We start from the raw sequence: 57,671 nt of genomic DNA, 5'->3' as shown, positions 1-57,671 counted from the left end.
GAACTCGTCCGTCAGCCTGCCCGGCCGCGCCGACATCACCAGCACCCGGTCGCCCAGCAGGATCGCCTCGTCGATCGAGTGCGTCACCAGCACCACCGTCTTGCGCTCCTCCTGCCACAGCGCGAGCAGCTGCTCCTGCATCAGCCGCCGCGTCTGCGGATCGAGCGCGCCGAGCGGCTCGTCCATCAGCAAGACCGGGCTGCCCGTGGTGAACGCCCTTGCCAGGCCGAGGCGTTGGCGCATGCCGCCGGAGAGCTGATCCGGGTATGCCCCGGCGAACGCCGCGAGGTCCATCCGCAACAGCCACTCCTCGGCGGCCCTTTCGGCATCGCGGCGGCGAACTCCCGCCATGCGCAGGCCGAATGCCGCATTGGACCGTACGGTAAGCCACGGCAGCACCCCGAAGTCCTGGAAGACGAAGGCCGCTTGCGGCACACCGGGCGGACCGCCCGCCGAGCCACCGTCACGCCGCTCGACCCGCCCCGAGGACGGGCCCTCCAGTCCGCCGAGGATCCGCAGCAGAGTCGACTTCCCGCACCCCGAAGGACCCACGACACAGACGAACTCCCCCTCCCCGACGGTCAACGACACACCGTCCAGGGCCTGTACGACACCGCCCACGCCACCACCGTCGCCGGAGTGGAAGAACTTCCCGATGTCCTCGGCTGACAGCACGGAGTCGGTCATGCACGGAACGCTACCCGCACGCGCTTACCGGAACACCGCCCTCAGCGGAGCGGGAATCCGCGGTCGCTTCGCGGTCGCGACGCGGTCGCACCGCGGGTGTCCGCAGGCGGCTGGTGCGCGCCGCCCCCGGCCGTGCACGGCACGACCGGCCCGGTCGCGGAGGGACCGGACACGGCCCATGGGCCATGGCCCATGGCCCTCAAGGCTCGACGAGCCCGGCCCTGATGGCGTATCGGGTGAGTTCGAGACGGTCGCGGAGGCCGAGCTTGTGCAGCAGGTTCGCCCGGTGCCGCTGGACCGTCTTGACGCTGATGAAGAGCATCTCCGCGATCTCCTTGGAGGAGTGGCCCTCAGCGATGAGCTTCAGTACCTCTTCCTCGCGGGAGGTGATGAGGCGGTCGGGTTCCTCGCCGTTGCGGGCGCGTTCGAGGAAGTTGCGCACCAGGGCGGCGACCGCGCCGGGGTAGACGAACGGTTCACCGCGCATGGCCGCGCGGCACGCGGCGACGAGATCACGGTCGGCCACCGACTTCAGCACGTATCCCGAAGCCCCGGCCTTCAACGCCTCGAAGAAGTACTGCTCGTTGTCGTACATCGTCAGCATCAGGACGCGGAGACCCGGCTTGACCGCGGTCAGTTCGCGTGCTGCCTGAAGGCCGGTCAGGCGGGGCATGGCGACGTCGAGCACGGCCAGGTCGATCTCGTGGGTGCGGGCGGCCTCGATGGCCTCCGCTCCGTCGCCGGCCTCCGCTACGACCCGGAGGTCCGGTTCGCCGTCGAGGATGAGCCGCACACCGCGCCGTACGAGGCGGTGGTCGTCGGCCAGCAGGATCCGGATGGCGGGAGTCCGCGGCATCGTCATCGACCTGCGCCTCTCGTGGTTCTCGTGGTCGTGGGCACCGACAGGCGTACTCGTGTGCCGCTGCCGCGGCCGGAGGCGATCTCCAGCGTGGCCCCGGCGAACAGGGCGCGCTCCCGCATGCCGCGGATCCCGGCGCCCTCCGGGGAGACGCCCACACCGCGGCCGTCGTCGTCGAGGCTCAGGACCACCGTCCCGTCCGTACGGCGCAGGCTCAGCGCGACCCGTTCGGCTTCGGCGTGACGGGCGACGTTCGTCATGGCCTCCTGCGCGACGCGGTAGAGCACCAGCTCCGTCTGCGGATCCAGCGCGGGCAGATCCGTGTCGAAGAAGCGCTCCACCCGCAGACCGGCGTGCGTGGCGAAGTCGGTCGTCAGCGCCGTCAGTGCGCTGACCAGGCCGAGGTCCTCCAGCACGCCGGGGCGCAGCCTGCGGGCGAGCCGGCGCACCTCGTCGAGGCCTTCCCGTGTGGTCTCCTGCGCCTGCCGCAGCTCGCCGCGCAACGGCTCCGGGGACTGGTCCGCGGCCCGCTTCAGTTCCAGCAGCACAGCGGTCATGCTCTGCCCGACCTCGTCGTGAAGTTCCTGTGCGATGCGGCGCCGTTCGGACTCCTGGGCGGACAGCGCGCGGGCGCTGCTGGTGGCGCGCTCGGCCTCCAGCCGGTCGAGCATCGCGTTGAACGTACGGATCAGCTCGGCGACTTCGCCCTGCCCGTGCACCGGCAGCCGCTGGCCGGGACGGAGCAGATCGACCGTGGTCATCAGCCGGTTCAGCCTGCCGAGCGGTGCCAGAGCGATCCGCAGCAGCGCGGCGTTGGCGACCAGCATGACGGCGAGCCCGCCGACCAGGACTCCCGCCTCGGTGAACAGCACCGGCACGGAGACGGTCACCGGCGCCCACAGCAGCAGCGCCGTGGCCAGACCGAGCACCAGGGCGTTGAGGCCGAAGATCCGCCAGAACAGGGACAACGGTGCTGGAGCCTCCTCGATCGTGCCGTTGCCACCACTATGTGCCATCCCGCGGCGGGGCAGGCCCGGGGCCCCGGCCCGTACACCCTCGGGCCCCGGGGAAATGGGTGCTGCGACCGATGGCCCGCATCGCGCGGGCCGATCAGTGTTGAGGACATGAACCGGGTCGTTCCTCCACCGGCGCCTCCGTGACTCCGCGGCTGCGTCCTCAGTGACGCGTCCTCAGTGATCCCGGCGATCGCGGTACGGCTGCCGCGCGCCACGCTGCGGCGGGGCCGGGCCCGCGCTCCCTCGCTCCCCTCGCTCGCACCCCGACTCGGCCCGACCCGATCCGGCCCGACCCGGCCGCGGAAAGGACTCCGCCCCCATGACGCTCGACACTTCCCGCCCCGGCTCCCGCCCGGAACGCCTCACGGCCCACGAGGCCCGTCAGCGCCTCGAACACGAGCGCAACTCTCGGCTCGCACAGCTCGACGCGCTCGAAGACGCCGCAACGGAGCCGTCCGACCCGTTCGTTGCGGCACAGAAGGACTCGGTACGGCGGGTGCTCGACGAGATCGACGCCGCGTTCGCGCGTGTGGCGGACGGGAGTTACGGCACGTGCGGGCGGTGCCTCAAGCCCGTCCCCGCGGAACGGCTGGAGATCCTCCCGTACGTGCGCTGCTGCGTCGCATGCGTACGCCGTGACGGCTGACCGGGGAGACCGGACGATGACCGTGATCCGGCCGCCCCGTCACGCCGCTCTCCGCCACAGGGCATGGCCGCTGTGCTGCCGTCAGTGCACCGGCATAGCGATCGAGCTGGGCAGCTCCCGCACCCGGGCATGGGCGCTGGGCCGGGGGATCATCCTCGACGTGCGGACCGTGACCTTCCGCAGCGGCGCCTCTCACCCCGTGCAGCGGGGCACGATCGTCGATCCCGAGGGCGCCTCACAGATGCTCGACCGGCTGCTCGGCCGCCGCCTCCCCCTGTTCGGCCACACCGTGATCGCACTGACGACACCCGTCCTCGGTGGCATCGCCTACCGGGAGGCAGCCCGCGAGGCGCTCCGCTCGCTGCGTCCGGCGGCCGTCGTGACGATCCCTACCGCCAAGGCGATCGCTCTCGGCGCCGGGGCGGGGGCCGGGAGCGGGGCCGAACCCGCTGCCGGTGCCGGGCCCGTGACCGACGCCGGGCAGGACGCCGAGGTACAGACGCCCGGTTCCCGTTCCGGAGCTGCGACCGGTTCCGGGTCCGGGCCCGGAGCTGCGGCCGGTGCCGGTTCCGCCCCGTTTCGGCCGCAGCTCATCGTGGATGTCGGCGCCCACCTCACCGAGGTCTTCCTGCTGACCGAGGGCGAGGTCGCGGACGCCCACCGCGCAGAGTTGGGCACCGACGACCTCGACCGCATCCCGAGCCGCCGCATCGTCGGATCCGTGGTCGACACCCTGACCGCCATGCTCCGCCGGGACACCACCTCGCAGACACTCGACGCCCTGCAACACGGCGTGCTCGTCGCAGGCGGAGGCGCCCTGCGTCCCGAGATCACGCACGGTCTCTCCAAGCAGCTCCATGTCCCCGTACGCACCGCTCCGGCACCCCACACCGCGGCGGTACGAGGCGCCGCCCGGCATCTGCAAGCCGTGCACACCCACCCACCGCACACCTTTCTCCACGGCACCACGCCACACCGGCGGTAGCTCCGCTGCGCCCGCCCCCGCCCGGCGCCCGGCCCGCCGCTCCCGTCCCGCCCGTCGGGCGGCCTCAACCCCCGCCGGTCCCGGCCCGGTTGCCATCCGTCCGGTTGCCTTCCGCCTAGTTGCCATCCGCCTCGCGCCGGGGCACGCTCCGCGTGTGATCGAGCTGCGGGTACTCACCCCGGACGACTGGCGGTGCTGGCGCGAACTGCGGCTCGCCGCGCTCGCGGACGCGCCGTACGCCTTCAACTCCCGCCTCGCGGACTGGCAGGGCGGCGGCGACCGCGAGGAGCGGTGGCGGGCCCCGCTGAGCATCCCCGGCTCGTACAACCTCGTCGCCCTGCTCGACGGTGAGCCCGCAGGCATGGCGAGAGGGGTCCCCGGCGCCGAAACCGGCACGGCCCACCTGCACTCCCTGTGGGTCAGCGGCCGCGCCAGGGGCCACGGCGTGGCGGACCGGCTGATGCGGGCGGTGGAGCGGTGGGCGGCCGGGTCGGGAGCCGGGCGCCTGTACCTCGGCGTCCTGCCCGGCAACGGCCACGCGATCGCCCTCTACCGCCGCCACGGATTCGAGGAGACGGCGGCAGGTGCGCCCGGTCGTACGCTCCCCGACGGGCGCCGCGAAGTGACCATGTCGAAGCCGCTCGCATCACAGCGGTGAGGGTCAGGGTACGCACCCGCACCGCACCCGGGTCCGGCCCCGCACCCGCACCCGCACCCGGGTCCGGCCCCGCACCCGGACTCGCACCCGCCCCCCGTCAGCTGTCCGGCGCCCCCTGCTCCCGCTCCCCCTCCACCGCCTGTTCCGCCCAGATGACCTTGCCGTCCTTCGTGTAGCGGGTGCCCCAGCGTTCGGCGAACTGCGCGACGAGGAAGAGGCCGCGCCCGCCCTCGTCCGTCGTGGCCGCATAGCGCAGATGCGGTGAGGTGCTGCTGTGGTCGGAGACCTCGCAGACGAGAGCGCGGTCGCGCAGCAGCCGTACGTTGATGGGCCCCGCGCCGTGGCGGAGGGCGTTGGTGATCAGTTCGCTGAGGATCAGCTCGGTCGTCTCCACCAGCTCCTCCAGTCCCCATTCCGTGAGCCGCTCGGACACCGCGGCCCGCACCTGACGGACCTCCGCGGGGTCGGACTCGACGTCCCACTCGGCGACATGGCTCGCCGCGAGGACCTTGGTACGGGCGACGAGCAGCGCGATGTCGTCGCTCTGAAGCTCCGGGAGCAGGGCGTCGAGCACGGCGTCGCAGGTCTGCTCGGGCGGCCGGTCGACGTGCGTCAGGGTCTCGCGCAGCATCCGCAGCCCCGTGTCGATGTCCTGGTCCCGGCGCTCGACCAGGCCGTCGGTGAACAGCACGAGCGTGCTGCCCTCGGGCAGACGCAACTCCGCGGACTCATAGGGGAGTCCGCCGATGCCGAGCGGAAGCCCCGAGGGCACGTCCACGAACTCCACCGACCCGTCGGGGTTCACGAGCGCGGGCGCCGGGTGGCCCGCTCTCGCGATGAAGCAGCTGCGCGAGACGGAGTCGTAGACCGCGTAGAGACAGGTGGCGCCGACGATGGTGGTCTCGTCGCCGGCCGCGATTGCGTCCTGGTCGATGCGGGTGACCAACTCGTCGAGGTGGCCCAGGAGTTCCTCGGGCGGCAGGTCGAGCGAGGAGAAGTTGCGCTCGGCCGTCCGCAGCCGTCCCATGGTGGCGGCGGCGTGCAGCCCGTGCCCGACGACGTCGCCCATGACGAGCGCGACGCGTGCCCCCGGCAGCGGGATCACGTCGAACCAGTCGCCGCCGACGCTCTCCTGAGCGGGCAGGTAGCGGGTGGCGACCTCCACGGCGCTCTGTTCGGGCATGGCGCGCGGCAGCAGGCTCCGCTGGAGCGTCTCGGCCATGCTGTGCTCGCGGGTGTAGCGGCGTGCGTTGTCGAGGGACACCGCGGCGCGGGCGGCCAGTTCGGAGGCGAGGGCGAGATCGTCGTCCTCGTACGCTCCGGGTTCCTCGGAGCGCCAGAAGTTGACGACGCCCAGCAGCACACCGCGGGCGATCAGCGGCGCGGAGATCAGCGAGTGGATCCCGTACTCGACGATGCGGGAGGCCCGTTCGGGATCGATCGCCTTCCACCCCTGGGACTGGCTCAGCCGGGGCACCAGGACCGCCTGCCCGCTCTCCATGCTGCGGGCGGGCGGCGAGGACGCCACGAAGGTGATCAGGTCGCCGACCGGGAAGAAGGGCGGCTCCTCGCGTACGCCGCTGAAGGCCGTGCGCCGCATCGTCGTGCTGCCGTCGGCGCCGAGGCCGCCGCGGACGCCGTTCACACCCGGTTCGTCACCGCGGAGCACCGGCTCGGCCAGCTCGACGGTGACGTAGTCGGCGAAGCGCGGCACCGCGACGTGTGCCAGCTCCTCGGCAGTACGGGTCACATCGAGGGTGGTGCCGACGCGCACGGTCGCGTCGTACAGCAGCCGCAGACGCCCCCGCACCAGCTCGACCCGCTGCGAGGCCTCGCCGATCATCTCCATGACCTCGTCGGTGCCGAAGTGCTCCTCACCGGCGACGGCGTCGACCGCGAGCCGCGCGGACGCGGCGCCGACCGAACCGGCCAGCTGGGACTCCGCGTGATGGACCAGTTCGGGGGCCGCCTCGGACGCCGGCGAACCGGGCTTGCCTCCCGGGTAGGAGCGCAGCACCCGCTGCGCCCCGTCCCGCCCGAGGAAGCGCTCCAGCAGCTTCTGGAGTTCGCCGACGGTGGCGCGGACCTGCCAGCGCCGGTCCCGTACGGGCTCCGCGAGCACGTCGACGAACTGCAACGCCTGCGCCTGCTCGGCGGGCCCCGGCCGTCCCGCCAGGGAGACCACGACGTACCCGCCGATGTTCAGCAGCGCGCTCCAGAACATCGCATGGCTGATCGGGTCCATGCCCCCCAGCCCGAACAGCTGCTGCGGCCGCAGCTGCCCCACGCCCAACGGGCCCTCGCGCAGGAAGGATTCGGGCATCAGTCCCGCTTCGGCGAAGCTCGGCAGCAGCAGGGTGTACGCCCACACCGCGAACCCCAGCGTCAGGCCGACCAGCACGCCCTTGCGGGTTCCGCCCTTCCAGAACAGGCCGCCCAGGATCGCCGGAGCGAACTGCGCGACCGCCGCGAACGACACCGTGCCGATCGAGCCGAGCGCCGGCCCCTCGCCCGCGAGCCGGAAGTAGCCGTACCCGAGCAGCAGGATCAGCACGATGGTGACCCGCCGGATCCCCAGCACCAGCCCGGCGATGTCGTCGCGCTGGGCCAGCCGGGCCTTGCCGCGCAGCAGCAGCGGCATCACGAGCGAGTTCGACACCATGGTGCTGAGCGCGATCGTCTCGACGATGATCATGCTCGTGCCCGCGCTGATGCCGCCGATGAAGACGAGCAGCGCGAGCGCCTGCGGCCCGTCGGCCAGCGGCAGGGCCAGCACATACGTGTCGACGTCGACGGACTTCCCGAACCGCAGGAGCCCGCCCGCCGCGATCGGCAGCACGAAGAAGGTGATCGCGAGCAGGTACAGCGGGAACAGCCACATCGCCCGCTTGAGGTGCCGCTCGTCGACGTTCTCGACCACGACCATCTGCCACTGCCGGGGCAGCAGCAGGATCGCCAGCATGGACAGCACGTTCAGCCAGATCCACGTGCCGGTGCTGGTGTGGTCCCGCAGCGAGAAGAGCTGGTCGAAGCCCGCGTCCGCCGCCTTGGAGAACAGGTCGCCGAACCCGCTGAACGCCCAGAACGTCACGAAGACCCCGACCGAGACGAATATCGTGAGCTTGACGACGGACTCGAAGGCGATCGCGGCGACGACGCCCTCGTGGCGTTCCGTCGCATCGAGGTGGCGGGTGCCGAAGAGGATGGTGAACGCGGCGAGCAGCAGCGCCACATAGAACGCGGAGTCCTGGAACGGCGGTACGTGCCCCAGGTCCGCGGTGGAGGTGATCTCCGGGTGCCGGCGGATGATCTCGAAGGTGTTGGAGATCGCCTTCAGCTGCAACGAGATGTAGGGAACGATCCCGATCACGGCGATGACCGTCACCAGGCCGCCCAGCGCGGCGCTCTTGCCGTAACGGGCGGAGACGAAGTCGGCCAGCGAAGTGATCCGGTGGCGGCGGCTGATCCGGATGATCCTTCGCAGCAGCAGCCAGCCCAGGGAGAACATGAGCAGCGGCCCGAGATAGACCGACAGGAAGCCGATGCCGGTGGTCGCCGCCGTGCCCACGTTGCCGTAGAAGCCCCAGGCGGTCTCGTACACCGCGAGCGACAGCGCGTAGACGCTGGCCTTGTTGATCACGCTACGGCCGGCGTCCGCACGCCGGTCGGCGAAGAAGGCCACTCCGAAGAGCACACCCAGGTACGCCACCGCGACGGCGACGATCACCCAGGTCTGAAGCAGCACGGCGCTACCTCGATCTGCTGCCGATGACGGCGACCAGCGCGGTCACCACCGCCCAGACGCCGTAGAGGTAGACCCAGATCACGGGCACACCGAAGATCCGGTGCTCGCGGTCGAACTGCGACAGCAGCGGCGGAACGATCAGTACGAGCGTCAGCGCCGCCACGGCTGCCAGGCGCCCGGTGAGCCGCTTGTCCTCTCCCGACTCCGCCACCGGCGCCTCCGCGTCCTCGATGTCACCTCTTGCGACCGCCCAGGTGCGTCCGGTGCCGTACCGATGCCACAGCGGTGCCGCGGCTCAGCCGGGGTCCGCCGCCTCGCCGCCGATCGGCACCGCCCGCCACGGCCGGCACCGTGCCCAGTCCAACACGGCCATGGGACGTCCGCGACTTCTTCGATGTACGGCGACCCGCCGCCCCGATCCGGTGACGGCGTGCCAGTTGCCCTGGCCGCGGGGGACGGTGAGGGGCCGTGAGGGCGCCGCGGCCGCCGGGCCCGCGTCGTGCCGCGTCGCCCGATCCGGTCACGCGACCTTACCCGCGCGGCCCCGGCCCGCTACTTCTGGGTGTTCGCCTCGTAGTCCACGAGCCCTGTCTCCTCCAGGACCGAGAGGTGGTCGAGGACGATGGTGTTGGCCCGCGTCGCCAGCGACCGCACCATCGAGTTGCGGGTCTGGTCGCGCACCAGGCTGATGAGGCCGATGGTCTTGCCGTTCGACTTCCGCAGATCGTTCACAAGCGCTCGGTCGAACTCCGCGCCGCGGGCCTTCTCTATGCCGTCCAGATACTGCTGCTGCTGGGCCGTCGGCTTGTTCGGCAGCGACACCTTCAGCGCGCGGCCCGCCTGGATGACCCGCTTGTCCAACTCGCTGTCGCCTTCGACGACATGGTCGCCCACGGTACGGACCGACCTCCGCGTGCTGCGTTCCTTCGCGGCACGGCCTGCCGGAAGCTCCCACAAGCCCCCGGTGCGCACGGTCCGCATGAACTCACGGTCGAGCGAGTTGACCGGCCCGTACTCCGTCTTCCAGGTGCCCATGCCGTCGTCCTGCCAGCCGGACCTGGAGGCCGCGATGGACCGGTTCCCGTCGAAGAAGTAGACGGGCACCAGCAGCGCGGCCAGCGTCGCTACCAGCCCGCCCACGACCAGCATCGTTCCGACCGCACGTCCCGACGTCATGAGTCCCCTTCCCGCCCACACCTCGTATTGCGACGAAGACGGATACTAATGGTGCCGGTGAGGCTGTGGCCCAGGCTTCGTCCCGACCTGACAAGGTCCTGCTTGAGGTCCTGCTTGAAGTCCCGGTTGTATCCGCGTGACCCGGGCCGCGCGGAGCCCCGGCACGGGCCCTCGATACGGCTGGGTACGGCCCCTCGGCGGGCGCGGTTCCGCAGGCACGGCTCGGCGGGCACGGTCGCCGGGCGGCGCCTCAGAAGTAGCCCTTCTCACCGTCGAGGAGCTCCCGCAGGATGTCCGCGTGCCCCGCGTGACGTGCGGTCTCCTCGATCATGTGGAGCAGGATCCAGCGCAGGGAGGTCTGGTCGGCCCCGTAGCCGGGGTGCTTCCCGATGTCTTCGAGCTCGTGCGCCGCGGTGATCTCGTCCGACACCGCGCACTGCCGCTCGTACTCGTCGAGCAGCCGGGCCAGCGGCACGCCCTCCGTCATCATGTCCGCGTCCTCGGGCCCCTCGTCGAACTGCGGCCCCTCCGCGGGCCGTCCGAGCAGCAGCACCTCGAACCAGCAGTGCTCGACCCAGCGCATGTGGGACACGAGACCGGCCATCGTCATGTACGGGGACGTGGGAAGCACGGCCCGGTGGGCGTCCGCTTCGGAGAGGCCTTCGCACTTCCAGTGCAGGACCGCGCGCTGCATGTCGAGCCATCCGACGAGCTGGGTCCGCTCGTCGGCGTCGAACCGGGGACGTACGCGAGAGGGAGGCATGCCGCGGACGCTAGCCCAGCCGCACCGCCCGCCGCACCGCGATTACGGGCCCGTCACCCGCCTTCGTCGGCCACTCCCCGGGGCCCGGCGACGGCCCGTCCGCTCCGTCCTCTACTCCTCGAACGGGTCGAAGTCCTGGTACTGGCCATGGAGTTCGTCGCGCTCCGCCTCGCGGTCCCGGCGGCGCTGTGCGGCCGGACGCGGGGCCTCCATGCGGTGGTCCTCACCGCGACGCCCGAGCATCTCCGCGCCCGCCATCATCGTCGGCTCCCAGTCGAAGACGACAGCGTCGTCCTCGCCGCCGATGGCGACGCCGTCGCCCTCGCGGGCGCCCGCCTTCATCAACTCCTCCTCCACACCGAGGCGGTTGAGCCGGTCGGCGAGATAGCCGACGGCCTCGTCGTTGTTGAAGTCGGTCTGGTGCACCCAGCGTTCGGGCTTCTCCCCCCGTACGCGGAAGAGCCCGTCGGCCTCCTTCGTCACGGTGAAGCCGGCGTCGTCCACGGCCTTCGGACGGATCACGACGCGCGTCGTCTCCGCCACGGGCCTCGCCGCGCGCGCCTCGTCGACGACCTTGGCGAGCGCGAACGACAGCTCCTTCAGGCCCTGCCGGGAGACGGCGGAGACGTCGAAGACCTGGTAGCCGCGGGCCTGGAGGTCGGGGCGGATGATGTCGGCGAGGTCCTGGCCGTCCGGGATGTCGGTCTTGTTGAGGACGACGACGCGCGGACGCCCCTCCAGGCCGCCGTACTGGGCGAGTTCGTCCTCGATGACGTCCAGGTCGCTCACCGGGTCGCGGTCGGACTCGAGGGTCGCGCAGTCCAGTACGTGTACGAGGACCGAGCACCGCTCGACGTGCCGCAGGAAGTCCAGGCCCAGCCCCCGGCCCTCGCTCGCACCCGGGATCAGCCCCGGCACGTCGGCGATCGTGAAGACGGTCGAACCGGCCGTCACCACACCGAGGTTGGGCACGAGCGTGGTGAAGGGATAGTCGGCGATCTTCGGCTTGGCCGCCGAAAGCACCGAGATGAGCGAGGACTTGCCCGCCGAGGGATAGCCGACGAGCGCGACGTCCGCGACCGTCTTCAGCTCCAGCACGATGTCCCGCGCCTCGCCCGGCTCGCCGAGCAGCGCGAAACCGGGCGCCTTGCGGCGCGGCGAGGCGAGCGCCGCGTTGCCCAGACCGCCGCGTCCGCCCTGCCCCGCGACGAACGCCGTGCCCTTGCCGACCATGTCGGCCAGCACCTCGCCCCTCCCGTCGAGCACGACCGTGCCGTCCGGCACGGGCAGCACCAGGTCCTTGCCGTCGGCGCCCGCGCGGTTGCCGCCCTCCCCGGGCTTGCCGTTGGTGGCCTTGCGGTGCGGGCTGTGGTGGTAGTCGAGCAGGGTCGTCACATCGGGGTCGACGACGAGCACGACATCGCCTCCCCGTCCGCCGTTGCCGCCGTCGGGGCCGCCGAGCGGCTTGAACTTCTCCCGGTGCACGGAGGCACAGCCGTGGCCTCCGTTACCCGCGGCGACGTGCAGTTCGACGCGGTCCACGAAGGTGGTCATGCGGGGTGCCTCCAGGCTGTGGATCGGAACGTGCGGGTGTGCAGTACGCGCGCGTTACGCATGTGCGGTACGCGCCGGCACGGCCGGGGGCCGGGGGCCGGGCCCGGGCTCGCGCGGCCATGCGCCGGCGGTGCGGGGTGGCCGTCCCGCGCCGTGCGTGCCGACACAGCGAGGGCGGACGCGCATCCCGTACGTACGAACGTTGCGTACTCACAGGAGCGGCCGTCCGCCCTCGATGGTGGTGCGTGGCGTGGCTGCGACGAACACAGCCGCCGACGACGCGGGTGACTACTCGGCAGCAGGAACGATGTTGACGACCCTGCGGCCACGGCGCGTGCCGAACTGCACCGCACCGGCGTCCAGCGCGAACAGCGTGTCGTCGCCGCCGCGGCCGACGCCCGCTCCCGGGTGGAAGTGCGTGCCGCGCTGGCGGACGAGGATCTCACCGGCGTTGACGAGCTGACCGCCGAAGCGCTTCACACCCAGGTACTGAGCGTTGGAGTCGCGGCCGTTCCGGGTGGACGATGCGCCCTTCTTGTGTGCCATCTCTGCTCAGTCCCTTACTTCTTCTTGGCCGGGGTGGGGATGTCGGTGACCTTCAGCGCGGTGTGCAGCTGGCGGTGACCGATCCGCTTCTTGTAGCCGGTCTTGTTCTTGTACTTCTGGATGCGGATCTTGTCGCCCTTGTGGTGGTCCACCACCTCGGCCGAGACCTTCACCCCGTCCAGCACCCACGGGTCGCTGGTGACCGTGTCACCGTCCACGACGAGCAGGGTCGAGAGCTCGACGCGCTCGCCGGCCTTGCTCTCGGAAATTCGGTCGACCTCGATGACGTCGCCGACAGACACCTTCTGCTGGCGGCCGCCGGTGCGCACGATTGCGTACACGCGGAACTCTCTCTCGCTCGTCACGGAGCCCCTGACGCCAGCCGCCCGGCGCGGACCCGTCGGAGACGGCGCAAGAACGCCGCCGTCCGGCTCCACGGTCTGATCCGAGTGGATTGAGCGGCCTCTCCCGGACCGACGCCACGGGAGGGAGTTGCTCAGGAGCGTGGCGCATCCATGTCGACACGCCAGCGGCCAAGGTTACGGGGCGCCGCACACGCTGGTCAAACCGGTGCGGCCCCGCCCCGGAGGACCCGCAGCGGGCCCCGCCCGCGCGTGCCGGCACCGGCCCGGGAGCTGCGGCTCGGGGCCCAACTCCCTTATGGAACAAGACGCGAGGCCCCGGCCCATGCGCGGGCCGGGGCCTTGCGGCGATGCGTATGCCGTGGCGACGCCTACGGTGAGCTGTTCACTCCTCGTCGGCGGGCCGGTCGGCAGGCGCTTCGGCGGACTCCTCCGCGGGCGACTGCGCAGGCGCCTCGGCGGGCGGCTCCGCGGGTGCGCCGGACGGTCCGCTCTCGGCGGGTCCTTCCGCCGGTGCGCCGGAGGGCTCGTCCGCGGGCAGGTCGGCCGCCGCGGACACCGAGGACGGTGCGTCCTGCTCGGCCGCGGCCGTCCTCCTGTACGTGGCCGTCCGCCCGGCGGTGGTGTCCGCCGTCCCGCGTGCCGCCCTCCTGGCCGCCGCCCTCTCCAGCACGGAGTCCTCGGCCTCCGGCGAATCCGCCGCCGCGGAGTCCGCGGACCGGTCCCCCGTCTCCGAGGAAGCCGCGTCCGAGGAAGCCGCTGCCGAAGCAGCCGGTGCCTCAGCCGATGGGGCAGCCGATGAGTCAGCCGTACCGGCCTCACCGGAGTCAGCGTCGGCGTCGCCGCCGGCCGCGGGCTCCGTGCCCGTGGCGTCCGGTACGTCAGGTGCGTCCGCGCCCCGCGGCGGTCCGGCCGGAGCGGAGACGCTGCGCGTCACGCGGCGCCGCCGGCTCACCGGAGGAGCTGCCTCCGCCACCGGCGCGTCCGGTACGGGCTCCACCGCGGGCTGCGACGGCGCGTCCGAATGCTCGGACGCGGGCAGCACGATCTCGCCCGCCTCCTCGTCCGACGACCGCGGCGAACCTGCCGGAGCGGAGACGCTGCGGCTGACCCGGCGTCGCGGCCGTGCCGGAGGGGCAGCCTCCGCGGCCGCACCGGCCGCAACCGCACCGCTCGCGTCCGCAACCGCACCGCTCGCGTCCGCCTCGGGCCCGGGGCCCGCGGGCTGCGACGGCTCCACCGGCTCGGGCTGCCCGCCCGTCGTCGCCGGCAGGACCGTGACCACCGCCTCGTCGGAGGCAGGCGGCGAACCGGCGGGAGCCGACGCCTTGCGGGCAGCACGCCGGCGCGTGCGCGCGGGGCGCTCCGCTCCGGCACCCGCGTCCGTGACTGCCTGAACCGCGTCCTGCTGCACGCCGCCCACGGCGCTCACGTCACCGGCGGCGTCCTCGCCACCAGTTACGGAGCTTCCCCGCGAGCGGCTGCGGCCGTTTCCCGGGCCGGTGGCCCCCTTCGGGGTGCTCGCTCCGGCGTCGGCGGTGTCCGCGCCCGTCGCTCTGCGCCCGGTGGGACTCTCGCCCTCCGGACTCTCCTGCTCCGCGGACTCCCGTACAGCGGTTGCGAGTCGGGGCTCGGGTTCGGACTCGGGCCTTCGCGCGGTATCGGTCGCGGTCCCGGTCGCCGTCCGGGTCGCGGTCTCCGCTCCGGCCGTCGTCTCCGCGGACGCCTCCGCCGCTGCGGACTGGGGCGCGCCCTGCGGTGCGGTCGCCTTGCGGCTGCCCCGCCGCCGCGTACGGCTGCGTCCGGACGTCGCCCCGGACGCGGCAGCGGCCTCCGCTTCGGCGACCGAGCCGTAAAGCTCCTCGTCCGGTGCGAACTCCGCGGCCCGTGACTGCTTCGGCTCCGCCTCGGCGGCCTTCGCTGCCTTCGTGGCCTTGGCCCCGCCACCGGACCCGGCCGGAGCGCCGGTCTCCGCCGGTGCCTCGGCCTCCGACGGCGCCTGGCCCTGGCCCTGCGTCTGCTGCGCGGCGCCGCTCTTGCCGCCCCGCTTCTTGCCCTTCTTGCCGCCGCCGGCCGAGGGCTGCTCCATCTGTACGAGCACGCCGCGCCCCTTGCAGTGCACGCACGGCTCGGAGAAGGACTCCAGCAGCCCCTGCCCGACCCGCTTCCGCGTCATCTGCACGAGCCCCAGCGACGTCACCTCGGCGACCTGGTGCTTCGTACGGTCACGGCCCAGGCACTCCAGCAGGCGCCGCAGCACCAGGTCCCGGTTGGACTCCAGCACCATGTCGATGAAGTCGATCACGATGATGCCGCCGAGGTCGCGCAGCCGCAGCTGGCGCACGATCTCCTCGGCCGCCTCCAGGTTGTTCCTGGTGACCGTCTCCTCCAGGTTGCCGCCCTGGCCGGTGAACTTGCCCGTGTTGACGTCGACCACGACCATCGCCTCGGTCCGGTCGATCACCAGCGAACCGCCGCTCGGCAGCCACACCTTGCGGTCCAGCGCCTTCATCAGCTGCTCGTCGATGCGGTACGTGGCGAAGACGTCCGTGTCCGACGTCCACTTCTGCAACCGCTCCGACAGGTCCGGCGCCACATGCGAGACGTAGCCGTGGATCGTGTCCCACGCCTCGTCGCCGCTGACGACGACCTTGGAGAAGTCCTCGTTGAAGATGTCGCGCACGACGCGCACCGTCATGTCGGGCTCGCCGTACAGCAGCGTCGGGGCGTTGCCCTTCTGCGCCTTGCGCTGGATGTCCTCCCACTGGGCCTGCAACCGCTCGACGTCGCGCCGCAGTTCGTCCTCGCTGGCGCCCTCGGCGGCCGTACGGACGATGACGCCCGCGTCCTCCGGGACGACCTTCTTCAGGATCTGCTTCAGCCGCGAACGCTCGGTGTCGGGCAGCTTCCGGCTGATGCCGGTCATCGACCCCTCGGGCACGTAGACCAGGTAGCGGCCGGGCAGCGAGACCTGGCTGGTCAGCCTGGCGCCCTTGTGGCCCATCGGGTCCTTGGTTACCTGCACCAGCACCGACTGGCCGGACTTGAGCGCGGTCTCGATGCGCCGGGGGCCGTTGGCCATGCCCAGCGACTCGAAGTTGACCTCGCCCGCGTACAGGACCGCGTTGCGGCCCTTGCCGATGTCGACGAAGGCGGCCTCCATCGACGGCAGTACGTTCTGCACCTTGCCGAGGTAGACGTTGCCGACGTACGAGGTCGACTGCTCCTTGTTGACGAAGTGCTCCACGAGCACGTCGTCCTCCAGAACGCCGATCTGCGTGCGCTCGCCGCTCTGCCGGACGATCATCTCCCGCTTGACGGCCTCGCGCCGGGCCAGGAACTCCGCCTCGCTGATGATCGGCACCCTGCGGCGGCCCTGCTCGCGGCCCTCGCGGCGGCGCTGCTTCTTCGCCTCCAGCCGCGTCGAGCCCTTGATCGCCTGGACCTCGTCTACGGGCTCTTCCTTGCGCTTGCGCGGCTCGCGGATCTTGACGACCGTGCGCTCCGGGTCGTCTTCCTCGGTCTCGCGGCCACCTCCGGAGTCGCCGCTGTCGCCACCGCGGCGACGACGCCGACGGCGACGGCGGGAGCTGCTGGACGAACCGGAGCCGCCCCCTCCACGGGTCTCCTCGTCCTCGTCACCGTCCTTGCCGGAATCGGCTCCCTCGGCGTCCTCGCCGGAGTCGGCACCCTCACCGGAGGCGGCGCCTCCGGAGCGTCCGCCCTCGCCCTTGCCCGCGGCGGCGCGCTGCGACCGCTTGTCCTGGCCGTCGCGCGCTCCGGAGCCGGAACCGGAGCCGCTCTCCTCGCCCTGCTCGTCCGACGACTCGGGGCTCTCACCACGGCGACGGCGGCGACCGCCGCGGCGACGGCGACGGGCGGGACGCTCGTCCTGGCCCTCCTGCTCGTCGTCCGACTCCGCATCCGTGCCGGACTCGTCAGCCTCTTCGTCCTCGTCGTCGCTCCTGGCGGACGGCTCGTCGCCGTCGCCGGCCTGACGGGCGGCGCCCGAGGAACCGTCGCGGCGACCGCGACGGCGCGAACGCCCGGCCGCGCCGGCCGTCTCCTCCTCGTCCTCGTCGAACTCGTCGCTCTCCTCGGCGGCCGCATCCGCCGCCGCAGCCGCGGCCGCGCTCTGCGGGGTCTGGAACGCCGGCTCCGTGAACACCGGCGGCTGGAACAGCGCCATCGGCGGCTGAGCGGGCTTGCGTGAGTCCGAATCCGCCCCGGCCTCCGCCTCGCTCCCGGACGCGCGGGCTCCGGAGCCCGACCCCGTCCCGGCGGAACCGGACGCCGAACCGGAGGTGGCCCCGGCTGCGGACGATGCGCTCTTCGCGGTCTTACGTGCGGTGCTGCGGCGCCTCGTACGGGCACCGGACTCGGCTTCCTCGGCGGTCTCGCCGGCGTCGGCGGCCTCCGTGCCGCCGTCCGCGGACGCGGACGACTTGGCCGCCGCCCTCGACGAGGTGCTCTTGCGGGCCGAGGCGGACGAGCGGGGCGATGTGCGCGCGGTCTCTCCGGCCGCCGCCTCGCCGTCGCCTTCGGAACCGCCATCGGAACCGCTCTGCTCCGCGGCACCACGGGCCGCGCCGTCCTTCGCGCTCTCCGCGGAGGCAGCCGTCTTACGTGTCGTCCTGCGCCGGGACCGTGCGGGCGCGGCGGACTCGTCGTCGCCCGTACGGGACTGCCCGGCTTCGCCGTCCTTCGCGCTCTCCGCGGCGGACGGCGCGCCCTCGGGGGCGGCGGCCCTTCGCCGGGCACGCGCGGGCGGCGCCGGATCCGACACCGCCTCGGAGCCGGAACCCGCGTCGGCAGCCGCGGCCTGGGCCGCGGCGCCCGCACCGGGCTGCTCCGAGCCGGCCGATACGACCTGCTCGGCGCCCTCAGACTCGCTCACGCTGGGCGCACCCGCGGGGGCGCTCGCCCTGCGGGTGGCGCGACGACGCGTCGGCGCCGACACCGGGGCGGGCGCCTCGGCGGCCTCACCGGCACCACCGGCGTCCGCCGAACTGCCGCCCGCGGAACCAGCGCCGGAGGAGACCGACGTGCTGCTCGCGGCGATCACCTCGGGAGCCGACGGCTCGGCCGGCGGACCGGCCGGGCGGCTCGCGGCACGGCGGCGGCGCGGCGGAAGGGTGTCGCTGGGCGAGAGGCCACCCTCGTCGGGGCCCTCGGCCGCAGAGCTCTCGGCGGAAGTGCTCCCAACGGAGGGGCTCCCAGCCGAAGGGCTCTCGGACTGCCCGGCGTTGCGGGCTCCCGCGCTCTCCGATTCGCGGGTCTGCGGTGCGCTCTGCGCCCCGGCCGGGTCCATCGCGCTCTCCGCACTTCGGGCGCTCACGGCGTTCCCGACGTTTCCGTTGTTGTTCTCCGCGCTCCCTGCGTGCTTCACGCTGTCCGCGGTTGCGCTTTCGTTCTCGTTGTTCGGTTCGAGCATGCGGGCGTTTCTCCCGTCACGCTCCCGGGCGCCGCGCCTCATCCTCACGGTCACGGCTCACGCTCGGGGCGGGCCGTGCCCCGGGGCGCGGGCGCCACACGGGAGCTTGTGTCTCACTCGCCGGTTCCGGTCTGTCCTCGGTACAGACGGCCCGGCTACGGCGAAAGTCTTCTGGTCAATGCGCCTGCCTGCCACGACGCGGACCCGGGTGGCTCCCTGGTGCCTGCATCGGCGGTGGCGCTTTCAACGCTGATCCTCCAGGCTCTCGGCCTACGCGCTGCCGCCCGGCGCCGTCGCGACGAGGGGTGCGTCGCGGTCGGGCGCCAACGGGTCGGTCACCGTGCCGGTCTCCTCATCGAGCGGCCCCTGCGCCAGCCTGGTCACCGCTGCGGGGACCGGCGGCGCCAGGTCGGCCGTAGCTCGGAGGCCGGACAGGACGTCGTCGGGTCGCACGGCAGGTGTCAGGTGCCGTACCACCAGGCGCAGTATCGCACAGGGTCCCGCCCCGCGACCATCGGGGCCTGCCTCGGACACCGCTTCCGCTGAGGTCAGCGACGTGACGGCGGCACGGGCGTCGAAGGTGCGCAGACCCTTCTTGGTCTGCCGTTCGACCTCCACGGACTCCGCCGCGAGGAAGGACGCCACGGCCCGTTCCGCTTCCCGGCGGGCGACCCCGTCGAGCCGGAGCTCCCACTCCGAGGCCTCCAGCCGGTCGGTGAAGTCGGACGTACGGGCCTCGACCGCCTCGACGATGTCGAGCCCGGGCGGCATGGACTCGTCGAGCCGCGAACGCAGCTCCTCGGGGTCCCGCCGCTCTACGAGGCCGATCTCCAGATACTCGGCCTCGCTGCCCGTGCCGGTGGGTGCGGCATTGGCGTAGGAGACCTTGGGGTGCGGGGAGAAGCCGGCGGAGTACGCCATCGGCACCCCCGCCCTGCGCAGCGCTCTCTCGAAAGAACGCTGGAAGTCTCGGTGACTGGTGAACCGGAGGCGGCCGCGCTTGGTGTATCGCAGTCGCACTCGCTGCACGGCGGGTGCGGGCGGCGGGCCTTCGGGCTGTCGCTTGCCCAGTGGTTCTCTCCTCGGTGCCTGATGCGGAGCGGCGGCGGGTGGGGGACGGCCGCCCTCCGCATACGTACGGAATCAAAGTGCTGCCCGGCTGCTCAGCTGTTCAGCCACTCCGCTGTCAGCTGCGACGCCGTTCAGCCGCTGTGCTGTCCAGCCGATCTGTCGCGCTCTGCCGCGCTCTGCCGTCGGCAGGCGCTTCAGATGCCGCGGTGTTCAAAGGGTGCGGAAGTCCGCATCGTCGCGCTTCGTCCCTGATGGTCCCGGGGCCGTCGCGCTGTTGTGCGGTGATCCTGCGCTCCAGGGTACGCGCCCGCTCCCGGGCAGGGTCCTCCGCTCCGGAAGCGGCCCGCTCGCGGGCGGACCGCCGAACAGCGCCCGCCGCACTTCGGCCCTGGCCTGCCGTACGGAGGCACGCGCCGAGGCGACCGCCGAGCGGACAGTGCGCCCGGCTTCCCGTGCCGCCGCCGCTGCCGGGCGCCACACCCCGTCGCGCAGTCCGCGGCCGACCGGGCGGACGACGTGCCGCCACACCCATACGGCAGGGTCGGCGAACAGGAAGCGCAACACCCGCCCGAAGAACCGGAAGACGGCCCGCGACACGTATCCGGCCACCCGCCAGGCGTGCCCGATCGCGTCGGCGGTCTCGCGTGCGACGACCGCGAGGCCGCGCCCCGTGGGCCTGAGCACCCACCGGTGCACGAAGCGGCACGGCGCCACCACCAAGTACCGCCACAGCCACGCCAATCCCGCACCGAAGCCCAGCACCACCGCCGCCACTCCGCGGCCGACGGGCGTCAGCACGTACCGGTACAGCAGAACCAGCGGCGCCACCACCAAGTACCGCCACAGCCACGCCAGTCCCAGACCCAGGCCCAGCACCACCGCCGCCACCCCATGGCCGACGGGCGTCAGCACATACCGGTACAGCAGAACCAGCGGCGCAGCGACCAGCGTCCGCCCCAGCCACGCCAGGCCCGCGCCGACCGCCCGCGCCAGGGCCGCCGCCCCGCGGCCGACCGGTGTCAGCACATACCGGTACAGCAGAACCAGCGGCGCCGCGACCAGCGTCCGCCCCAGCCACGCCAGCCCGGCCCATACGCCGCGAGCGGCCCAGGCGATTCCGGCTCCCGTCGCCCTCGCCAGCCGGACGAGGCCGCTGCCCGCCGGTGCGAGCACGTACCGCCACAGCGCCAGCCAGGGCCATGCGAAGAGCGCGAAGAGCACCGGCGCGAGCACCTTGCGCCACACCCACTCAGCCCCGCGGGCCAAGGGGACCCACAGGGTCCGCCGGAGCGCACGGCCGCAGACGGCGAGCGCGTCCCAGACGATCCGTACGGGCACGACGAGCAGCAGCGTCACGATCCGTACGGGCACCCGGATCACCCTCGCGAGACACCCCTCGAAGGGGGCCTCGCCGCCGTCGGCGAGAGCCGGAGCCACGTCCCGCCGCGGGACCGTCCCGGTCACGGCAGGCCCGCGCTTCACCAGCGAAACGGGGCGCACGGGCACGGGGCCGGCCGCAGCCTCCCCGGACTCCCCCGGCCCCGCGCGGCCCGCGCCCTCGCCTCCGGCCTGACGGTCCCCGGCCCCACGGTCACCGGCCTGACTGTCGCTCACACCACGGAAGACGCCCTCTCCCCCCACCCCGGTTCGCCTCTCCTCACGCGACGTGACATCTGACTCCGACCGGCAGCCGTTCCGTATGACGGTGCCGTCGCACACCCCCGCCGGGACGCTACGCGGCCTGCCCGGCGGCTACTTGACGACTACTTGACGACGGTCAGCGGCAGCAGCTTCTTCCCCGTCGGACCGATCTGGATGTCCGTGTCCATCTGCGGGCACACCCCGCAGTCGAAGCACGGCGTCCAGCGGCAGTCCTCGACCTCGGTCTCGTCGAGCGCGTCCTGCCAGTCCTCCCAGAGCCAGTCCTTGTCCAGGCCGGAGTCCAAGTGGTCCCAGGGCAGGACCTCTTCGTACGTGCGCTCACGCGTCGTGTACCAGTCGACGTCCACGCCGAAGGCCGGCAGCGTACGGGCGGCGCAGTCCATCCACAGCCCGTAGCTGAAGTACTCACGCCAGCCGTCGAAGCGTCCGCCGCGGTCGTAGACCTCGCGGATCACCGCGCCCACGCGCCGGTCGCCCCGCGAGAGCAGGCCCTCGACGATGCCGGGCTTCCCGTCGTGGTAGCGGAAGCCGATGGAACGGCCGTACTTCTTGTCGCCGCGGATCTTCTCCCGGAGCTTGCCGAGCCGCTCGTCGGTCTCCTCGGCCGACAGCTGCGGCGCCCACTGGAAGGGCGTGTGCGGCTTGGGTACGAACCCGCCGATGGACACGGTGCAGCGGATGTCGTTGGAACGCGCCACCTCGCGGCCCTTGGCGATGACGTTGACCGCCATGTCGCCGATCTGGAGCACGTCCTCGTCGGTCTCGGTCGGCAGCCCGCACATGAAGTACAGCTTCACCTGCCGCCAGCCGTTGCCGTAGGCGGTGGCGACCGTACGGATCAAGTCCTCTTCGGAGACCATCTTGTTGATGACCTTGCGGATGCGCTCGCTGCCGCCCTCGGGGGCGAAGGTGAGGCCGGACCGGCGGCCGTTGCGGGTGAGTTCGTTCGCGAGGTCGATGTTGAAGGCGTCGACGCGGGTCGAGGGAAGGGACAGCCCGATCTTGTCGTCCTCGTAGCGGTCGGCGAGGCCCTTCGCCACGTCGCCGATCTCGCTGTGGTCGGCGGACGAGAGCGAGAGCAGCCCGACCTCCTCGAAGCCGGTGCTCTTCAGGCCCTTGTCCACCATGTCGCCGATTCCGGTGATGGAGCGCTCGCGCACCGGCCGCGTGATCATGCCGGCCTGGCAGAAGCGGCAGCCTCGCGTGCAGCCGCGGAAGATCTCCACCGACATCCGCTCGTGGACGGTCTCGGCCAGCGGAACCAGCGGCTGCTTCGGGTACGGCCAGTCGTCGAGATCCATGACGGTCCGCTTGGCGACGCGCCACGGAACGCCGGTGCGGTTCGGCACGACGCGGGAGATGCGCCCGTCCGCCAGATATTCGACGTCGTAGAACTTCGGGACGTACACCTCGCCCGTCTTCGCGAGGCGCATCAGCAGCTCGTCGCGTCCCCCGGGCCGCCCCTCCGCCTTCCACGCGCGGATGATGTCGCTGACCTCCAGCACGGCCTGCTCGCCGTCGCCGACGACGGCGCAGTCCAGGAAGTCGGCCACGGGCTCCGGATTGAACGCCGCGTGGCCGCCGGCCATGACGATCGGGTGCTCGTCGCCGCGGTCCTTCGCCTCCAGCGGGATGCCCGAGAGGTCGAGCGCGGTGAGGAGGTTGGTGTAGCCGAGCTCGGTGGCGAAGGAGACGCCGAGCACGTCGAACTCCCCTACGGGGCGGTGCGCGTCGACCGTGAACTGCGGTACGTCCTGCTCCCGCATCAGCTTCTCCAGATCCGGCCAGACGCTGTAGGTGCGTTCGGCGAGCACGCCGTCACGCTCGTTGAGCACCTCGTAGAGGATCATGACGCCCTGGTTGGGCAGCCCGACCTCGTACGCGTCGGGGTACATCAGCGCCCAGCGGACGTCGCAGGAGTCCCAGTCCTTGACGGTGGAGTTCAGCTCACCGCCCACGTACTGGATCGGCTTCTGGACGTGCGGAAGGAGGGCCTCCAGGCGCGGGAAGACCGACTCGACTGGCATGGGGTTCCTCGGATCGGGACGCTGTCGCTGTACGGATGACCATTCAGCGTAACGCGGGCCCCGAAACGGCCCCCAATCCACCGCCCCCGCCGGGTGCGAGGGGCCTATGCCGAGACGGGCCGCTGGACCCTGATCGACTGAAGCAGTCCCAGCGCGAGCCACACCGCGAACATCGACGTACCGCCGTAGGAGACGAACGGCAACGGCAGGCCCGCGACGGGCATGATGCCCAGCGTCATGCCGATGTTCTCGAACGACTGGAACGCGAACCAGGCGATCACTCCGGCGGCGACGACCGTGCTGTAGAGCTCGGACGACTCGCGCGCGATGCGGCACGCCCGCCAGATCACGACACCGAGCAACGCGATGATCAACGCGCCGCCCAGGAAGCCCAGTTCCTCACCGGCGACGGTGAAGACGAAGTCGGTCTGCTGCTCCGGGACGAACTGGCCCGTGGTCTGCGACCCCTCGAAGAGCCCCTTGCCGCTCAGCCCGCCCGAACCGATCGCGATCCGCGCCTGGTTGGTGTTGTAGCCGACGCCGGCCGGGTCGAGCGCGGGGTTGGCGAAGGCGGCGAAGCGGTTGATCTGGTACTGGTCCAGCAGTCCGAACGCCCAGACGCACACGGCACCCGTGGTGCCCGCGGCGCACAGCCCGACGATCCACCGGTTCGAGGCGCCGGAGGCGAGCAGAACTCCCAGAACGATTATGACCATGACCATCACGGAGCCCAGGTCGGGCATCAGCATGATGACCAGGATCGGCGCCGCGGCCAGGCCCAGCGCCTGAAGGACGGTGCGGTGGTCCGGGTACTCACGGTCACCCGCGTCCACCCGCGCGGACAGCAGCATCGCCATGCCGAGGATCACCGTGATCTTGATGAACTCCGCGGGCTGGAGCGAGAACCCACCGCCGAGGTGCAGCCAGGCCCGCTGCCCGTTGATCGTCGCGCCCAGCGGCGTGAGCACGAGAAGACCGAGCAGCAGGGTCGCGCCGTACAGGAACGGCACGGCTCCGCGCACCCTGCGGTGCCCGAGCCACACCATGCCCGCCATGAGCAGCAACCCGACGATGAGGCTGACCACATGACGGGTCAGGAAGTAGTACGGGTCGCCCTGGTTGAGGTCGCTGCGGTTGCGCGTGGCCGACCAGACGAGGAGCGAACCGACGATGGACAGCCCGATGCCGGCCATCACCATGATCCAGTCGAGCCGCCAGACCGCCGAGTCGCGGGCGGTGAGCCTGCCCCACACCGACCTCGTCTGCGGCCCGTAGCCGCTCAGGCTGTAGGAGTGCGTGCTCATCCGCCCGCTCCGGTGGTGGGTGCGCCCTTGACCGCGCGCTCGGCACGCTTCTTGAAGTCGTCGTCGTCCCTCGACTCGATGTTGCCGTGGGCGTCGATCTTCGGGAGGCCTTCCTCTGGGTGCGGCAGCAGTGCGGCCTTCTCGTCGATGTCGCCGTCCTGGTTGACCCCGTAGAGGGCGTTGTAGATGTTGCGGACCGCGGGGCCGGAGGCACCGGAGCCGGTACCGCCCTGCGAGATCGTCATGAGGACCGTGTAGTCCTTGGTGTACGTCGTGAACCAGGACGTGGTCTGCTTGCCCGCCACCTCGGCCGTACCCGTCTTGGCGTGCATCTTGATCTTGTCCTGCGGCCAGCCCGCGTCGCCGAAGCGCCAGGCCGCGGTGCCTCGTTCGGCGACGCCGGCGAGTGCCCCGTCGATCTTCTTCAGGAGCTTCTTGTCCACCGGCAGCCTGCCGTGCGACTTCGGCTTGATCTCCTTTATGGTCTTGCCCTTCGGCCCGATCGTCGCCTTGCCGAGTGTGGGGTCGTGCAGGGTGCCGCCGTTGGCGATGGCCGAGTAGATCGTCGCCATCTGGATCGGCGTGACGAGCGTGTCGCCCTGTCCGATCGAGTAGTTGACGCTGTCACCGGCGCGCATCTTCATCCCGGAGACGCAGTTCTCCTTCGCGATCTTGTCCGCGTAGGACTTGGGATCCTTGGCCTGCTTGCACCAGGCGTCCTTGTTGGCCTTCCAGTAGTCCTTCTTCCACTGACGGTCCGGAACCCGGCCCTCGACCTCGTTGGGAAGGTCGACCCGGGTCTTCTTGCCGAGGCCGAACTTGTGGGCCGTCTTGTAGAAGTAGTCGTTGGCGTTCTTCTTCGGGTGGTTGCCGCCGTCCTTGAGCCACTGCTTGTACGCGAGGTCGTAGAAGACCGTGTCGCAGGAGATCTCCAGGGCGCGGCCGATGCTGATGCTGCCGGCGCTCTCGGACTCGAAGTTCTTGAAGGTCTGCCCGCCGACGTTGTACGAGGCAGGGCAGTTGTAGTTGCCGTCGAAGCGGTTGCCCGCCCTGACGGCAGCCGTGGAGGAGATCACCTTGAAGATGGAGCCCGGCGCCGAGAGGCCCTGGATGGAGCGGTTCAGCAGCGGATAGTTCGACTTCTTGCCCGTGAGCTGGTCGTACTTCTTGCCGGAGATTCCGCCGACCCACTCGTTCGGGTCGTACTCCGGGTTGGAGGCCATCGCGACGAGGCGGCCGGTCTTGTTCTCCATCACGACGGCAGCGCCCGCATCGGCCTTGTAGTTCTTGTTGGTGTTCTTGTCGTGCTCCTTGCGGGCGTTCTTCATCGCCGTCAGCAACTCGTTCTCGGTGACGGCCTGGACCCGGGAGTCGATGCTCGTGACGAGGCTGGAGCCCGGCTCGGCCTTGTCGCTCTTGGCCCGGCCCATGACGCGCCCCAGGTTGTCGACCTCGTAGCGGGTGACGCCCGAACTGCCGCGCAGTATGGCGTCGTACGTGCGCTCCAGGCCGGACCGCCCGATCTCGTCGGACGAGAGGAAGGGCGAGTCGGTGTTCTTGGTCTTCCTGATCTCCTCGTCCGTGACGGGCGAGAGATAGCCGAGGACCTGGGACGTGTGGGACCCGTACGGCGCCGGATAGCGGCGCACGGCCGTCGGCTCGGCGGTGATGCCGGGGAAGTCCTCGGCACGCTCACGGATTTGGAGGGCCTGCTGGGTGGTGGCGTCGTCGGTCACGGGGATCGGCTGGTACGGCGAGCCGTTCCAGCAGGGCTGCGGCGTCTTGGCGTCGCAGAGCCGCACCTTCCCCTGCACGGTCTTCGGGTCCATGTCGAGGACGCCGGCGAGACGGGTGAGCACGGCCTTGCCGCCGTCGTCCATCTTCATCAACTCGGTGCGGGAGGCGGAGACGACGAGACGCGTCTCGTTGTCCGCGATGGGCACGCCGCGCGAGTCGAGGATGGAGCCGCGGGTCGCGGGCTGCACGACCTGCTGCACGTGGTTGCCCGCGGCCTCCTTCTGGTACTGGTCGCCGTTGCGCACCTGGAGATACCACAGGCGTCCGCCGAGCGTGAGCAGCAGCGACATCACCAGGATCTGAATGGCGATCAGCCGGATACTGACCCGGCTGCTGCGTCCGGTCTCAGGGATGTTGGTCACAGCCGCTTGACCCCCTTGATCTTCCCGGTCCTGCTCTTACGGGACGACCGGTCCAGCAGGCTGCCCCGCTGGATGCCCATCCGGATGGCCTTGCCGTTGCGCGAGTTGCGCGTAGTGCCGCCGTTGCGGCCCTTGCCGAAGAGGCTGCTGCCCCCGACTTGGAGTCCTGTACCCGAACTGAGCCATCCATAGGCCCCTTTGTCACTCCGGCCCATACTTCCGACGCCCGAAGCGTCGGAAGTGATCACGCCGCGTTCGGTACGGCGCGCGGCCCACATGATCAGCGGTACGGCGAAGGGCGCCAGCAGCAAGTCGTAGAGCGTGGCCGTGAACAGCAGCGGCAGCAGCGCCACATGACCGGCCGCGGTGTCGCCGACGAGAGTGCCGACACCCGCGTACAGCAGCGTCGAACCGACGGCGGCGCTGGCGACGACGAGCATCGGCACGGTCGCCGAACGGTGCTGCGTACCCTCCGGCTTGGTCAGTCCCGCGACGTACCCGATGACGCACAGCACCAGCGCATAGCGCCCCACCGCGTGCTCCGCAGGCGGCGCGAGGTCCGCGAGCAGACCGCCGAGGAAGCCGGTGACGGCGCCGGCGGTGTGCCCGTAGACCATCGCGAGACCGAGCAGGACGAGCAGCAGCAGATCCGGCACCGCCCCGGGCAGCTGAAGCCGCGCCAGCACGCTGACCTGCACGATCAGGGCGCCCACGACGAGAACGGCCGAGAGCAGGATCCGGTTGAGGTACATCGGTCAGCTCCTGGATTCCGAAGCGTCGGGCTTCGGGGTCTTGGTCACGGTCACCGTGGGCGCGGGCTTGGGCTTCGGCGGCTTCTTGACTCGCAGCACCTCGTCGCGGGGGTCGGTACGCGGCGGCCTGACGACGACGCCGACGATGTCGAGCTTGCTGAAGCTGACGAACGGCCGGACGCTGACGCCGCGCGTGAGATCGCCCGCCGTCCTGTCCACCTTGGAGACCGTCCCCACGGGCACGCCCGGCACGAAGGGCTTGTTGTTGCGAGAGCCGAAAGTCACTATCCGGTCGCCCTTCTTCACCTCCGACTTGCCGTTGAGGAGCTGGACCGTTATGGCGTCGCCACCGCGGCCGGTGGCGAACCCGAGCTCGCTGCTCTTCTCCATGCGCGTGCCCACGGAGAAGTCCGGGTCGTTGGCGAGCAGCACGGTGGCCGTGGACGAACTGACGGTGGTGACGCGGCCGACGAGACCGTCGCCGTTGATGACCGTCATGTCGCGCGCGATGCCGTCCCGGCTGCCCGCGTCGATGGTGATCGTCCAGGAGAAGCCCTGCCCGGAACCGATGCCGATGACCTGGGCGCCCTTCAGTCCGTAACCGCCGGCGCCCGCGGTCTTCAGCAGCTTGTCCAGCTCCTTGGAGCGGGAGCGGTGCCGGTCGCTGGAGCCCAGGCGCTGCTTCAGCTTCGCGTTCTCCGCTTCGAGACGCCTTATACGGTTGTGCCGCACACCGGAGTCGCGGACCGCTGCGATGGAGTTCCCCACGGGGTCGACCGCCGCCGACACCCCTTTCTCCACAGGTCCGAAGGCTGAAGCGGCGACGTGCCGCGCGCTGTCCATAGGAGACTGCTCGCCCTTCCTGATGTCCACCGTGATCAGTGCGAACGCGATGGCGATCAGAAGGACGAGCAGCAGCCGGCTCTCTCGGGTGTCCCTCACGTGCGGCGGCCGTGCCTTTCCTCAGTCGGTCGGACCGGTGTCCGTTCCGGAACGGCGCCGCTCAACGCGCGCCGCGTCGCTCCGGAACTGTCAACGATCCGCGGGCGGACTGGTGGTCGTGGTGCGGCCGACCGCACGTCAGATCGCTTGAGTTCAGATCATCGCCTGGGCTGGGAGTCGAGGACCTGCTGAAGCGCCTCGAACTCCTCCACGCACTTTCCGGATCCGAGCGCCACGGAGTCCAGCGGATCCTCGGCGATGTGGATCGGCATGCCCGTCTCGCTGCGCAGTCGCTCGTCCAGGCCGCGCAGCAGGGCACCGCCGCCGGTGAGGACGATCCCGCGGTCCATGACGTCCCCGGACAGCTCGGGCGGGCACTTGTCGAGCGTGGTCTTCACCGCGTCGACGATCGCGTTGACCGGCTCCTCCATGGCACGGCGGACCTCGGCGGCCGAGATGACGACCGTCTTGGGAAGTCCGCTGACCAGGTCGCGGCCGCGGATCTCGGTGTGCTCGTCCTTGTCGAGGGAGTGCGCGGAACCGATCGTGATCTTGATGCTCTCGGCGGTGCGCTCGCCGAGGAGCAGGCTGTACTCCTTCTTGATGTGCTGGATGATCGCGTTGTCCAGCTCGTCCCCGGCGACGCGGATCGACTGTGCCGTGACGATCCCGCCGAGCGAGATCACCGCCACCTCGGTGGTGCCGCCGCCGATGTCGACGACCATGTTGCCCGTGGCCTCGTGCACGGGGAGACCGGAGCCGATCGCCGCCGCCATGGGCTCCTCGATGATGTGCACCTGGCGGGCGCCGGCCTGGGTCGACGCCTCGATCACGGCACGGCGCTCGACGCCGGTGATGCCCGAGGGAACGCAGATGACCACGCGCGGACGCGCGAGATAACGTCGCTTGTGGATCTTGAGGATGAAGTAGCGGAGCATCCGCTCTGTGATCTCGAAGTCGGCGATGACGCCGTCCTTCAGCGGACGCACGGCCACGATGTTGCCGGGGGTGCGGCCGATCATCTTCTTCGCCTCGGCGCCTACCGCCAGGATGCCCCCGGTGTTGGTGTTGATGGCGACGACCGACGGCTCGTTGAGGACGATCCCGCGACCCCTGACGTACACCAGCGTGTTGGCGGTCCCGAGGTCGACAGCCATATCACGGCCGATGAACGACATGTTGTTCGCCATAGGATGCGTCTGGCCTTCCAACTGGAGCGGTGTGTTCGGGAGGACGGCAGGAGAGGTGGTCCGCGCTAACGCTGTGGAGACGCGAGGTTCCATCGTAGACGCGGACTCGAACACGTAGCGAGGGTGTCCCGCCATTGTCGGCGCAACAGCCGTCGTCCCTGTAATCAGTGACGTCGTGTCGGGGTGATGCGTTCCCCCGAACCGGCTCGCATATGCCGACGGGCGCCCGGAAATTGTGGGTCGCCCCAGGTCATCAGGGCCCTGACGACTGATGACGTGTCAGCGTGACCTCAGCTGAAGTCCGGGAAAAAAATCTTCAGTTCCCGTTCCGCGGACTCCGCCGAGTCCGAAGCGTGAATCAGGTTTTCCCGTACAACCGTGCCGAAGTCCCCCCGAATGGAGCCCGGCGCGGCGGCGATGGGGTCCGTCGGGCCGGCGAGCGCACGTACGCCCTCGATGACGCGCTCGCCCTCGACGACCATCACGACGGACGGGCCCGATGCCATGAACTCGACCAGCGGCTCGTAGAAGGGCTTGCCCACGTGCTCGGAGTAGTGCTGCTCCAGCGTCGAGCGGTCCAGAGTGCGCAACTCCAGTGCTGTGACGGCCCAGTCCGCCTTGCTCTCGATGCGGCGGACGATCTCGCCGATCAGACCGCGGCGTACGGCGTCGGGCTTCAGCAGTACCAGGGTGCGCTCGCTCATGGTGGGGGCTCCTCGGGGATGGATGTGCCGCGGCGCCGGGCGCACGTCGCCGGCGGCCCGGTCCGGATGTGGCCGGTTGTGGATGCCCAGAGGCTACACGTGCGCATCCCGTCGCGGTCACGCAGTGTCAGGCTCGGTCTCCAGGCGGGCGCGCTCGGCCTTCGCCTCGTCGACCTTCCGCCCGAAGTGGACGGACGCCCACCACAGGGCGGCGAAGCACGCGCCGAGGAAGTACATGGCCGGGACGACCAACCCCGAGGCGACGAGGGCCAGTTGGAGCGCCCAGCCCAGCTGGACGCCGCCCCTGCGGGTCAGCGCACCGCACAGCAGGACGCACAGCGCCATCGCCACTCCGCACACCGCCCAGACGGTGCCCGCGGACAGCTCGCTCGTACGCATCGCGACGAGACCCGCGAAGCCGATGACGAAGAACTCGCCGATCAGCGTGCTCGCGCAGAGAGTGCGCACTAGCGCTCCCTCCCCAGCAGCAGCCGGGCCTCGCCGGCGGTGATGACGGAGCCGGTGACCAGTACGCCCGCTCCGGCGTACTCGCCCTCCTCCTCGGCGAGCGTGATGGCCTCCTCAAGGGCGCTGTCGAGGCGGGGCTCCACCTGTACGCGGTCCTCGCCGAAGACCTCGACGGCGACGGCGGCCAGTTCGTCGACGTCCATGGCGCGGGGCGTGGAGTTACGGGTCAGCACCACCTCCGCGAAGATCGGCTCGAAGGCCTCAAGCAGCCCGCGTACGTCCTTGTCGCTGCTGGGTCCGACGACGCCGACGAGACGGCTGAAACTGAACGCCTCGGCGACCGCCTCCGCGGTGGCGCGGGCGCCCGCGGGATTGTGCGCGGCGTCGAGCAGCACGGCGGGACTCGTGCGCATCAGCTCCAGCCGGCCCGGCGAGGAGACGGAGGCGAAGGCCTGGCGTACGACGTCGGCGTCGAGAGTGCGGCCCTGGTCGGTGCCGCGGGCGCCGATGCCGAAGAAGGCCTCGACGGCGGCGAGGGCGACGGCGGCGTTGTGCGCCATGTGCGCGCCGTGCATCGGCAGGAAGATCTCCGGGTATTCGCCGCCCAGCCCGCGCAGGGTGATCAGCTGGCCGCCGACGGCGACCTCGCGGGCGACAACGCCGAACTCCAGGCCCTCGCGGGCGACCGCCGCGTCCTCCTCGGCGGCCCGCTTCAGTACGACGGACGCCGCCTCGACGGGCTGCTGGGCGAGGACGACCGTGGCGTCCTTCTTGACGACGCCGGACTTCTCCCCGGCGATCTTCTCCGGGGTGTCCCCGAGCCTGGCGGTGTGGTCCAGCGAGATGGGGGTGATGACGGAGACGCCGGCGTCGATGACGTTGGTGGCGTCCCAGCTTCCGCCCATGCCGACCTCGACGACGGCGACGTCGACGGGGGCGTCGGCGAAGGCCGCGTACGCCATGCCCGTCAGCATCTCGAAGAAGGAGAGGCGGTGCGGCTGCTGTGCGTCGACCATCTCCGCGAAGGGCTTCACGTCCTCGTACGCGTCGATGAAGCGCTCCGCGCTGACGGGAGCACCGTCGACGCTGATCCGCTCCATGATCGACTGCACGTGGGGCGAGGTGTATCGGCCCGTGCGCAGCTCGAAGGCGCTCAGCAGCGCCTCGATCACGCGGGCGGTGCTGGTCTTGCCGTTGGTGCCGGTGATGTGGATCGACGGGTAAGCGCGCTGCGGCTCGCCCATCACGTCCATCAGCGCCCGGATGCGGTCCAGGGACGGGTCGAGCCGCGTCTCGGGCCAGCGGTCCATCAGCTCCGACTCGACGGCACGCAGGGCGCGTTCGGTCTCCGGGTCCTCGGGACGTGCCGGTACGACGTCGGCCTCCGGGGGGCCCGCCTGCGCTCGGAGAGTGCGGCTGCCCGCCTCGATGACGGCGAGATCCGGGTCGCGGTCGGTCTCCGCGCCGACGATCTCCTCGAACTCCGAGGGGGCGGGCGCCGTGCCGCCGTTCTCTTCGCCGGGGTCGTGTTCGCCGGGGTCGTTTCCGGGGGGCTGGGACTGGTCACTCACGGCGCCAAGTCTACGTAGGGCGCGAAGGGGCGGCGGAGCGGCCTTCGGCGGGACCGCGGCCCACCCCGGGCGGCGGCGGGCGCGGGCCCCGGACACAGCTGCTGCGTCCGGAGCCCGCGCCGCGAGCCGTTACGCGCCGGGCAGCCGCTCCAGCTGCTGCCGGAGGCGGGCGATGTCGGACTCGGCCGTCGCGCGGCGCTCACGGATCTTCTCGACGACGTGGTCCGGGGCCTTGGCCAGGAAGCCGTCGTTCTCCAGCTTGGCCGTGGTCTGGCGCAGCTCCTTCTCGGCGGCTCCGAGGTCCTTCGTGAGCCGCTTGCGCTCGGCGTCGACGTCGATGACGCCCGAGAGGTCCAGCTCGACGGTGCCGTCCGTGACCGGCAGCGACGCCGTGGCCTGGAAGCCCTCGCCCTCGGGCTGGAGGCGCAGCAGCTGCCGGATCGCGGCCTCGTGGGCGCCGAGCGCACCGGTCAGGGCGAGCCGGGCGGGAACCCGCTGCCCCGGCTGGAGGCCCTGGTCGGCGCGGAAGCGGCGGACCTCCGTGACGGCGTTCTGGAGCGCGGCGATCTCCCGTTCCGCGTCCGCGTCGCGGAATCCGGAGTCCGCGGGCCAGGGAGCGACGACGACGGACTCGCCGCCCGTCAGCGTCGTCCACAGCGACTCGGTGACGAACGGGACCACCGGGTGCAGCAGCCGCAGCATCACGTCGAGGACCTCGCCCAGCACGCGGCGCGAGACCTCGGCGGGCCGTCCGCCCGCCGCGAAGGTGGTCTTGGAGAGCTCGACGTACCAGTCGAAGACCTCGTCCCACGCGAAGTGGCGCAGGGCGTCGGAGAGTTTGGCGAACTGATAGTCCTCGTAACAGCCGTCGACCTCGGCGACGACGGAGTTGAGCCGGGAGAGGATCCACCGGTCCGTGGCGCCGAGTTCGGACGCCTCCGGCAGCGGGCCCTCGACCGTGGCGCCGTTCATCAGCGCGAAACGCGTGGCGTTCCAGATCTTGTTGGCGAAGTTGCGGGACGCCTTGACCCAGTCCTCGCCGATCGGCACGTCCGCGCCGGGGTTGGCGCCGCTGGTGAGGGTGAAGCGGACGGCGTCGGCGCCGTAGTCGTTCATCCAGTCCAGCGGATCGACCGAGTTGGGGTTGGACTTGGACATCTTCTTGCCGTGGTCGTCGCGGACCAGGCCGGTCAGGGCGATCGTGTGGAACGGTGCGACGCCGTCCATCGCGTACAGCCCGAACATCATCATCCTGGCGACCCAGAAGAAGATGATGTCGTGCCCGGTCAGCAGCACGTCCGTCGGATAGAACCGCGCCAGGTCCTGGGTCCGCTCGGGCCAGCCGAGGGTGGAGAACGGCCAGAGACCGGAGGAAAACCAGGTGTCCAGGACGTCCGGATCCTGCGTCCAGCCCTCGCCCGAGGGGGGCTGCTCGTCGGGGCCGACGCAGCGGACCTCGCCGTCGGGCCCGTACCAGACGGGGATGCGGTGGCCCCACCACAGCTGGCGCGAGATGCACCAGTCGAGCATGTTGTCGACCCAGTCGAAGTAGCGCGCGGACATCTCCGCCGGGTGGATCCGCACGCGCCCGTCGCGCACGGCGTCTCCCGCGGCCTGCGCCAGCGGCTCGACGCGGACCCACCACTGCATGGACAGCCGCGGCTCGATGGTCGTCTTGCAGCGCGAGCAGTGGCCGACGCTGTGGACGTACGGGCGCTTCTCGGCGGTGATGCGGCCCTGTTCGCGCAGGGCGGCGACGATGGAGGAGCGCGCCTCGAAGCGGTCCAGGCCCTCGTACGGACCGTGGGCGGTGATCACGCCGCGCTCGTCCATGACGGTCAGCGCCGGCAGGTCGTGCCGCTGCCCGATCGCGAAGTCGTTGGGGTCGTGCGCGGGGGTGACCTTGACCGCGCCGGAGCCGAACTCCGGGTCCACGTGCTCGTCGGCGACGACGGGGATGGAGCGGTCGGTGAGCGGCAGCTTGATGCGCTTGCCGAGCAGGTGCGCGTAGCGGCCGTCGTCGGGGTGGACGGCGACGGCGGTGTCGCCGAGCATCGTCTCGGCGCGGGTCGTCGCCACGATCAGGGAGTCGTCGCCCTCGCCGTAGCGGATGGAGACCAACTCGCCGTCGTCCTCCTGGTATTCGACCTCGATGTCGGAGATCGCGGTCAGGCAGCGCGGGCACCAGTTGATGATCCGCTCCGCGCGGTAGATCAGCCCGTCGTCGTACATCTGCTTGAAGACGGTCTGGACGGCGCGGGATAGGCCCTCGTCCATCGTGAAGCGCTCGCGCGTCCAGTCGACGCCGTCGCCGAGGCGGCGCATCTGGCCGAGGATCTTGCCGCCGTACTCCTCCTTCCACTGCCAGACGCGCTCGACGAACGCCTCACGCCCCAAGTCCTGCCGGGAGCGGCCCTCTTCGGCGAGCTGCTGCTCGACCTTGTTCTGCGTGGCGATTCCGGCGTGGTCCATGCCCGGCAGCCACAGCGACTCGTAACCCTGCATCCGCTTACGGCGGGTGAGGGCGTCCATCAGCGTGTGCTGGAAGGCGTGCCCGAGGTGGAGCGAGCCCGTGACGTTCGGCGGCGGGATGACGATGGTGTACGGCTGCTTGTCGCTCTTCGCGTCCGCCTCGAAGTAACCGCGAGCTACCCAGCGCTCGTACAGCTCCTCCTCCACCTCGGCCGGTGCGTACTGCGTCGGCAGGTCTGCGGGGGCTGCTGCGTTCGGCCCTCGGGAGTCGGGGCGCTGCGATGAGTTCTCGGTCACGACGGCAGTGTACGGGCGTCAATGTCGCAGTCTCGAATCGGTTTGGGGACCCGCGGACCGCGCATCGGGGGGTTCCGCCAGGATGTACGCGAAGCACGCGAGCGCGAGCACGACCGCGTCGTGGAGACGCACATCAACGGAGGGGAAGCGCCGCCATGAGTCAGAACCAGCCGGGGCCTTACGGACAGCAACCGCCCCCGCCGGGACCGTACGGACAGCCGCCGCAGGGGCCGAATCCGTACGCCCAGGGGGCGCCGCCCGCCGGGGTGCCGGGGCAGCCCGCTCAGCCCGGCTACGGGTATCCGCAGCAGCCTCCCGTACCGCCCGGTCAGCCCGGTTACGGCTTCCCGCAGCAGCCCGGGCAGCCGGGCCCCTACGGTCAGCCCGGACCGTACGGACAGCCCGGACCGCCCATGCCCCCGAAGGGTGGCGGCGCGGGCAAGACCGTCGCCATCGTCATCGGCTCGCTGGTGATCGTGGGCGCCGTGATCGGCGGCGTCTTCCTGTTCGGGAGCCTGAGCGGCGGCGGTTCGGTGGGCGCCGGCGACGGCAAGAAGTACAAGCTGACGGCTCCGCAGACGGTCGCCGGTGAGTACGAGAAGGACGCGGGCGGCACGACGAACGAGATGACGCAGTCCGAGCTCTCCGAGTTCGAGAAGGCCGGTGTCACCGACCCGAAGAGCGAGCACGGCTCGTACAAGGCGGGCGCCGGCACGGCGTCGAAGCAGCTGAACTTCCAGGGCGTCTGGGGAGACGTCGAGGACCCGGAGGCCACCGTCGACACGGCCTTCGAGAAGATGGCCCAGGACAGCGAGAAGAACGCCGAACGCACCGGCAGGAGCGCCGAATTGGAGGGCAGCCCGGAGGAGGTCTCGCCCGCCGGTCTCGACGACGAGGCCGTGATGAAGTGCCAGATCATCAAGGTCTCCCTGGGCACGTCCACGTCGGGCTCCGGAGCCCTGAAGGCGCCGCTGTGCATGTGGGCCGACCACAGCACCGTGGCGATGGTCTCCGCCCAGGACGGCGCGGCCGTGCTCACCGGCAAGAGCATGACGATCGACCAGACCGCGGAGCTGTCGAAGAAGCTGCGCGACGACGCACGGGTCGAGATCAAGTAGCCCGCTGCGCAAGGGATCCGGGCGCCCGGCCCGGTGCGGGCGCGGATGTGCGCACGCGTGCCGGGCGCCCCCAGTCCGACGGAGGAGACGGAAGCGATGAGTGACAGTCAGCCGGGCCCGTACGTACGGGAGGACGCCGGCGGGGCGGCGGGCAGCACCGGCACGGCGGCGGCCGCGGCACCCGGCGGACCGGGCGAACCCGGCGGGTCCGCGACACCCGGAGTGCCCGGGAAGCCCGGAGTGCCCGGGAAGCCCGGCGGGTCCGGGAAGCGGGGCGCCGGCGGCCGCAACGCGGCGATCGCCGGCGGGGCGCTCGCACTCGTCGCCGTCCTCGCCGGCGGCTACTTCGCACTCGGTGGAGAGGACCCCCCTCGGCACAAGCTGACGACGCCGAAGGTCCTCGCCGGCGAGTACCAGCGCGACGGCAAGGGCGAGAAGGGCGACGGCGAGGCCTTCGACAACAAGAAGGTCCCGGGCATGACGAGCAACGCGGACGTCAGCGCCGAGTACAAGTCGGGCCCGACCAAGAAGCTCCAACTCGGCGGCGCCTACGGCTCGGTGGCCGATCCGCGCAAGGCCGTCGACTGGGTCTTCCGGCAGACGGGCAAGTCGCTCAAGACCGAGACGGGCGCCAAGGCCGAGGGCTCGCTGCGGAAGTTCAAGCCGTCCGGGTTCGACGGCGACGTGCTCAAGTGCCAGGAGTACAAGATCTCCAACATGAGCCTGGCGATGTGCGGTTGGGCCGACTCCAGCACCGTCGGCACCGTCTCGTCGATGATCCTCACCAAGGACGGGACGTCGACGGAACCGGTCGATCTGAAGTCGACGGCCGAACTCACCGCGAAGGTACGCAAGGGCGCCCTCGTCAAGACCGGCTGACGAGCGGCGCTACGGCACCGGACCGGCGATACGACACCGGCACCGCAGGACACGAAAAAGGGGCGCCCCGCTCAACTGCGGGGCGCCCCTTCCCGTTTCGTAAGAGCGGAGCGGCGGCGGGCGAGAGTGGTGTCCGTACGAGCCCGGTGCCGGCGCCTCAGGCGCTCTCCTCGCCTCAGGCGCTCTTCTCGTGCCGCTCCGGCTCGTTGCCGCGCGAGCGGGGCACCAGCGTCGGGTTCACATTCGAGTGGACGACCTCTTCGGTGATGACGACGCGCTCGACGTCCTTACGGGACGGCACCTCGTACATCACCGACATCAGGACCTCTTCCATGATGGCGCGCAGCCCGCGCGCGCCGGTGCCGCGCAGGATCGCCTGGTCGGCGATCGCCTCCAGCGCGGGACGGTCGAAGTCCAGCTCCACGCCGTCGAGTTCGAAGAGGCGCTGATACTGCTTGACGAGTGCGTTGCGCGGCTCCAGGAGGATCTGGAGCAGCGCCTCACGGTCGAGGTTGTGCACGCTCGTCATCACCGGCAGCCTGCCGATGAACTCCGGGATCATCCCGAACTTCACCAGGTCCTCCGGCATTACGTCCTCGAACTGGTTGATGTCCTCGATCTCCCGCTTGGAGCGGATCGTGGCGCCGAAGCCGATGCCCTTCGCACCCGCGCGCGCCTCGATGATCTTCTCCAGCCCGGCGAAGGCGCCGCCGACGATGAACAGCACGTTCGTCGTGTCGATCTGGATGAACTCCTGGTGCGGATGCTTGCGTCCGCCCTGCGGCGGCACCGAGGCGGTAGTGCCCTCCAGGATCTTCAGCAGCGCCTGCTGCACGCCCTCGCCGGAGACGTCGCGCGTGATCGACGGATTCTCGCTCTTACGGGCGACCTTGTCGATCTCGTCGATGTAGATGATGCCGGTCTCGGCCTTCTTGACGTCGTAGTCCGCGGCCTGGATCAGCTTCAGCAGGATGTTCTCGACGTCCTCGCCGACGTATCCGGCCTCCGTCAGCGCGGTGGCGTCCGCGATGGCGAAGGGGACGTTGAGCATGCGGGCCAGGGTCTGGGCGAGCAGCGTCTTACCGGAGCCCGTGGGTCCGAGCAGCAGGATGTTGGACTTCGCCAGCTCGATGCCGTCGTCCCGGCCCTGCGGGCCGCCGTTCTCACCGGCCTGCACCCGCTTGTAGTGGTTGTAGACCGCCACCGACAGGGCCTTCTTCGCGGCCTCCTGGCCGACCACGTACCCCTCGAGGAACTCGGAGATCTCACGCGGCTTGGGCAACTCGTCCCAGCGCACCTCCGACGACTCGGCGAGCTCCTCCTCGATGATCTCGTTGCACAGGTCGATGCACTCATCGCAGATGTACACGCCTGGTCCTGCGATCAGCTTCTTCACCTGCTTCTGGCTCTTCCCGCAGAACGAGCACTTGAGCAGATCGCCGCCATCACCGATGCGTGCCACGAGGTGCTTCCCCTTCGCCTGGGACCGGTCCATCAGCCGTCGGACCGAGGTACGTGCTCTGACGACGGTACCCTGCCGAGCCGTCGATTTGGGCCCCCCTTGGTACGACTCCGTAGAGGCGTGCCAAGGGGGAACAGGACGTGCGCCTTACGGTCGGCGGACGTCAGACTCCCATGCCGACCGACGACTTGCGGGTGGATACGATCTGGTCGATCAGCCCGTACTCGAGGGACTCCTCGGCAGTGAGGATCTTGTCGCGCTCGATGTCGTCGCGGATGGTCTCGATGTCCTTGGTGGAGTGCTTCGCCAGCATCTCCTCCAGCTGGACACGCATCCGCTGGATCTCGTTCGCGGCGATCTCCAGGTCCGAGACCTGACCGCGGCCCGTCTCGCTGTAGGGCTGGTGGATCAGGATGCGGGCGTTGGGAAGCGCCATCCGCTTGCCGGGGGTGCCGGCGCCGAGCAGCACGGCGGCGGCGGAGGCCGCCTGGCCCATGCAGACCGTCTGGATGTCGGGCTTCACGAACTGCATCGTGTCGTAGATCGCCGTGAGCGCCGTGAAGGAGCCGCCGGGGCTGTTGATGTAGAGCGAGATGTCCCGGTCGGGATCCATCGACTCCAGGCACAGCAACTGCGCCATGATGTCGTTCGCCGAGGCGTCGTCGATCTGGACGCCGAGGAAGATCACGCGCTCCTCGAAGAGCTTCGCGTACGGGTCGTACTCGCGCACGCCCTGCGAGGTGCGCTCCACGAAGCGCGGAACGATGTAGCGGGAGTCGGGCTGCGGGCCCGTGTAGCGGCCCTCGGAGGCGTATCCGCCCTCCGTGCCGTGGAGACCGCCGGAGGCGGGGAATCCGGGAAGATTGGTCATCGGAGCCTTCTCCTGGTGATGGGCTTGGGCTGACTGCGGTCGCTGCGCTGCTGCTGAGCCTGCTGCTGTCCTGCGGCGCGGCTCACGCGCCCGTACCGCCGCCTCCCGGAAGCTGCGCCGCCCTGCCGTACACCTCGTCGATCAGGCCGTACTCCTTGGCCTCCGTGGCGGAGAACCAGCGGTCGCGGTCGGCGTCACGGGTCCACTGCTCGACGGTCTGGCCGGTGTGCTGGGCCGAGAGCTCCGCCATCTTCTTCTTCGTACGGAGCAGCTGCTCGGCGTGGATCTTGATGTCCGAGGCGGAACCGGCCAGGCCCGCGGAGGGCTGGTGGATCAGGATGTCCGCGTTGGGCAGCGCGAAACGCTTGCCGTGGGTGCCGGCGCTCAGCAGGAACTGGCCCATCGAGGCGGCGAGGCCCATCGCGATGGTGACCACGTCGTTCTTGATGTACTGCATGGTGTCGTAGATCGCCATGCCGGCCTGGATCGAGCCGCCGGGGCTGTTGATGTAAAGGAAGATGTCCTTGTCCGGGTCGGCCGCCAGGAGCAGCAACTGAGCGGTGATCTGGTTGGCGATCTCGTCGTCGACGGGCTGGCCGAGGAAGATGATCCGCTCGTTGAGCAGCCGGTTGTAGACCTGGTCGCCGAGGCCACCACCAATCTGCTCACCGGCGGCCGAAGGCATCGGAAGCGTCACGTGTCCACCTGCTCGTGTCCGGACGGTAGCCGAAGGCGTGCCGTCTCTGGGGTCTTCATGCACTTGGGACCCTAACGCGCGGCACCGGCGGCGCCATCCCGCATCGGGAGCTGTTCGCTGTCAGCGCAGGTCCCATGGGCCCTCCGTGCAGCGCGGAAGCCCGCGCACGTACGCGTGCGCGGGCGCCGGCCGCCGTGCTCCGGAGCGTGCTGCCGGAGGGCTGGGAAGGAGGGTCAGCCCTCCGACTTCTTCTCCTGCTCCTCGCCGGCCTCGGCGGCGGCCTCCGCGGGCTGCTCCTGCTCCTCGCCGGCCTCAGTGTCCGTCTCGGTCCCGGCCTCGGCCGTCTCGGCCTCGACCGTCTCGGCGGTCTCGTCCTCTTCGTCGTCGAGGTCGACCGTCTCACCGTTGGAGTCCTTGACGGTGGCCTTCTCCACGACGGTGGCCAGCGCCTTGCCGCGCGCCACCTCGCCGACGAGCATCGGCACCTGGCCGCCCTCGACGACGGCCTGCGCGAACTGGTCGGGGCTCATGCCGGAGGACTGCGCACGGCGCATCAGGTGCTCGGTCAGCTCTTCCTGGCTGACGTTGAGCTTCTCCTTGGTGACCAGCTCGTCGAGGACGAACTGGGTGCGGATGCCCTTCTCCGCCTGCTCCTTGAGCTCGGCGTCGAAGTCCTCCTCCGACTTGTCCTGCATCTGAAGGTACGTCGCCAGGTCGAGGCCCATCTGAGCCAGCTGGTTGTTGACGAGGTTGTCCTTGCGGGTGCCGATCTCGTCCTCTAGCAGCTTGTCCGGCACGGGCACCTCGACGAGCTCGAGAAGGGCGTCGAGCACCTTCTCCTGCGCCTCGGTGGCCTGCTCGTACTTCTTCTGCTGGCCGAGGCGCTTGCGGCTGTCCTCGCGCAGCTCCTCAAGAGTGTCGAACTCGCTGGCCAGCTGGGCGAAGTCGTCGTCCAGCTCGGGCAGTTCACGAGCGGAGACCGTCTGGACCTTCACCGCCACCTCGGCCTCCTTGCCCGCGGCGGAGCCGCCCTTGAGCTCGGAGGTGAAGGTCGTGGTGCCGCCGGCCTCGACGCCCTTGACGGCGTCGTCGATGCCTTCGAGCAGCTCGCCGGAGCCGATGGTGTAGTCGACGCCCTCGGCGACGCCGTCCTCCAGGACCTCGCCGTCGACCTTGGCTTCCAGGTCGACCTTGACCACGTCGCCGTCGGCGGCGGCGCGCTCGACGACCGTGGTGGAGGCGAAGCGCTCACGCAGCTGCTCGACGGCCTTGTCCACGTCCTCGTCGGCGACCTCGGCGGCCTCGACCTCGACCTCGATGCCCGAGTAGTCGGGGATGACGATCTCGGGACGGATGTCGACCTCGGCCGTGAACGACAGCAGTTCGTTGTCCTTGAGGTCGGTGATGTCGACCTCGGGCTGCCCGAGCGGGCTCAGCTCGCCCTCCTCCACAGCCGACTGGTAAAGCTTCGGAAGCGCGTCGTTGACCGCCTCCTCCAGCACCGCGCCGCGCCCGAACCGCTGGTCGATCACCCGGGCAGGGATCTTGCCCTTGCGGAAACCGGGGACGGTGACCTGCTGGTTGATCTTCTTGTACGCCGCGTCGAGGCTGTCCTTGAGCTCCTCGAAGGGCACCTCGACTGTGAGCCGAACCCGGGTGGGGTTCAGGGTCTCCACGGCGCTCTTCACGGTCGGTCTCCTTGGGGCTGACTGCTTGGAAATCTTGGGGAATTCACGCTCTGCCGGGCGCCCCGCAAACAGCTCGGAATCCGGTGCACGACACAGGCACGCGCGTCTTGCATAGTACGTGGTCGGGGTGGCCGGATTCGAACCGACGACCTTCCGCTCCCAAAGCGGACGCGCTACCAAGCTGCGCCACACCCCGTCGGTGCGACACGTAGAGTACATGCACTACGATGCAGTCCGTGCCGCTCCGATCGACGTCACGGGCGAGGCTCCGACGACGCTTCGACGGCGCCGCGATCACGTGCCGGAGAGCTGTTACCGGGCGTACGGGGCGGGGCACTTGCGGGCGTAGCTCAATGGTAGAGCCCTGGTCTTCCAAACCAGCTACGCGGGTTCGATTCCCGTCGCCCGCTCAGCGAACGCGGAGGGCCGGCCCCCAACGGCGGGGCCGGCCCTTCGGCGTGCGTCGCACTCGGCGGCTCGCGTTGCACTCGGCGGCAGTTGCGCGCCGCTCCTCGCGCCGCTGCACGGGAGCGTGCGCGGGACGGGCGGGCGCCTGCCGCCGGAACGCTAGAAGGTGATCTGATTGATCATGTCCGCCAGCGAGTTCATGAACCGGTTGACGGTCGGCGCGATGCTGGTCGAGGCCAGGAAGAACCCGAAGAGCACTGCAACGATGGCGGGACCGGCCTTTATCGATCCACCCCTGATCATCACCACCAGGATGACTGCAAACAGCAGCACCACAGACAGTGAAATGGCCACAACTGATCACACCCTTGCCGTCGGAACGCCTCAGCGGCCGAGGGGCCCGTCGCCACCACTGCCCCCGCCGCGGACCATCGTGCCACCAAGTCGCAGGCACGTGGAGCTGGGTGACGAATCGTCGACGCCGTGGACCTCCCCGGTCGTTGCCGTTCTCCCCCGCGCGCACACCCTCTACACGCTCCGGACACAGTCGTGACGCATCTCCCAGCGGGTCCCGGGGCGTAATACGTACCGTAAATTCGGGATGCTGCCGGCCGATCAATGCGCTGCGCAGCGGTAATGCAACATGTGCAAAGCGGCGGGTCTTCCCGGCACCTTCCCGGCGCGGCGCCGGCCGAATTGCCCACGCGACACCGGGAGTTGTGGACTCGGTCACAGGGAGTTCCCGTAAATCGGTCGCCGGGGTGGCGAACAAGCCCCGATCCGGGGCCGATCCGGCCACCCGCGGACCCCGGGCACGACCGCCGGACTCGCCGGATCGTCCCGGCATAACGGACATGTCCCCACAGAACATCCCAGCACTGTGCGGTCGTTGCAGAAAATCCGCTCCTACGCAGGTGTGTCGAAAACTGTTCCGGGTAGACGTGTTGGAATCTCGCCGAGAATTTACGCCTCGCAGGTTTGACCACTAAGGTGCGACAGATGTTGCACGCTGGTTATGAGCGGGCACCGCTCCCCCCGGTCCGCCAGGAGTCCCCCTCCGTGACGCCCGACGCGTCCACGGAGCCGCCGGCCAAGGTCAAGAAAAAGCCCGCCGACCAGCGGGACCCTTTTCTCGACAACGCCAAGTACCTCACGATCGTGCTCGTCGCGATCGGACACGTGTGGGACCCGCTGCGCGACGACAGCCGCATGGCCGGCGCGCTCTACTTCGTGCTCTACGCCTTCCACATGCCGGCGTTCGTCATCGTCTCCGGCTACCTCTCGCGCAGCTTCGAGGGTAAGCCGCGGCAGATCAAGCGGCTCGTCACCGGCGTGCTAGTGCCGTATGTGATCTTCCAGACGATCTACACCTTCTTCATGCGGTGGGCGAGCGACAACCCCGACCGGGAGTTCCACTACCAGGAGCCCGGCTTCGCCCTGTGGTTCCTCGTCGCCCTCTTCCTGTGGCGGCTGACGACGCCGCTGTGGAAGAGCATGCGCTGGCCGCTGCCGGTGGCCCTCGCCATCGCCGTCGCCGCGGGCGTCACGCCGAGCATCAACAGCGACCTCAATCTGACCCGGGTCGCCGCCTTCCTCCCGTACTTCGTGCTGGGCCTCCAACTGCGGCCCGAGCACTTCCAGATCGTCACGCGGCGCAGGTTCCGGATGCTGGCGCTGCCGGTCTTCGCCGGTGCGCTGCTGTTCGCCTACTGGGCCGTGCCGCGGATGTCGAAGGGCTGGTTCCTGCACGACAAGGCCTCGCAGGACCTCGGGGCGCCGGCCTGGGTGGGCGGCGTGATGACGCTCGCGACCTTCGGCTGCGGGCTCGTGCTGACGGCGGCGTTCCTGGCGCTGGTGCCGCGCCGCCACATGTGGTTCACGAGCCTCGGCGCCGGGACGCTGTACGCGTATCTGATCCACGTCTACCCGATCAAGATCTCGCGTGAGTTCGAGTGGTACGACATGGACTGGGTCGACCATCCCCTGAGCCGCGTCGCGATCACGTTGCTGGCCGCGGTGATGATGACCGTGCTCTGCACCTCGCCGATCCGCCGCATCTTCCGTTTCGCGATGGAGCCGAAGATGGAGTGGTTCTTCAGGCGGGACGCGGGCGAGCAGGCCCGGGCCCGGGAGAAGGGTTCCGCTTCTGCTCGGGCACAGGGGCAGGGCCAGGGCCGGACCACCGCGGGAGCCGTGCAGCAGGCCGCTCCGCCCGCGCCCGAGCAGACCGGGGCGGGCACCGGGACCGGCAGCGGCACCGGCACCGGCACCGGCACCGGCTACGGGCAGTACGCGGGCTCGGGCTCCCGTTCCGGTTCGTCGTACGGGCCGGGCTCGCGCGGCGGCGGGAAGCACGCCAGGTAGCAGATCGGGCGGGCCGTGATCGACGGCCCGCCACGACGGCGGCCGGCTCATGGCGGCCGGCGGTCCGAGGGGCGTCCACGATCGCGGGCGGACCGCGCCATGGGGACGCGCCCCCGCCCCGTCGACGGGCAGACCCTCACGGGCCCGGCATCCGCGACCACGAGTCGGGCGTCCCCGACCACGAGTCGGGCGTCCCGCACTACGAGTTGGGCGGGCGCCCGCGGGCCCGGATCCTTCCGGGGGCTCCCGAGGACTCAGCCGCGGCAGAGCAGCAGCAGCGCGCGGTCGTCGTTGACGTCCCTCGCCACGGTCTCTATCAAGTGCCAGGCGGCACCGTGGAAGCCGGTCGCGACATGGCGGTCGGCCTCACCGGTGAGCCGGTCGATGCCGTCCGAGAGGTCCCGCTCGGAGGTCTCCACGAGCCCGTCGGTGAAGAGCATCAGCACGTCGCCCTTGAGCAACGTCCCCTTCACCGGGTCGAACTGGGCGCCCTCGTACACCCCGAGCAGCGGGCCCTCGCCCGACTTCTCCTCCCACTTGCCGGTGCCGGCGCCCCGCTGGAGCGCGGGCACGTGGCCCGCCGAGAAGAGCTCGTAGTCGCCGCTGTCCAGGTCCAGGACGAGATGTACGGACGTGGCGAAGCCCTCCTGCCAGTCCTGCCGCAGCAGATAGCCGTTGGCGGCGGGGAGGAAGGCGTGCGGGGGCAGCGAGCCCAGCAGACCGCCGAAGGCGCCCGAGAGCAGCAGCGCGCGCGAACCCGCGTCCATGCCCTTGCCGGACACGTCGGTCAGCACCACTTCGAGGGTGCGCTCGCCGGGGCCGGTGCGCGCGGCGACGACGAAGTCGCCGGAGAACGACTGGCCGCCCGCCGGCCGCAGCGCCATCTCGCGGTGCCAGCCGCGCGGCAGCCTGGGCAGCTTGCTCTGCACGCGGATGCGTTCGCGCAGGTCGAAGAGCATGGTCCCGCCGCGCCGCCACGGCACGCCCACGCGGCTGCGGAACTGGGCCACGAGCAGCCCGAACAGCCCGGCGGTGGCCACGACCAGGATGGTGCCGGGAGTGACGCGGCCCGCTCCGTCCTCGTACGGGCCGAGCAGCGCGGACTCGACGATCAGGGCGACGGCGGCCGACGCGTACAGCGCGAGCAGGCTGGCGGGGCGCAGCAGCAGGCCGCCCGCGATCAGCGGCATCACCAGCGCTTCAGGCGCGGCCCACAGCGGCACCACGACCGTCAGCACGGTCAGGGCGGGCACGGTCAGCAGCAGCGCGCTGAAGGCGAGCCAGTCGGAGACGCCGCCGCGGAAATAGTCGACGGCGGAGCGGCGCAGCCCTGTACGAGCCCGGTGCAACGCTCTTCGCGTCTTGTGCAACCGGGCCCTGGGAGGTGTGAGGCTCGGACGTCGTACCGCCATGCAGAAGGACCTTATCCAGGCTTTGACCAGTGCGTCGATTCCGTTCTCGCGGTGCACGAACGCTGGAACGTGCGTATGCACGTGCAGCGGGCCCGCAGAGCGGCGAAATGCGTTGGCTCTTTATCAAAACCCCTGCTAGAGAAGGCGCATGGCGACAGAGTTGCGGGTGCTGCGGCGCGAGGAATGGGACTCCTGGCACGACGGAATTCTTCGCGCTTTCGGCGCCGTGCGTGACAAAGAACGGGAGCTGGACCGGGAGTTGACGGAGACCGACCGTTCGCTCGGTGCGTGGGACGGGGACCGCGTCGTGGGCTCGGCGGCTCTGCTCTCGTTCCGGATGACGGTGCCGGGCGGGGCGCTCGTACCCTCGGCGGGCCTGTCGATGGTGCATGTCGCCGCCACGCACCGACGTCGCGGAATCCTCCGCTCCATGATGCGGCGGCAGTTGGACGGGATCCGCGAGGCCGGCGTGGAGCCGCTGTCGGTGCTCACCGCCTCCGAGCCGCACATCTACGGCCGGTTCGGCTACGGAATGGCGACGCGGGAACTCCACGCCGACGTCGACACCGGCCGCGTGACTTTCGCCCCGGCCCCGGGATCGGAGCGGATACGGCTGCGCGTGGCCGACGATCCGGCGTCCGTTCTCGACGAGTGCGAGGCGGTCTATGCACGCCGGGTGCCGGAGCGCGCCGGAATGCTGCAACGCGCCCCCGGCTGGGAGCGGCGGCCGCTGCTGGACGTCCCGGAGAAGCGGAACGGCGCCACCCCGCTGGCCTGCGTGCTCGCGGAGGACGAGCACGGCGAGGTGCGCGGCTACGCCCGCTACTCGCTGAGGAACGCCTGGGACGAGAACGACGTGCCGCGGGGCAGCGTGCTGCTGCGCGATCTGGAGGCGCTGGACACCGCGTCCTACGGCGCGCTCTGGGAGTTCCTGTCCGGCATCGACCTGATGCCGGTGCTGCGCGTGCGCGGACGCCCCGTGGACGACGCGTGGCTGCACATGACGGGCGACAGCGTGCGGCTGTGCAGGCCGCGTTGGCGGGACGGGCTGTTCCTGCGGCCCGTGGAGGTGAGGGCGGCGCTGGCCGCTCGTACGTACTCCGCGCCCGTCGACGTGGTGCTGGAGGTGGAGGACGCCTTCTGCCCCTGGAACGAGGGCCGCTGGCGGCTCAGCGGCGACGGTACGGGAGCGACGTGCGAGCGTACCGACGATGCCGCCGAACTGGCTTTGTCCGTACGGGAGTTGGGTGCCGTCTACCTCGGCGGCACGGCCCTGCGGACGCTCGCCTCGGCGGGCCGGGTGCGGGAGTTGCGGAAGGGGGCGCTGGGCGCGGCGTCGCACGCCTTCTCCACGGATGTCGCGCCGTGGCTGCCGCACGGATTCTGAGGCGCACGGCTTCTGGAGGCGCACGGCTTGGGGAGGCGCACGGCTTCCGGCACGCATCCCGGCGCGCATGGGTTCCGTCCTGCGCGGGTTCCGTCCTGCGCGGCTTACGGCGCGGCCGGTTCAGCCGGGCTGGCAGGCGGCGCACCAGAAGAGGTTGCGCGCCGCCAGCCCAGCCGTCCGGACCGGTTCGCCGCAGACGTGGCAGGGCATGCCGGCCCGGCGGTAGACGTAGACCTCGCCGCCGTGGTCGTCGACCCGCGGGGCGCGGCCCATGGCTTCCGGTTCGTGCTGGGGGCGCACGGTGTCGATGCGGTTGTCGCGCACGCCCTCGTGCATCAGCCCGACGAGGTCGTCCCAGATCGCGTCCCACTCCGTACGGCTCAGTCCGCGTCCGGGCCGGTACGGGTCGATGCCGTGCCGGAAGAGCACCTCGGCGCGGTAGACGTTGCCGACGCCCGCGACGACCTTCTGGTCCATCAGCAGCGCCGCGATGGTGGTGCGGCTGCGGGAGACGCGTGCCCACGCGGCCTCCGGGTCGGCGTCGGCGCGCAGCGGATCGGGGCCGAGCCGGTCCTCGACGGCCTGCTTCTCGTCCTCGGTGATCAGCTCGCAGCGGGTCGGTCCGCGCAGGTCGGCGTAGACGCCTCCGCCGTCCTCGCCGTCGCCGACGAGCCTGAGCCGCACCTGGCCCACCGGGGCGGGCGCCGGGCCCGTGCCGAAGGTGAACTTGCCGTACAGGCCCAGGTGTACGTGCACCCAGCCCGTGCCGTCGAAGCCGAGGAAGAGATGCTTGCCGTGCGCCTGGGCCCCGGACAGGACCTGACCGTCGATCAGGGCGGCCCCGTCGGCGAACTTCCCCTGCGGGCTGGCGGCCCGCACCTTGCGGCCGCCGAAGCGCTCCCGGCAGTCGCGGGCGAGCCGGTGGATCGTATGCCCCTCGGGCATGCGGTCAGGACTCCGGGTGGTGCGCGGGCACGGGCGGCAGCTCGCCCGTCTTCTCGTACGCGGAGAGCATGCCGATGCGGCGCGCGTGCCGCCCGTCCTGGGAGAAGGGCGTGCGCAGGAACGCCTCCACGAACTTCAGCGCGTCTTCCGTGGTGTGCATGCGCGCGCCGACGCTGACGACGTTGGCGTCGTTGTGCTCGCGTGCGAGCGTCGCCGTCTCCTCGCTCCAGGCCAGCGCACAGCGCACGCCCTCCACCTTGTTCGCGGCCATCTGCTCGCCGTTGCCGGAGCCGCCGACGACGATGCCGAGGCTCTCGCCGTCACGCGCGGTGCCCTCGGCGGCGCGGAGGCAGAAGGGCGGGTAGTCGTCCGCGGCGTCGTAGACATGGGGCCCGCAGTCGACGGGCTCGTGCCCGGCGGACCTGAGCCATTCGACGAGGCGGTTCTTGAGTTCGTAGCCCGCATGATCGGAGCCGAGGTACACGCGCATGGCGCCGAGTCTATGACGCGCCAAGGGGACGTACGGCACCGGGCGTGACCTCGGACGACGCACCGCCGTACCAGGTCACGCCGCGGGCGGCGCCCCGCCCCGGGCGGCGGGGCACGGTCAGTCCCCGGCCCCTCCGCGGCGTCCGGCGAGCCGCCAGGCGGTGGGCAGGGCGACCATCGCGAGCGCCGCCTTCAGCACGTCGCCGACGAGGAAGGGAACCAGTCCGGCGGCGACCGCCTCGGAGGCCGGCATGCCCGTGGCGACGGCGAGATAGGGCACGCCCACCGCGTAGGTCAGCGCCATGCCGGCGGCCATCGTCCCGGCGGTGCGCAGCGGGCCGCGGTCGCCGCCGCGGCGTGCCAGGGCTCCGACGACGGTGGCGGCCAGCAGCATCCCCAGTACATAGCCGAACGAGGGCATCGTGGCGCCCGACGAGGCATCGGCGAACCACGGCAGACCGGCCGCGCCCGCCAGCGTGTAGAGCGCCATCGCGAGGAAGCCGCGGCGTGCGCCGAGGCTCGTGCCGACGAGGAGCGCGGCGAAGGTCTGCCCGGTGACGGGGACGGGCGATCCCGGTACGGGGACGGAGAGTTGGGCGGCCACGCCGGTGAGCGCGGCGCCGCCGAGGACCAGCGCCGCGTCGCGTACGTGCGCGCGCGGTCCCGTGACGGAGGCGGCGCCCGTGGCGAGCACGTCGGCGAGAACAGTGTCGGGGCGGGGGTCGGCGGCGGGTGTGAGGGCGCTCATCGGGCGGCTCCGGGTCCTGTGTCGGTCGTGGGTACGTCGGTCGTCGGTACGTCAGTAGGTCAGTAGGTCGGTAGGTTGCTTTGTCGGCACCTCCCGGGCGCCGGCGCATCGTTGGCGGCACGTCAGGTGCCGGTGCGTCAGGTGCCGGTGCGCCGGTGCGGGTGCAGCGGTGCCGGTGTCGCCCTGCGAGCGTCCGGTGTGCCGGACCCCTCGCAGCGCGAACTGTCCGACGCTAGCCGAAACCGCCACAGAGCGATGTGAGCAGGCCGACAGTCACGTGCCCAACTCCCGTCGCAGCCAAGGGACATCGGCCCGGCATCGGCCCGCACGCCGGGTGTTCCGCCCCGCGGTCCCGGCATCTCGCGGCCGGCCCGTGGCCCGGCTGCTGAAACGTTCCGGGCCGCTTGATCCTCCACGGGATCCCGCTGCGAGACTGGTTTGTCGTTACAACGACCGAACGCAGTCTTCACAGGAACGGCCTCTCATGACGCGCACCGAGCTGTCCGACGCGCCCCCACCGACCCCAGGAGGTTCCAGATCCGGCCAGGGACAGTCCGCCCTGTCCCACGGCCTCAAGCAGCGCCATCTGTCGATGATCGCCCTCGGCGGCGTGATCGGTGCCGGGCTCTTCGTCGGCTCCGGCGCGGGAATCGCCGCCGCGGGGCCCTCGATCGTCCTCGCCTACGCCGCCTCCGGGCTGCTCGTGATGCTCGTGATGCGCATGCTGGGCGAGATGTCCGCCGCGAACCCGGCCTCCGGATCGTTCTCCGTGCACGCGGAGCGCGCGCTCGGGCCGTGGGCGGGGTTCACCGCGGGGTGGATCTACTGGGCGCTGCTGTGCGTGGCCATCGCGACCGAGGCGACGGCCGCCGCGGACATCGTCACGAAGTGGCTGCCGGGCAGCGAGCCTTGGATGTGGGTCGCCGCGTTCATGGCGCTGTTCTGCCTGACGAACCTCGTGGCGGTGCGCAACTTCGGGGAGACCGAGTTCTGGTTCGCCGCGCTCAAGATCTTCGCGATCACTGCCTTCCTGCTGCTGGGCGCGGCCGCGATCGCGGGCCTGCTCCCGGGCGTCGACGCTCCCGGCACCGCCAACCTCACCGGTGAGGGCGGCTTCCTGCCCGCCGGTACGAACGGCCTGGTCGTCGGGCTGCTCGCCTCCGTCTTCGCATACGGCGGCCTGGAGACGGTGACGATCGCGGCCGCCGAGTCGGAGGACCCGGTCAAGGGCGTCGCGAAGGCCGTGCGCACCGCGATGTGGCGCATCGCCGTCTTCTACGTGGGCTCGATGCTCGTGATCGTCACGCTGATCCCGTGGGACGACAAGTCGGTGCTGTCCGGCCCGTACGCGGCCGTGCTGGACCACATCGGCATCCCCGGCGCCGCGCAGCTCATGAACATCGTGGTGCTCGTCGCCCTGCTGTCGGCCATGAACGCCAACATCTACGGGGCCTCGCGCATGGCCTTCTCCCTCATCGCCCGCGGCCAGGGCCCCCGGTTCCTCGGCAGGGTCAGCGGGAGCGGTGTACCGCGTCCCGCCGTCGTGGCCTCGTCGGTCTTCGGCTTCGTCGCGGTGCTGCTGAACCTCTGGTGGCCGGAGACGGTCTTCCAGTGGCTGCTGAACACCGTGGGCGCCGCGACGCTCGTGGTCTGGGGCTTCATCGCGCTCTCGCAGCTGGTCGGCAGGCGCCGGCTGGAGCGGGAGGCCCCGGAGAAGCTCGTGGTACGGATGTGGGCCTTCCCGGTGCTGACGGTGGTGGCCCTGCTCGGCATCCTCGCGGTGCTCGCACTGATGCTGCGCGAGGCCGACACCCGTACCCAACTCGCCTTCACCGGCTGCCTGACGGTCGTGCTGATCGCGACGGGGCTGGCCCGGCAGAAGGCGGGCGGCCGGGGGTCCGGCGGCGCGGAGGCGGACGCGGACGCGGGCGTCGCGAAGTCCGGTGACGGTGCCGACTGACCCCGGCCACCGGTCCCGGCAAAGGGAACCCAGACAGGGAACACGGAGAAGGAACACAGGACGGAAGACAGAGCCCTGGCGCTGAGATCTGAGTCCTGAGCACTGAGTCCTGCGCACAGCACAAGGGCTCTGACCACGGAGCGGTCCCGCACCCGGCGGGGCCGCTCCGTTCTCTCTGCCGCTGTTGCTGCTAGCGTCCTGTTGCAAGTAATGTGCAATAAGGAGGGACGCCCATGGCCCTGTACTCACTGCCTGAGCTGCCGTACGACTACTCCTCGCTGGAGCCCGTCATCAGCGGCGAGATCATCGAGCTGCACCACGACAAGCACCACGCCGGATATGTGAAGGGTGCCAACGACACGCTGGAGCAGCTGGCGGAGGCGCGTGACAAGGAGTCGTGGGGCTCGATCAACGGCCTGGAGAAGAACCTTGCGTTCCATCTCTCGGGCCACATCCTGCACAGCATCTACTGGCGGAACATGACGGGCGACGGCGGCGGCGAGCCCCTGGAGAAGGACGGCACGGGCGAGCTCGCGGACGCCATCGCCGAGTCCTTCGGCTCGTTCGACAGGTTCAAGGCCCAGCTGTCCAAGGCGGCGGCCACCACGCAGGGCTCCGGCTGGGGCGTCCTCGCATACGAGCCGCTGACCGGGCGGCTCATCGTCGAGCAGGTCTACGACCACCAGGGGAACGTCGGCCAGGCCACCGTGCCGATCCTGGTCTTCGACGCCTGGGAGCACGCCTTCTATCTCCAGTACCGCAACCAGAAGGTGGACTTCGTCGAGGCGATGTGGCGCGTAGTGAACTGGCAGGACGTCGGCAGGCGTTACGCCGCGGCGAAGGAGCACGGGAACAACCTGCTGACGCCGCTGTAGTGCTTCCCCGCCCCTCGGCGTCCGGGCGGCGGCAGACCTCCTGCCCTTGTGATCGTCTTCTCACCTTTCACCGGGCAGGCGGAGGAAAGGGGAGGGCCCCGTACGGACGTGACGTACGGGGCCCTCCTGCCGGTGCGGGCACGCGCCCGCGCGTGCGGGCGTCAGTCGTCGAAGACCGGACCGACGTCCCTGGTCCGCTTGATCTCGAAGAAGCCCGGCGTGGAGGCGACCATCAGCGTGCCGTCCCACAGCTTCGCCGCCGCCTCGCCCTTGGGCGCGGGGGTGACGACGGGCCCGAAGAACGCTATGGGCGACCCGTCGGCGCCGGGCACGGCGATCACGGGGGTGCCGACGTCCTGGCCCACCAGGTCGATGCCCTCCTTGTGCGAGGCCCGCAGCGCCTCGTCGTACTCCGTGGAGTCCGCGGCGTCCACCAGCCCGGCGGGCAGTCCGGCCTCCTCCAGGGCCTCGACGATCAGCTCCCGCGACTGCTCCTGACCGCGGTTGTGCAGCCGGGTGCCGAGAGCCGTGTAGAGGGGGCCGAGGGCTTCCGGGCCGTGCTTCTGCTCCGCGGCGATGCACACGCGCACCGGGCCCCAGGCGGCTTCGAGCAGTTCGCGGTACTTCTCGGGCAGTTCGTCGACCTTGTCCTCGTTGAGCACGGACAGGCTCATCACATGCCACCGGACCTCGACGGGCCGCACCTTCTCCACCTCAAGCATCCAGCGGGAGGTCAGCCAGGCCCAGGGGCACCTGGGGTCGAACCAGAAGTCGGCGACGGTCTTCTCGGGCATGACACGTACTCCTCGTGCTCCGCTGGGCAGGGTGGCTCCGTCGTTCCGGGCGCCTCCGCGGGTGCCGCGGGGCGGCTCCGCACGGTCGGTCCGGCCTCTGCGCCAACGCACGGACGGCGGCCGCAATTCCCGTGTGTCTGCCTGGTGCGGCGCGTGAAATGCTGAGCGGCGTCGCCGAGAACTCGAGACGAGGAGCCCCGCCGTGCCCGGAGAGAACCTGACCCGCCGAGAGGCACAGCGACGGGCCGGCCTGCTGACCGTCGAGAGCTACGAGGTGGCCCTCGATCTCCGTTCCGCGACCGCTCCCCCGCCCGCGAAGGGCCCCCGCACGTTCCGTTCCACGACGACGATCCGCTTCGGCTGCTCCGAGCCCGGTGCCTCGACCTTCGCCGACCTCGTCGCGCCGCGGGTGCATTCGGTGACCCTCAACGGGCGTTCCCTGCCGGTGGATTCCGTCTTCGACGGCTCGCGCATCGCCCTCGACGACCTGGCCGGGCAGAACGAGCTGACGGTCGACGCGGCCTGCGCCTACAGCCGCACGGGCGAGGGCCTGCACCACTTCCTCGACCCCGAGGACGGCGAGGTCTACCTCTACACGCAGTACGAGCCGGCCGACAGCCGCAGGGTCTTCGCCAACTTCGAGCAGCCCGACCTCAAGTCGCGGTTCACCTTCACCGTCACCGCGCCCGCCCGCTGGACGGTGCTGAGCAACGGCGCCCGGCGCGGCGAGCCCCGGCCGCTCGACGAGGGCGCCGCCGCGGTATGGCACTTCGCTCCCACCGAGCCGATCTCGACGTACATCACCGCCGTCGTCGCGGGCCCGTACCACTACGTCACCGACACCTACCGGCGGCCCGCCCCCGACGGCGGCGGGGAGGCGCTGGAGATCCCGCTCGGCGCGCTGTGCCGCAAGGGTCTGGCCAAGCACTTCGACCCGGAGGACGTCTTCACCGTCACGAAGCAGGGCCTGGACTTCTTCCACGAGCACTTCGACTTCCCGTACCCCTTCGGCAAGTACGACCAGGCCTTCGTGCCCGAGTACAACCTCGGGGCGATGGAGAACCCCGGACTGGTCACCTTCCGCGAGGAGTTCGTCTTCCGCGGGAAGGTCACGGAGGCGTCGTACGAGCACAGGGCGAACGTCGTGCTGCACGAGATGGCGCACATGTGGTTCGGCGACCTGGTCACCATGCGCTGGTGGGACGACCTGTGGCTGAAGGAGTCGTTCGCGGACTTCATGGGCGCGCTGGCGCTGGTGGAGGCGACCCGCTTCAAGGACGGCTGGATCACCTTCGCCAACCGCCGCAAGTCCTGGGCCTACCGGGCCGATCAGCTGCCCTCGACGCACCCCGTGACGGCGGACATCCGCGATCTGGAGGACGCCAAGCTCAACTTCGACGGGATCACCTACGCCAAGGGCGCGTCCGTGCTGAAGCAGCTCGTCGCGTACGTGGGACGCGAGACGTTCCTGGAGGGCGCGCGGCGCTACTTCAAGCGGCACGCTTGGGGCAACACCACGCTCGCGGACCTGCTGGCGGTGCTGGAGGAGACCTCGGGCCGCGACATGGAGGAGTGGTCGCGCGCGTGGCTCCAGACGGCGGGGGTCAACTCGCTGAGCCCACGGATCACTTGCGGTGCCGACGGGCGGATCACGGAGCTCGCCGTGGTCCAGGAGACGCCGGAGGAGCATCCCGTTCTGCGGCCGCACCGCGTCGCCGTCGGGCTCTACCGGCACGAGGGCCTGGAGCGCGGCCTCGTCCGCTACGCGCGGGCGGAGACGGACGTCGCGGGCGCCCGTACGGTCGTCGGGGAGCTGACCGGGGTGGAGCGGCCGGATCTGGTGCTGGTCAACGACGACGACCTCACGTACTGCAAGATCCGCTTCGACGAGGGCTCGTTCGCCTTCCTCCGTGCACACCTCGGCGAGCTGGCGCCCTTCGGGCCGGCGGATGCCCGTGGGACGGCCCCGGAGGCGGACGGCGGGCACAACCCCTCGCTGTCCAGGGCGCTTTGCTGGTCCGCGATGTGGAATCTGACGCGTGACAGCCTGATGCCCGCGCGCGACTTCGTCTCGCTCGTGCTCTCCTTCGCGGGCGACGAGACGGACGTCGGCGTGCTCCAGACGCTGCACGCATGGAGCCGTTCCGCGGTCGTCCACTACGCGGCGCCGGAGTGGCGCGACGAGGGCCGCCGGGCCCTGGCCGAGGGCGCGCTGGGCAGGCTGCGCCTCGCGGAGCCGGGCGGCGGGCACCAGTTGGCGTGGGCGCGGTTCTTCGCGGCGGTCGCCTCCGACGAGAAGGACCTCCAGCTGCTGCGGGGGCTGCTCGGCGCGGGGGGCGACGGCGCGGCCCGTATCGACGGGCTGGTCATCGACCAGGAGCTGCGCTGGACGTTCCTGGAGACGCTCGCCGCACGCGGCGCCGCCGACGCGGACCTCCTCGACTCCGAACTCGCCCGCGACGACACGGCGTCCGGCAAGCGGCACCATGTGCGGTGCCTGGCGGCACGCCCGTCGCCGGAGGTCAAGGCACGCGCGTGGGAGGCCGTGATGACCTCAGACCGGCTGTCGAACGCGCTGGTCGAGGCCACCATCGCGGGCTTCGCCCAGCCGGGGCAGCAGAAGCTGACGGCGCCGTACGCGCAGCCGTACTTCGACGCGCTGGAGGAGGTCTGGCGCACCCGCTCCATCGAGATCGCGATGTCGATCGTGCGCGGGCTCTACCCGGACCTCCAGGGGGACCAGTCCACGCTGGACGCGACGGACGAGTGGCTGGCCGGGCACGAGGACGCGGCGCCCGCGCTGCGCCGCCTGGTGCTGGAGGCGCGTGACGACCTGGCACGTGCGCTGCGGGCGCAGCGCTGCGACGCGGCGGCGGCGCCCTCGTCCTGAGCGGAGGCAGTACGTGAACGAGGACGGGGCCTGAGCGAGGACGGGGCGTGAGCGGAGGCGTCCTCGCTGTGGACGTCACGAGCGGGTACGGGGTCTGAGCGAACGTACGGCGGGACTGGGAGGCGGGTGCCGGGCGGCGCCCGCTACGCCACGACCGTGAAGGGCAACGGCGTGCTGTCGTCGTGCCGTTGATACCAGTGCCGGTAGGGCTCGCTCGCCCACGCCACCTCGCGATAGGCGGATTCGAGGTCCGCGAGGAGCGCGGCCGGTTCGACGGCGAGCGCGGCGCCGGGAGCCGCGCCCGTACCCGCGGCTGTACCCGTGGCCGTACCCGCGGCGCCGCCCGCCGGTGTCTCCCGGGTGGCCAGCAGCAGCCGCACCGCGAGCGGATCGCCGAGCAGCGGCCGCACGATCCTGCCGGGACGCGCGGGAGCCGTCGGCTGGCACGGCGCGACGACCTCGCCGGCGGCCACGAGGTCGGCGGCGGCGAGGTTGTCGCCGTGCACGACACGGGGGTTGATGCCCGCCTCGGCGAACACCCTTCGCAGTCCCGTCCATTCGCCGTCCGCGGTGGGATCGACCATCCATCTCTCGTGTGCGAGCTCCGTCAGGCTCAGCACCGACCGGGAGGCGGCGGGATGCGTGGCCGACATGGCGACGAACTGCGGCTCGCGCTCGACGAGTACGTGCACCTCCACGCCGTCCGGTATCTGGAGCGGCGTGCCCTCCACCTCGTGCACGAAGACGGCGTCGAGCTGGTTGTCGGCGACCATGCGCAGCAGGGTGTGGGCGGAGGCGTCCATGTGGAAGGTCGTGTCCGCCTCCGGGAGTCTGGCCCGCAGCCGGCGAAGCCAGCCCGGCACCGCGGGACTTCCCGTACTGCCGATGCGCAGATACTCTCCCCCGGCGCGGCTCGCGGCGGCTCTCGCCTCGCTCACGAGCGCGGACATCTCGGCGACGAGAGGCCGTGCCCGGCACAGCACGAACTTGCCGAGGGGTGTGGGGACGCTGCCGGTGCGCTCCCGCGCGAACAGCTGCCCGCCGACGGCCTGCTCGATGCGGCGGAGCTGCGTCGTCAAGGAGGGCTGGGTCATGCCGAGTTGACGGGCCGCCTTGTGCACACTGCCCGTGTCGGCGATCGCACACAGCGCGCGAAGATGTCTCACTTCGAGCTCCACAGGCCGGAGCATAGCCAAGCGGACGTTTGTCACACCAGATGCCGAGGAGTCTCAGAACACCCTGCGTATCGAGTGATGCGACGGAGCTATCACCAGTTGCCATCATCCCCGGCGGCGAAGTCTCCAACAGACTCTTCGTCAGCAGGAGTTCTTCCGGCAGCACGGGCCGCACCCCACCTTGCAGCGGTCGCTGTGCTACGGACCAGGATGGAGACCCCCCATTATGAGAACCCGCACCACGGCAATCTCTGCGGCACTCGGCCTCGGACTGGCCCTGGGCCTGGGTGCCATGCCCGCCTCGGCCGCCACGCCGGACGACGGCGGCAGCACCGTGAAGAGCAGCGCGACCCGCTCCGGATACATCGGCGAATCGCACAAGGCGACCGAGGCGTTCTTCAACGCCGTGGTGAAGGACGCCTTGAAGAAGCAGGCCGCCAAGCCGGGCATCCAGGCCGT

The 57,671-nt window shown here is 70.8% G+C and carries 44 protein-coding genes, 2 tRNA genes and 1 pseudogene (2 of these 47 only partly in view); 12 read left to right on the top strand and 35 right to left on the bottom strand.

Features of this window, described 5'->3' with window-relative positions:
• The 3 genes from HCC61_RS02095 to HCC61_RS02085 form a co-directional block, all read right to left on the bottom strand.
• Nucleotides 1-687, bottom strand: the 5' portion of a protein-coding gene (locus HCC61_RS02095; protein ID WP_169133464.1) for an ABC transporter ATP-binding protein. The gene continues 243 nt to the left of window position 1, outside the view; 687 of the gene's 930 nt are visible here — the first part of the coding sequence; the start codon lies at nt 685-687; the stop codon falls past the left edge of the window.
• A 199-nt stretch (nt 688-886) separates the two neighbouring features.
• Nucleotides 887-1,549: a response regulator transcription factor gene (locus HCC61_RS02090; RefSeq protein WP_169133463.1), complete on the bottom strand. Its 663-nt coding sequence runs from the start codon at nt 1,547-1,549 to the stop codon at nt 887-889.
• Nucleotides 1,546-2,514 carry a sensor histidine kinase gene (locus HCC61_RS02085; RefSeq protein WP_169133462.1) on the bottom strand — a complete coding sequence of 323 codons (969 nt, stop codon included), beginning with the start codon at nt 2,512-2,514 and terminating at the stop codon, nt 1,546-1,548. Before HCC61_RS02085 ends, HCC61_RS02090 begins: the two co-directional genes overlap by 4 nt.
• A gap of 367 nt (nt 2,515-2,881) precedes the next feature.
• Here HCC61_RS02085 and HCC61_RS02080 point away from each other — a divergent pair, with 367 nt between their 5' ends.
• The 3 genes from HCC61_RS02080 (at nt 2,882) to HCC61_RS02070 (ending at nt 4,851) form a co-directional block, all read left to right on the top strand.
• A complete protein-coding gene (locus HCC61_RS02080) occupies nt 2,882-3,208 on the top strand; it encodes a molecular chaperone DnaK (RefSeq protein ID WP_169133461.1) in 327 nt (108 codons plus the stop codon).
• Nucleotides 3,209-3,224: 16 nt separating this feature from the next.
• Entirely contained in the window at nt 3,225-4,193 is a 969-nt protein-coding gene (locus tag HCC61_RS02075) for a rod shape-determining protein (RefSeq protein WP_169133460.1), read from the top strand.
• Nucleotides 4,194-4,347: 154 nt separating this feature from the next.
• Nucleotides 4,348-4,851: a GNAT family N-acetyltransferase gene (locus HCC61_RS02070; RefSeq protein WP_169133459.1), complete on the top strand. Its 504-nt coding sequence runs from the start codon at nt 4,348-4,350 to the stop codon at nt 4,849-4,851.
• 97 nt (nt 4,852-4,948) lie between these two features.
• Here HCC61_RS02070 and HCC61_RS02065 read toward each other — a convergent pair.
• The 20 genes and pseudogenes from HCC61_RS02065 to HCC61_RS01970 all read right to left on the bottom strand — a co-directional run.
• Nucleotides 4,949-6,673: pseudogene (locus tag HCC61_RS02065) on the bottom strand (SpoIIE family protein phosphatase); the annotation flags it as partial.
• A gap of 1,927 nt (nt 6,674-8,600) precedes the next feature.
• The gene (locus HCC61_RS02060) at nt 8,601-8,807 is read right to left on the bottom strand and encodes a hypothetical protein (protein WP_169133458.1); all 207 of its coding nucleotides are present in this window, start codon (nt 8,805-8,807) and stop codon (nt 8,601-8,603) included.
• Nucleotides 8,808-9,148: 341 nt separating this feature from the next.
• Nucleotides 9,149-9,772, bottom strand: coding sequence for a DUF4142 domain-containing protein (locus HCC61_RS02055; RefSeq protein ID WP_169133457.1), 624 nt, complete (start codon nt 9,770-9,772; stop codon nt 9,149-9,151).
• Between the two features lie 250 nt (nt 9,773-10,022).
• Nucleotides 10,023-10,535: a DinB family protein gene (locus tag HCC61_RS02050; protein ID WP_169133456.1), complete on the bottom strand. Its 513-nt coding sequence runs from the start codon at nt 10,533-10,535 to the stop codon at nt 10,023-10,025.
• Between the two features lie 111 nt (nt 10,536-10,646).
• Nucleotides 10,647-12,089: a GTPase ObgE gene (gene obgE / locus HCC61_RS02045; protein WP_169133455.1), complete on the bottom strand. Its 1,443-nt coding sequence runs from the start codon at nt 12,087-12,089 to the stop codon at nt 10,647-10,649.
• A 288-nt stretch (nt 12,090-12,377) separates the two neighbouring features.
• Nucleotides 12,378-12,635, bottom strand: coding sequence for a 50S ribosomal protein L27 (rpmA, locus tag HCC61_RS02040; RefSeq protein WP_169133454.1), 258 nt, complete (start codon nt 12,633-12,635; stop codon nt 12,378-12,380).
• 14 nt (nt 12,636-12,649) lie between these two features.
• Entirely contained in the window at nt 12,650-12,976 is a 327-nt protein-coding gene (gene rplU / locus HCC61_RS02035; protein ID WP_169133828.1) for a 50S ribosomal protein L21, read from the bottom strand.
• 406 nt (nt 12,977-13,382) lie between these two features.
• A complete protein-coding gene (locus HCC61_RS02030) occupies nt 13,383-18,431 on the bottom strand; it encodes an Rne/Rng family ribonuclease (RefSeq protein ID WP_240968348.1) in 5,049 nt (1,682 codons plus the stop codon).
• Between the two features lie 270 nt (nt 18,432-18,701).
• Complete coding sequence (locus HCC61_RS02025; RefSeq protein WP_169133453.1) at nt 18,702-19,460, bottom strand: TIGR03936 family radical SAM-associated protein; 759 nt, start codon at nt 19,458-19,460, stop codon at nt 18,702-18,704.
• Nucleotides 19,461-19,712: 252 nt separating this feature from the next.
• Nucleotides 19,713-21,116 (bottom strand): hypothetical protein, encoded by a 1,404-nt coding sequence (locus HCC61_RS02020; RefSeq protein ID WP_206321936.1) that lies wholly within the window; start codon nt 21,114-21,116, stop codon nt 19,713-19,715.
• Between the two features lie 149 nt (nt 21,117-21,265).
• Nucleotides 21,266-23,191, bottom strand: coding sequence for a TIGR03960 family B12-binding radical SAM protein (locus tag HCC61_RS02015; protein ID WP_169133452.1), 1,926 nt, complete (start codon nt 23,189-23,191; stop codon nt 21,266-21,268).
• Nucleotides 23,192-23,295: 104 nt separating this feature from the next.
• Nucleotides 23,296-24,495 (bottom strand): rod shape-determining protein RodA, encoded by a 1,200-nt coding sequence (gene rodA, locus HCC61_RS02010; RefSeq protein ID WP_169133451.1) that lies wholly within the window; start codon nt 24,493-24,495, stop codon nt 23,296-23,298.
• Nucleotides 24,492-26,654, bottom strand: coding sequence for a penicillin-binding protein 2 (gene mrdA, locus HCC61_RS02005; protein ID WP_169133450.1), 2,163 nt, complete (start codon nt 26,652-26,654; stop codon nt 24,492-24,494). Before mrdA ends, rodA begins: the two co-directional genes overlap by 4 nt.
• Nucleotides 26,651-27,406 (bottom strand): rod shape-determining protein MreD, encoded by a 756-nt coding sequence (mreD, locus tag HCC61_RS02000; protein ID WP_169133449.1) that lies wholly within the window; start codon nt 27,404-27,406, stop codon nt 26,651-26,653. The genes mrdA and mreD overlap by 4 nt, the downstream gene beginning before the upstream one ends.
• A gap of 3 nt (nt 27,407-27,409) precedes the next feature.
• Nucleotides 27,410-28,348: a rod shape-determining protein MreC gene (gene mreC, locus HCC61_RS01995; protein WP_169133448.1), complete on the bottom strand. Its 939-nt coding sequence runs from the start codon at nt 28,346-28,348 to the stop codon at nt 27,410-27,412.
• Nucleotides 28,349-28,506: 158 nt separating this feature from the next.
• Entirely contained in the window at nt 28,507-29,526 is a 1,020-nt protein-coding gene (locus HCC61_RS01990) for a rod shape-determining protein (protein WP_028431807.1), read from the bottom strand.
• A gap of 302 nt (nt 29,527-29,828) precedes the next feature.
• Nucleotides 29,829-30,242: a nucleoside-diphosphate kinase gene (ndk, locus tag HCC61_RS01985; protein WP_169133447.1), complete on the bottom strand. Its 414-nt coding sequence runs from the start codon at nt 30,240-30,242 to the stop codon at nt 29,829-29,831.
• Between the two features lie 117 nt (nt 30,243-30,359).
• Nucleotides 30,360-30,710 (bottom strand): DUF4233 domain-containing protein, encoded by a 351-nt coding sequence (locus HCC61_RS01980; protein WP_169133446.1) that lies wholly within the window; start codon nt 30,708-30,710, stop codon nt 30,360-30,362.
• Nucleotides 30,710-32,182: a folylpolyglutamate synthase/dihydrofolate synthase family protein gene (locus HCC61_RS01975; RefSeq protein WP_346777015.1), complete on the bottom strand. Its 1,473-nt coding sequence runs from the start codon at nt 32,180-32,182 to the stop codon at nt 30,710-30,712. The genes HCC61_RS01980 and HCC61_RS01975 overlap by 1 nt, the downstream gene beginning before the upstream one ends.
• Before the next feature lie 228 nt (nt 32,183-32,410).
• Nucleotides 32,411-35,050 (bottom strand): valine--tRNA ligase, encoded by a 2,640-nt coding sequence (locus tag HCC61_RS01970; protein ID WP_169133444.1) that lies wholly within the window; start codon nt 35,048-35,050, stop codon nt 32,411-32,413.
• A 155-nt stretch (nt 35,051-35,205) separates the two neighbouring features.
• Here HCC61_RS01970 and HCC61_RS01965 point away from each other — a divergent pair, with 155 nt between their 5' ends.
• Nucleotides 35,206-36,168: a hypothetical protein gene (locus HCC61_RS01965; protein WP_169133443.1), complete on the top strand. Its 963-nt coding sequence runs from the start codon at nt 35,206-35,208 to the stop codon at nt 36,166-36,168.
• A 96-nt stretch (nt 36,169-36,264) separates the two neighbouring features.
• On the top strand, nt 36,265-37,047 hold the full coding sequence (locus HCC61_RS31145; protein WP_169133442.1) for a hypothetical protein: 783 nt from the start codon (nt 36,265-36,267) through the stop codon (nt 37,045-37,047).
• A gap of 175 nt (nt 37,048-37,222) precedes the next feature.
• Here HCC61_RS31145 and clpX read toward each other — a convergent pair whose 3' ends face one another.
• From clpX to HCC61_RS01935, 5 genes are all read right to left on the bottom strand, one after another.
• Complete coding sequence (gene clpX / locus HCC61_RS01955; RefSeq protein ID WP_169133441.1) at nt 37,223-38,509, bottom strand: ATP-dependent Clp protease ATP-binding subunit ClpX; 1,287 nt, start codon at nt 38,507-38,509, stop codon at nt 37,223-37,225.
• Between the two features lie 163 nt (nt 38,510-38,672).
• The gene (locus tag HCC61_RS01950; RefSeq protein WP_169133440.1) at nt 38,673-39,380 is read right to left on the bottom strand and encodes an ATP-dependent Clp protease proteolytic subunit; all 708 of its coding nucleotides are present in this window, start codon (nt 39,378-39,380) and stop codon (nt 38,673-38,675) included.
• Nucleotides 39,381-39,462: 82 nt separating this feature from the next.
• The gene (locus HCC61_RS01945) at nt 39,463-40,065 is read right to left on the bottom strand and encodes an ATP-dependent Clp protease proteolytic subunit (RefSeq protein WP_169133827.1); all 603 of its coding nucleotides are present in this window, start codon (nt 40,063-40,065) and stop codon (nt 39,463-39,465) included.
• Between the two features lie 245 nt (nt 40,066-40,310).
• Nucleotides 40,311-41,765: a trigger factor gene (gene tig / locus HCC61_RS01940; protein WP_169133439.1), complete on the bottom strand. Its 1,455-nt coding sequence runs from the start codon at nt 41,763-41,765 to the stop codon at nt 40,311-40,313.
• Between the two features lie 119 nt (nt 41,766-41,884).
• Nucleotides 41,885-41,961: transfer RNA gene (locus HCC61_RS01935), tRNA-Pro, on the bottom strand.
• Nucleotides 41,962-42,104: 143 nt separating this feature from the next.
• Here HCC61_RS01935 and HCC61_RS01930 point away from each other — a divergent pair.
• Nucleotides 42,105-42,175 (top strand) — tRNA-Gly (locus HCC61_RS01930).
• Between the two features lie 157 nt (nt 42,176-42,332).
• Here the strand turns inward: HCC61_RS01930 and HCC61_RS01925 are convergent.
• Entirely contained in the window at nt 42,333-42,527 is a 195-nt protein-coding gene (locus tag HCC61_RS01925; RefSeq protein ID WP_169133438.1) for a hypothetical protein, read from the bottom strand.
• Nucleotides 42,528-43,232: 705 nt separating this feature from the next.
• Between HCC61_RS01925 and HCC61_RS01920 the strand changes: the two genes are divergently transcribed.
• Nucleotides 43,233-44,537: an acyltransferase family protein gene (locus HCC61_RS01920; protein ID WP_346776979.1), complete on the top strand. Its 1,305-nt coding sequence runs from the start codon at nt 43,233-43,235 to the stop codon at nt 44,535-44,537.
• 254 nt (nt 44,538-44,791) lie between these two features.
• Here HCC61_RS01920 and HCC61_RS01915 read toward each other — a convergent pair whose 3' ends face one another.
• The gene (locus tag HCC61_RS01915; protein WP_169133436.1) at nt 44,792-45,949 is read right to left on the bottom strand and encodes a PP2C family protein-serine/threonine phosphatase; all 1,158 of its coding nucleotides are present in this window, start codon (nt 45,947-45,949) and stop codon (nt 44,792-44,794) included.
• Between the two features lie 148 nt (nt 45,950-46,097).
• On the opposite strand from HCC61_RS01915, the gene HCC61_RS01910 reads away from it, so the two are divergent.
• Nucleotides 46,098-47,336 carry a GNAT family N-acetyltransferase gene (locus HCC61_RS01910; protein ID WP_169133435.1) on the top strand — a complete coding sequence of 413 codons (1,239 nt, stop codon included), beginning with the start codon at nt 46,098-46,100 and terminating at the stop codon, nt 47,334-47,336.
• A gap of 120 nt (nt 47,337-47,456) precedes the next feature.
• Here HCC61_RS01910 and HCC61_RS01905 read toward each other — a convergent pair whose 3' ends face one another.
• The 3 genes from HCC61_RS01905 to HCC61_RS01895 form a co-directional block, all read right to left on the bottom strand.
• Nucleotides 47,457-48,281, bottom strand: a complete 825-nt coding sequence (locus HCC61_RS01905; RefSeq protein WP_169133434.1) for an Fpg/Nei family DNA glycosylase — start codon at nt 48,279-48,281, stop codon at nt 47,457-47,459.
• Nucleotides 48,282-48,285: 4 nt separating this feature from the next.
• The gene (locus tag HCC61_RS01900) at nt 48,286-48,771 is read right to left on the bottom strand and encodes a ribose-5-phosphate isomerase (protein WP_169133433.1); all 486 of its coding nucleotides are present in this window, start codon (nt 48,769-48,771) and stop codon (nt 48,286-48,288) included.
• 117 nt (nt 48,772-48,888) lie between these two features.
• The gene (locus HCC61_RS01895) at nt 48,889-49,518 is read right to left on the bottom strand and encodes a biotin transporter BioY (RefSeq protein WP_169133432.1); all 630 of its coding nucleotides are present in this window, start codon (nt 49,516-49,518) and stop codon (nt 48,889-48,891) included.
• Nucleotides 49,519-50,002: 484 nt separating this feature from the next.
• On the opposite strand from HCC61_RS01895, the gene HCC61_RS01890 reads away from it, so the two are divergent.
• A complete protein-coding gene (locus HCC61_RS01890; protein WP_169133431.1) occupies nt 50,003-51,478 on the top strand; it encodes an amino acid permease in 1,476 nt (491 codons plus the stop codon).
• Between the two features lie 233 nt (nt 51,479-51,711).
• A complete protein-coding gene (locus HCC61_RS01885; protein ID WP_169133430.1) occupies nt 51,712-52,353 on the top strand; it encodes a superoxide dismutase in 642 nt (213 codons plus the stop codon).
• A 161-nt stretch (nt 52,354-52,514) separates the two neighbouring features.
• Here HCC61_RS01885 and HCC61_RS01880 read toward each other — a convergent pair whose 3' ends face one another.
• Complete coding sequence (locus HCC61_RS01880) at nt 52,515-53,147, bottom strand: DsbA family protein (RefSeq protein ID WP_169133429.1); 633 nt, start codon at nt 53,145-53,147, stop codon at nt 52,515-52,517.
• 202 nt (nt 53,148-53,349) lie between these two features.
• Between HCC61_RS01880 and pepN the strand changes: the two genes are divergently transcribed.
• On the top strand, nt 53,350-56,037 hold the full coding sequence (gene pepN / locus HCC61_RS01875) for an aminopeptidase N (protein WP_169133428.1): 2,688 nt from the start codon (nt 53,350-53,352) through the stop codon (nt 56,035-56,037).
• A 143-nt stretch (nt 56,038-56,180) separates the two neighbouring features.
• Here pepN and HCC61_RS01870 read toward each other — a convergent pair whose 3' ends face one another.
• On the bottom strand, nt 56,181-57,227 hold the full coding sequence (locus tag HCC61_RS01870) for a LysR family transcriptional regulator (RefSeq protein ID WP_169133826.1): 1,047 nt from the start codon (nt 57,225-57,227) through the stop codon (nt 56,181-56,183).
• A gap of 211 nt (nt 57,228-57,438) precedes the next feature.
• On the opposite strand from HCC61_RS01870, the gene snpA reads away from it, so the two are divergent.
• Nucleotides 57,439-57,671 carry the start of a snapalysin gene (gene snpA / locus HCC61_RS01865; RefSeq protein WP_169133427.1) on the top strand. It continues 433 nt past the right edge of the window, so 233 of the gene's 666 nt are visible here — the first part of the coding sequence; the start codon lies at nt 57,439-57,441; the stop codon falls past the right edge of the window.

It is taken from the genome of Streptomyces sp. HNM0575, from assembly GCF_012726265.1.
In the GTDB taxonomy this organism is placed as follows: Bacteria; Actinomycetota; Actinomycetes; order Streptomycetales; family Streptomycetaceae; genus Streptomyces.
Note: the sequence above shows the minus strand (reverse complement) of the source record. Positions and strands in the feature narration are given on the sequence as shown.

Excerpts from the sequence above, each read along its gene's own strand:
- HCC61_RS02090 (WP_169133463.1), bottom strand. The coding sequence starts at position 1,549 with ATGACGATGCCGCGGACTCCCGCCATCCGGATCCTGCTGGCCGACGAC.
- HCC61_RS02080 (WP_169133461.1), top strand. The coding sequence starts at position 2,882 with ATGACGCTCGACACTTCCCGCCCCGGCTCCCGCCCGGAACGCCTCACG.
- HCC61_RS02075 (WP_169133460.1), top strand. The coding sequence starts at position 3,225 with ATGACCGTGATCCGGCCGCCCCGTCACGCCGCTCTCCGCCACAGGGCA.
- HCC61_RS02055 (WP_169133457.1), bottom strand. The coding sequence starts at position 9,772 with ATGACGTCGGGACGTGCGGTCGGAACGATGCTGGTCGTGGGCGGGCTG.
- HCC61_RS02050 (WP_169133456.1), bottom strand. The coding sequence starts at position 10,535 with ATGCCTCCCTCTCGCGTACGTCCCCGGTTCGACGCCGACGAGCGGACC.
- obgE (WP_169133455.1), bottom strand. The coding sequence starts at position 12,089 with ATGACCACCTTCGTGGACCGCGTCGAACTGCACGTCGCCGCGGGTAAC.
- rpmA (WP_169133454.1), bottom strand. The coding sequence starts at position 12,635 with ATGGCACACAAGAAGGGCGCATCGTCCACCCGGAACGGCCGCGACTCC.
- HCC61_RS02030 (WP_240968348.1), bottom strand. The coding sequence starts at position 18,431 with ATGCTCGAACCGAACAACGAGAACGAAAGCGCAACCGCGGACAGCGTG.
- HCC61_RS02015 (WP_169133452.1), bottom strand. The coding sequence starts at position 23,191 with ATGCCAGTCGAGTCGGTCTTCCCGCGCCTGGAGGCCCTCCTTCCGCAC.
- rodA (WP_169133451.1), bottom strand. The coding sequence starts at position 24,495 with ATGAGCACGCACTCCTACAGCCTGAGCGGCTACGGGCCGCAGACGAGG.
- mreD (WP_169133449.1), bottom strand. The coding sequence starts at position 27,406 with ATGTACCTCAACCGGATCCTGCTCTCGGCCGTTCTCGTCGTGGGCGCC.
- HCC61_RS01990 (WP_028431807.1), bottom strand. The coding sequence starts at position 29,526 with ATGTCGTTCATCGGCCGTGATATGGCTGTCGACCTCGGGACCGCCAAC.
- ndk (WP_169133447.1), bottom strand. The coding sequence starts at position 30,242 with ATGAGCGAGCGCACCCTGGTACTGCTGAAGCCCGACGCCGTACGCCGC.
- HCC61_RS01965 (WP_169133443.1), top strand. The coding sequence starts at position 35,206 with ATGAGTCAGAACCAGCCGGGGCCTTACGGACAGCAACCGCCCCCGCCG.
- HCC61_RS31145 (WP_169133442.1), top strand. The coding sequence starts at position 36,265 with ATGAGTGACAGTCAGCCGGGCCCGTACGTACGGGAGGACGCCGGCGGG.
- HCC61_RS01950 (WP_169133440.1), bottom strand. The coding sequence starts at position 39,380 with ATGACCAATCTTCCCGGATTCCCCGCCTCCGGCGGTCTCCACGGCACG.
- HCC61_RS01945 (WP_169133827.1), bottom strand. The coding sequence starts at position 40,065 with ATGCCTTCGGCCGCCGGTGAGCAGATTGGTGGTGGCCTCGGCGACCAG.
- HCC61_RS01915 (WP_169133436.1), bottom strand. The coding sequence starts at position 45,949 with ATGGCGGTACGACGTCCGAGCCTCACACCTCCCAGGGCCCGGTTGCAC.
- HCC61_RS01910 (WP_169133435.1), top strand. The coding sequence starts at position 46,098 with ATGGCGACAGAGTTGCGGGTGCTGCGGCGCGAGGAATGGGACTCCTGG.
- HCC61_RS01905 (WP_169133434.1), bottom strand. The coding sequence starts at position 48,281 with ATGCCCGAGGGGCATACGATCCACCGGCTCGCCCGCGACTGCCGGGAG.
- HCC61_RS01900 (WP_169133433.1), bottom strand. The coding sequence starts at position 48,771 with ATGCGCGTGTACCTCGGCTCCGATCATGCGGGCTACGAACTCAAGAAC.
- HCC61_RS01895 (WP_169133432.1), bottom strand. The coding sequence starts at position 49,518 with ATGAGCGCCCTCACACCCGCCGCCGACCCCCGCCCCGACACTGTTCTC.
- HCC61_RS01890 (WP_169133431.1), top strand. The coding sequence starts at position 50,003 with ATGACGCGCACCGAGCTGTCCGACGCGCCCCCACCGACCCCAGGAGGT.
- HCC61_RS01885 (WP_169133430.1), top strand. The coding sequence starts at position 51,712 with ATGGCCCTGTACTCACTGCCTGAGCTGCCGTACGACTACTCCTCGCTG.
- HCC61_RS01880 (WP_169133429.1), bottom strand. The coding sequence starts at position 53,147 with ATGCCCGAGAAGACCGTCGCCGACTTCTGGTTCGACCCCAGGTGCCCC.
- HCC61_RS01870 (WP_169133826.1), bottom strand. The coding sequence starts at position 57,227 with ATGCTCCGGCCTGTGGAGCTCGAAGTGAGACATCTTCGCGCGCTGTGT.